46 protein-coding genes (1 of these 46 running past the window's edge) are annotated in these 57,671 nt (G+C 63.8%); 22 read left to right on the forward strand and 24 right to left on the reverse strand.

The genetic code is table 11. The features are described from left to right. A partial coding sequence (locus tag I6A82_RS00005) for a hypothetical protein (RefSeq protein ID WP_232343169.1) occupies nucleotides 1-260 on the forward strand: 260 nt, incomplete at its 5' end. 31 nt (nucleotides 261-291) lie between these two features. Here the strand turns inward: I6A82_RS00005 and I6A82_RS00010 are convergent. Both I6A82_RS00010 and I6A82_RS00015 read right to left on the reverse strand, forming a co-directional pair. Then, nucleotides 292-1,677: a hypothetical protein gene (locus I6A82_RS00010; RefSeq protein WP_232343170.1), complete on the reverse strand. Its 1,386-nt coding sequence runs from the start codon at nucleotides 1,675-1,677 to the stop codon at nucleotides 292-294. A gap of 212 nt (nucleotides 1,678-1,889) precedes the next feature. Continuing rightward, complete coding sequence (locus tag I6A82_RS00015) at nucleotides 1,890-3,128, reverse strand: methyl-accepting chemotaxis protein (protein ID WP_198093209.1); 1,239 nt, start codon at nucleotides 3,126-3,128, stop codon at nucleotides 1,890-1,892. A 373-nt stretch (nucleotides 3,129-3,501) separates the two neighbouring features. Between I6A82_RS00015 and I6A82_RS00020 the strand changes: the two genes are divergently transcribed. From I6A82_RS00020 to I6A82_RS00035, 4 genes are all read left to right on the forward strand, one after another. Beyond that, complete coding sequence (locus I6A82_RS00020; RefSeq protein ID WP_198093210.1) at nucleotides 3,502-4,326, forward strand: hypothetical protein; 825 nt, start codon at nucleotides 3,502-3,504, stop codon at nucleotides 4,324-4,326. A gap of 81 nt (nucleotides 4,327-4,407) precedes the next feature. Further along, on the forward strand, nucleotides 4,408-6,459 hold the full coding sequence (locus I6A82_RS00025) for an NAD(+) synthase (RefSeq protein ID WP_198093211.1): 2,052 nt from the start codon (nucleotides 4,408-4,410) through the stop codon (nucleotides 6,457-6,459). A gap of 563 nt (nucleotides 6,460-7,022) precedes the next feature. Continuing rightward, nucleotides 7,023-10,037: a TonB-dependent receptor domain-containing protein gene (locus I6A82_RS00030; RefSeq protein ID WP_198095411.1), complete on the forward strand. Its 3,015-nt coding sequence runs from the start codon at nucleotides 7,023-7,025 to the stop codon at nucleotides 10,035-10,037. 134 nt (nucleotides 10,038-10,171) lie between these two features. Continuing rightward, a complete protein-coding gene (locus tag I6A82_RS00035; RefSeq protein WP_442945032.1) occupies nucleotides 10,172-10,966 on the forward strand; it encodes an EAL domain-containing protein in 795 nt (264 codons plus the stop codon). Nucleotides 10,967-11,003: 37 nt separating this feature from the next. On the opposite strand, the gene mmsB is transcribed toward I6A82_RS00035, so the two are convergent. The 7 genes from mmsB to I6A82_RS00070 all read right to left on the reverse strand — a co-directional run bounded on the left by mmsB (nucleotide 11,004) and on the right by I6A82_RS00070 (nucleotide 18,109). Further along, nucleotides 11,004-11,876: a 3-hydroxyisobutyrate dehydrogenase gene (mmsB, locus tag I6A82_RS00040; RefSeq protein ID WP_198093212.1), complete on the reverse strand. Its 873-nt coding sequence runs from the start codon at nucleotides 11,874-11,876 to the stop codon at nucleotides 11,004-11,006. A 75-nt stretch (nucleotides 11,877-11,951) separates the two neighbouring features. Beyond that, nucleotides 11,952-12,830, reverse strand: a complete 879-nt coding sequence (locus I6A82_RS00045; RefSeq protein ID WP_232343172.1) for an RDD family protein — start codon at nucleotides 12,828-12,830, stop codon at nucleotides 11,952-11,954. Further along, nucleotides 12,805-13,839 carry a stage II sporulation protein M gene (locus tag I6A82_RS00050; RefSeq protein ID WP_198093213.1) on the reverse strand — a complete coding sequence of 345 codons (1,035 nt, stop codon included), beginning with the start codon at nucleotides 13,837-13,839 and terminating at the stop codon, nucleotides 12,805-12,807. Before I6A82_RS00050 ends, I6A82_RS00045 begins: the two co-directional genes overlap by 26 nt. 166 nt (nucleotides 13,840-14,005) lie before the next feature. Then, complete coding sequence (locus I6A82_RS00055) at nucleotides 14,006-15,316, reverse strand: DUF58 domain-containing protein (RefSeq protein ID WP_198093214.1); 1,311 nt, start codon at nucleotides 15,314-15,316, stop codon at nucleotides 14,006-14,008. Further along, a complete protein-coding gene (locus tag I6A82_RS00060; protein WP_198095414.1) occupies nucleotides 15,313-16,269 on the reverse strand; it encodes an AAA family ATPase in 957 nt (318 codons plus the stop codon). Before I6A82_RS00060 ends, I6A82_RS00055 begins: the two co-directional genes overlap by 4 nt. Next, complete coding sequence (locus tag I6A82_RS00065) at nucleotides 16,269-17,465, reverse strand: DUF4350 domain-containing protein (protein ID WP_198093215.1); 1,197 nt, start codon at nucleotides 17,463-17,465, stop codon at nucleotides 16,269-16,271. Before I6A82_RS00065 ends, I6A82_RS00060 begins: the two co-directional genes overlap by 1 nt. Beyond that, entirely contained in the window at nucleotides 17,462-18,109 is a 648-nt protein-coding gene (locus I6A82_RS00070; RefSeq protein ID WP_198093216.1) for a hypothetical protein, read from the reverse strand. Before I6A82_RS00070 ends, I6A82_RS00065 begins: the two co-directional genes overlap by 4 nt. 120 nt (nucleotides 18,110-18,229) lie before the next feature. Here I6A82_RS00070 and serS point away from each other — a divergent pair, with 120 nt between their 5' ends. The 5 genes from serS (at nucleotide 18,230) to I6A82_RS00095 (ending at nucleotide 22,352) form a co-directional block, all read left to right on the forward strand. Beyond that, nucleotides 18,230-19,498, forward strand: coding sequence for a serine--tRNA ligase (gene serS / locus I6A82_RS00075; protein ID WP_198093217.1), 1,269 nt, complete (start codon nucleotides 18,230-18,232; stop codon nucleotides 19,496-19,498). Between the two features lie 66 nt (nucleotides 19,499-19,564). Then, the gene (pgsA, locus tag I6A82_RS00080) at nucleotides 19,565-20,137 is read left to right on the forward strand and encodes a CDP-diacylglycerol--glycerol-3-phosphate 3-phosphatidyltransferase (protein ID WP_187334464.1); all 573 of its coding nucleotides are present in this window, start codon (nucleotides 19,565-19,567) and stop codon (nucleotides 20,135-20,137) included. Between the two features lie 7 nt (nucleotides 20,138-20,144). Beyond that, nucleotides 20,145-20,390: a molybdopterin converting factor subunit 1 gene (gene moaD, locus I6A82_RS00085; protein ID WP_198093218.1), complete on the forward strand. Its 246-nt coding sequence runs from the start codon at nucleotides 20,145-20,147 to the stop codon at nucleotides 20,388-20,390. Next, nucleotides 20,387-20,848, forward strand: a complete 462-nt coding sequence (locus I6A82_RS00090) for a molybdenum cofactor biosynthesis protein MoaE (RefSeq protein ID WP_198093219.1) — start codon at nucleotides 20,387-20,389, stop codon at nucleotides 20,846-20,848. Before moaD ends, I6A82_RS00090 begins: the two co-directional genes overlap by 4 nt. A 106-nt stretch (nucleotides 20,849-20,954) precedes the next feature. Then, complete coding sequence (locus I6A82_RS00095) at nucleotides 20,955-22,352, forward strand: MATE family efflux transporter (RefSeq protein WP_198093220.1); 1,398 nt, start codon at nucleotides 20,955-20,957, stop codon at nucleotides 22,350-22,352. An 18-nt stretch (nucleotides 22,353-22,370) separates the two neighbouring features. On the opposite strand, the gene I6A82_RS00100 is transcribed toward I6A82_RS00095, so the two are convergent. Continuing rightward, nucleotides 22,371-22,676 carry a hypothetical protein gene (locus I6A82_RS00100; RefSeq protein ID WP_198093221.1) on the reverse strand — a complete coding sequence of 102 codons (306 nt, stop codon included), beginning with the start codon at nucleotides 22,674-22,676 and terminating at the stop codon, nucleotides 22,371-22,373. 199 nt (nucleotides 22,677-22,875) lie between these two features. Between I6A82_RS00100 and polA the strand changes: the two genes are divergently transcribed. After that, entirely contained in the window at nucleotides 22,876-25,683 is a 2,808-nt protein-coding gene (gene polA / locus I6A82_RS00105) for a DNA polymerase I (protein WP_198093222.1), read from the forward strand. 50 nt (nucleotides 25,684-25,733) lie between these two features. Here the strand turns inward: polA and I6A82_RS00110 are convergent, their stop codons facing one another. Continuing rightward, the gene (locus I6A82_RS00110; protein WP_232343173.1) at nucleotides 25,734-26,561 is read right to left on the reverse strand and encodes an ATP-grasp fold amidoligase family protein; all 828 of its coding nucleotides are present in this window, start codon (nucleotides 26,559-26,561) and stop codon (nucleotides 25,734-25,736) included. Between the two features lie 215 nt (nucleotides 26,562-26,776). On the opposite strand from I6A82_RS00110, the gene I6A82_RS00115 reads away from it, so the two are divergent. Beyond that, on the forward strand, nucleotides 26,777-27,445 hold the full coding sequence (locus I6A82_RS00115) for a c-type cytochrome (RefSeq protein ID WP_198093223.1): 669 nt from the start codon (nucleotides 26,777-26,779) through the stop codon (nucleotides 27,443-27,445). Between the two features lie 67 nt (nucleotides 27,446-27,512). Here I6A82_RS00115 and I6A82_RS00120 read toward each other — a convergent pair whose 3' ends face one another. The 3 genes from I6A82_RS00120 to I6A82_RS00130 are packed head-to-tail and all read right to left on the reverse strand — an operon-like array spanning nucleotide 27,513 to nucleotide 31,360. Next, nucleotides 27,513-28,385, reverse strand: coding sequence for an LOG family protein (locus tag I6A82_RS00120; RefSeq protein ID WP_187334472.1), 873 nt, complete (start codon nucleotides 28,383-28,385; stop codon nucleotides 27,513-27,515). A 28-nt stretch (nucleotides 28,386-28,413) separates the two neighbouring features. Further along, complete coding sequence (locus tag I6A82_RS00125; protein WP_198093224.1) at nucleotides 28,414-29,073, reverse strand: extensin family protein; 660 nt, start codon at nucleotides 29,071-29,073, stop codon at nucleotides 28,414-28,416. Between the two features lie 43 nt (nucleotides 29,074-29,116). After that, entirely contained in the window at nucleotides 29,117-31,360 is a 2,244-nt protein-coding gene (locus tag I6A82_RS00130) for a putative bifunctional diguanylate cyclase/phosphodiesterase (RefSeq protein ID WP_232343174.1), read from the reverse strand. Nucleotides 31,361-31,533: 173 nt separating this feature from the next. Between I6A82_RS00130 and I6A82_RS00135 the strand changes: the two genes are divergently transcribed. From I6A82_RS00135 to I6A82_RS00145, 3 genes are all read left to right on the forward strand, one after another. Next, nucleotides 31,534-32,706 (forward strand): phosphoserine transaminase, encoded by a 1,173-nt coding sequence (locus tag I6A82_RS00135; protein WP_198093226.1) that lies wholly within the window; start codon nucleotides 31,534-31,536, stop codon nucleotides 32,704-32,706. Between the two features lie 126 nt (nucleotides 32,707-32,832). Then, nucleotides 32,833-34,419 carry a phosphoglycerate dehydrogenase gene (gene serA, locus I6A82_RS00140; protein WP_187334476.1) on the forward strand — a complete coding sequence of 529 codons (1,587 nt, stop codon included), beginning with the start codon at nucleotides 32,833-32,835 and terminating at the stop codon, nucleotides 34,417-34,419. A 163-nt stretch (nucleotides 34,420-34,582) separates the two neighbouring features. Beyond that, complete coding sequence (locus tag I6A82_RS00145; protein WP_198093227.1) at nucleotides 34,583-35,689, forward strand: ATP phosphoribosyltransferase regulatory subunit; 1,107 nt, start codon at nucleotides 34,583-34,585, stop codon at nucleotides 35,687-35,689. Between the two features lie 69 nt (nucleotides 35,690-35,758). Here I6A82_RS00145 and I6A82_RS00150 read toward each other — a convergent pair whose 3' ends face one another. After that, nucleotides 35,759-36,592: an aldo/keto reductase gene (locus tag I6A82_RS00150; protein ID WP_232343175.1), complete on the reverse strand. Its 834-nt coding sequence runs from the start codon at nucleotides 36,590-36,592 to the stop codon at nucleotides 35,759-35,761. Between the two features lie 128 nt (nucleotides 36,593-36,720). On the opposite strand from I6A82_RS00150, the gene I6A82_RS00155 reads away from it, so the two are divergent. Genes I6A82_RS00155 through I6A82_RS00165 form a run of 3 tightly spaced genes read left to right on the forward strand, consistent with a single transcriptional unit; the run spans nucleotide 36,721 to nucleotide 38,590 of the window. Further along, nucleotides 36,721-38,010 (forward strand): adenylosuccinate synthase, encoded by a 1,290-nt coding sequence (locus I6A82_RS00155; RefSeq protein ID WP_187334478.1) that lies wholly within the window; start codon nucleotides 36,721-36,723, stop codon nucleotides 38,008-38,010. A gap of 47 nt (nucleotides 38,011-38,057) precedes the next feature. Then, on the forward strand, nucleotides 38,058-38,297 hold the full coding sequence (locus tag I6A82_RS00160) for a type II toxin-antitoxin system ParD family antitoxin (RefSeq protein WP_198093228.1): 240 nt from the start codon (nucleotides 38,058-38,060) through the stop codon (nucleotides 38,295-38,297). Continuing rightward, nucleotides 38,297-38,590 (forward strand): type II toxin-antitoxin system RelE/ParE family toxin, encoded by a 294-nt coding sequence (locus I6A82_RS00165; protein WP_198093229.1) that lies wholly within the window; start codon nucleotides 38,297-38,299, stop codon nucleotides 38,588-38,590. The genes I6A82_RS00160 and I6A82_RS00165 overlap by 1 nt, the downstream gene beginning before the upstream one ends. Here I6A82_RS00165 and I6A82_RS00170 read toward each other — a convergent pair. Beyond that, on the reverse strand, nucleotides 38,587-39,822 hold the full coding sequence (locus I6A82_RS00170; protein ID WP_198093230.1) for a dicarboxylate/amino acid:cation symporter: 1,236 nt from the start codon (nucleotides 39,820-39,822) through the stop codon (nucleotides 38,587-38,589). The genes I6A82_RS00165 and I6A82_RS00170 overlap by 4 nt on opposite strands. 163 nt (nucleotides 39,823-39,985) lie before the next feature. On the opposite strand from I6A82_RS00170, the gene I6A82_RS00175 reads away from it, so the two are divergent. Next, nucleotides 39,986-44,659: an NAD-glutamate dehydrogenase gene (locus I6A82_RS00175; RefSeq protein ID WP_198093231.1), complete on the forward strand. Its 4,674-nt coding sequence runs from the start codon at nucleotides 39,986-39,988 to the stop codon at nucleotides 44,657-44,659. A gap of 120 nt (nucleotides 44,660-44,779) precedes the next feature. On the opposite strand, the gene I6A82_RS00180 is transcribed toward I6A82_RS00175, so the two are convergent. From I6A82_RS00180 to sciP, 5 genes are all read right to left on the reverse strand, one after another. After that, complete coding sequence (locus tag I6A82_RS00180) at nucleotides 44,780-46,021, reverse strand: DUF445 domain-containing protein (RefSeq protein WP_232343467.1); 1,242 nt, start codon at nucleotides 46,019-46,021, stop codon at nucleotides 44,780-44,782. 87 nt (nucleotides 46,022-46,108) lie between these two features. Beyond that, complete coding sequence (locus I6A82_RS00185) at nucleotides 46,109-49,297, reverse strand: efflux RND transporter permease subunit (protein WP_198093232.1); 3,189 nt, start codon at nucleotides 49,295-49,297, stop codon at nucleotides 46,109-46,111. Nucleotides 49,298-49,303: 6 nt separating this feature from the next. Beyond that, nucleotides 49,304-50,563, reverse strand: a complete 1,260-nt coding sequence (locus tag I6A82_RS00190) for an efflux RND transporter periplasmic adaptor subunit (protein WP_198093233.1) — start codon at nucleotides 50,561-50,563, stop codon at nucleotides 49,304-49,306. A gap of 321 nt (nucleotides 50,564-50,884) precedes the next feature. Beyond that, nucleotides 50,885-51,151, reverse strand: coding sequence for a GlsB/YeaQ/YmgE family stress response membrane protein (locus I6A82_RS00195; RefSeq protein WP_187334483.1), 267 nt, complete (start codon nucleotides 51,149-51,151; stop codon nucleotides 50,885-50,887). A 190-nt stretch (nucleotides 51,152-51,341) separates the two neighbouring features. Further along, nucleotides 51,342-51,641, reverse strand: a complete 300-nt coding sequence (sciP, locus tag I6A82_RS00200) for a CtrA inhibitor SciP (protein WP_187334484.1) — start codon at nucleotides 51,639-51,641, stop codon at nucleotides 51,342-51,344. Between the two features lie 523 nt (nucleotides 51,642-52,164). Here sciP and mnmA point away from each other — a divergent pair. Both mnmA and I6A82_RS00210 read left to right on the forward strand, forming a co-directional pair. After that, the gene (gene mnmA, locus I6A82_RS00205; protein WP_232343176.1) at nucleotides 52,165-53,280 is read left to right on the forward strand and encodes a tRNA 2-thiouridine(34) synthase MnmA; all 1,116 of its coding nucleotides are present in this window, start codon (nucleotides 52,165-52,167) and stop codon (nucleotides 53,278-53,280) included. 61 nt (nucleotides 53,281-53,341) lie between these two features. Next, on the forward strand, nucleotides 53,342-54,430 hold the full coding sequence (locus tag I6A82_RS00210; RefSeq protein ID WP_198093235.1) for a PAS domain-containing protein: 1,089 nt from the start codon (nucleotides 53,342-53,344) through the stop codon (nucleotides 54,428-54,430). A 23-nt stretch (nucleotides 54,431-54,453) separates the two neighbouring features. Here the strand turns inward: I6A82_RS00210 and I6A82_RS00215 are convergent, their stop codons facing one another. Continuing rightward, nucleotides 54,454-54,816, reverse strand: coding sequence for a hypothetical protein (locus I6A82_RS00215; protein WP_198093236.1), 363 nt, complete (start codon nucleotides 54,814-54,816; stop codon nucleotides 54,454-54,456). Nucleotides 54,817-54,848: 32 nt separating this feature from the next. Between I6A82_RS00215 and I6A82_RS00220 the strand changes: the two genes are divergently transcribed. Beyond that, nucleotides 54,849-56,003: a serine hydrolase domain-containing protein gene (locus I6A82_RS00220; protein WP_198093237.1), complete on the forward strand. Its 1,155-nt coding sequence runs from the start codon at nucleotides 54,849-54,851 to the stop codon at nucleotides 56,001-56,003. 143 nt (nucleotides 56,004-56,146) lie between these two features. Here the strand turns inward: I6A82_RS00220 and I6A82_RS00225 are convergent, their stop codons facing one another. Continuing rightward, a complete protein-coding gene (locus I6A82_RS00225; RefSeq protein ID WP_198093238.1) occupies nucleotides 56,147-56,947 on the reverse strand; it encodes a PhzF family phenazine biosynthesis protein in 801 nt (266 codons plus the stop codon). 98 nt (nucleotides 56,948-57,045) lie between these two features. Next, nucleotides 57,046-57,671: the 3' portion of a cation diffusion facilitator family transporter gene (locus tag I6A82_RS00230; RefSeq protein WP_198093239.1), read on the reverse strand. 322 nt of this gene lie beyond the right edge of the window; 626 of the gene's 948 nt are visible here — the last part of the coding sequence; its start codon lies beyond the right edge, outside the window; the stop codon is at nucleotides 57,046-57,048.

The following is a 57,671-nucleotide window of genomic DNA, read 5'->3' on the forward strand; positions in this document are numbered from 1 at the left end:
GGGATGGCTATGCCTATGCGGAAGGATTCAAGTCCAACCGCGTGGCACGCAAGCGCATCTTCCGCCGGATCGGCGTGCATCATGACGGCTTCTGCTATGAAGGGCTGGGGGGCAATATTTCGCCCGGCGGGGCGATGATCGGTGGCTTGTGGGACATTTTCGCACTCGTGAAACGCTCTTTGACATTGATGCCATACCGGCACCTCGTTCTCTTCGATCACGCGAGAGCGGAATTTGCCAAGCGCGTTATTAGGGGCTGATCCACAACAATCCCCCCCCCCCCCCCCCCCCTTAGAAGAAATAGCCAGCCATGATCAGGAACGACGTCTTCCAGCGGTCGTCGCCGCCTTGCGCGGCGCCGGAGACGAATTGGCCGGCGCCGACATAGGGATCGTTGCGGCCGATCAGGAATTCGGACCAGATTTTGATCCGCTGGCTGGCCTTGTCGTTCCAATAGGCGCCCAGGTTGATCCGCTGGGTATCGGCGAACCCGGCGTCGTCTTTCAGCATGTGGGTGTAGCTGCCGTACAGATTGACGGTGAACGGGAAAGCCCCGGTGTCGACGTTGCGGCCGACTTCCCCTAACAGCATCGTGCCGCGCGCGGCAATGTTGTAGGAGGAATCATAATCACCCACCGCGATCAGATCGTCGCGGCCGGGGTTGCGCGGGTTGATCGCCTGCCGTGCGGCCAGCAGCCGCAACTGGAGCGGGCGGCGCGTATCGCGCAGGCTGATCGCATAGGCGCGGCGCGATCCCTCGCAATCCGTATCGTAATTGCGCACGCGCGAGGCCCAGGCGGAGCCCGCTAGCGTCAGCGCGCCTTCCGACGAAGTGGCGAGGCGATAGCGGATGCGGCCCACGAACATATCCCGCTCGGTATTGTCGGTTGCATCGGGCACATACGGGTCCGCACGCACGATATTAACGCTGTAGCGCGCCGAATCCCGGCTGATGCCGAAACCTGCTGGCCCCGTGGTCGGGAAATATCCCGCCGTCAGATCGAGCGGCCCGTCGGAATGGCTGGCGCTGATGCCGACATTGTAGACTTCCTCCAGCCCGTAAACGAAGCCCAGGGTGTTGTACCATGAGGAGCCCCAATAACGCTCGTCGAACGGCACGGACTGGAAGCCTACGGTCACCTTGTCCTGCGGCGTCAGCTTTACCCCGGCATAGGCAAAGGAGGGAAAGCTCACCTCGCCCAGATATCCGTCATAGCCGTTGGCGCGGCTGTAGATGAAATTACCGCCGTAAAAGCGATATTCGGCAGCGCCGAATAAAGTCGGCGAATCATAGTTCAGCGTCAGGATCAGCGTATCGAACGAAAGGTGCGTGGAGGTGTAGGGATCGCCCGCTGGCCGGGCATCGTCGAACCGCACGTCGAGCCGCGCGCGAATGCCGACTGTCAGCTTCAGGCGCGCCGGTTCGGCAGCCGATGTTTCAGCGGCAGCTGATTCAGGCGCCGTGACGGGGGCCGAGGGCGCGATATCCTCGCTTACCTCCGGTTCTCCGGCCAGCTGCGGCAAATCCTGCCCGGCGCGCGGCGCGGCATCGCGAAGGTCCGGCGCCGTAGCGGTGGCCGTGATGGGCAGCAGCGAGGGGGCGGCGCCTTCCGTGGCCTGCGCGGCGATGGCAGGTGCGGCCAGACCCAGCCAGATAGTGGATGCGGCAATGCCCAAAATTCATCTCCGGCCGGCACGTCGTCGCTGCCTGAACGATCGCGATCATAGATGATTGTTCAGGACTTGCGGCGTCCCCGTCTCCCTTGGTCGGATGGGCGCCGCCGTTCGCCATTGCCCTCTCTTTTCCAGAAAATCATGCACCGATTGCAACACACCGGCCCAGTCGGATGACACGCTTCCCCCCCCTCCCAGGGAGGAGGCAGGGCAAGTCAGGCGGTGCGCTGATCCTCATACAGATGGGCGGACCGGAAACGATCCGCGCCATCCACCAGAACCGCCATCCCCTCATCCATGTTGCGGAAACGCTGCTCGGTCTCGTCCAAGGTGGTGAGGAGGGTGTTGATATCCTCGCTCACCGCAGTGATGCTATCGCGCATGGATGCCGCCGCCATCGCAGTTTCGTCGATCGTGCAGGCTACGGCGGTGACTTTCCGCTGCTGCTGCCCGGTCTTGGCCCGCACCGCTTGCGAGAGATCATTGATGCCGACGATCGAGGATTCGATCTGGCTGTTCGCGCTGGAGGACTGAGCGGCGAGCTTACGGATCCCCGCAAGATCGCTTTCCGTCTGCACTGCCGCGCCGGCAATCTGCTCGGCCAGGGATTTCACTTCTTCGGCGACCACGGCAAAGCCCCTGCCGGCATCTCCGGCCCGCGCTGCCTCGATCCGGGCGTTAAGCGACAGGAGGCGGCTTTGCGCAGCAAGCGACCGGATCCGGCCAAGCACATCGCTCGCGCTGCCGACATGGGTGACCAGTTGCTGGGAAATATGCTTACCGCTCTCGGCACTGTCGACCGCCACGCCCACCTGCGCCGTCACGCCGTCCAGATCGTCCAGCAACTTTTCGAAGACGAGTCCGATCTGACCGTTGGTCTCTGCCGCATCCGCCATTGCAAGCGCGGACTGTTCCGTGGCGGCGGAAAACTCGGTCATACGCGCGGACGCCTCGCGCGCCGCCTTCAGACCATCGGCATGTCGGCGGCCTGTCTCTTCCGTCGCACCGGCAACAGAGGAGATGGTAGACTGGACTTCGCGGTGGAAGATATCCGCCTCGGCCGCACGCTGCTCCGCCAGCGCAGCCAGGCGATGCTCCATCGTGACATCGTCATAGGTCAGGACAGCCCCTTCGCCCTCTTTCGGAAAGAAGCAGATTTTCAAGACAGTCCCATCATCATAATGATGGAAGATTTCCTTTTCTTCGCCCGACGCTTTCCAGGCCTTATGGTTCTGGAAAATATTCTCTATTCGCTCGGGCGACCATCCCACATTCTTGCCGATACAGGTCAAAAGCTTGTGCAGACCGTCACCGGGCACAATGGTTCCCGGCTCGCAGTGGAACATGGCCAGCGTCTGTGGGCTGATCAGGAGCACCACTTGTTCCTCATCGAGCACGACCACGCCGTTACTGATATGGGCAAGGGCCCGGTCCCAGATGCTCGATTGGCTCAATGCAGCGCCCCCAAAAAAAAATCGTGCCCGCAAACGGGGCGAGGGTCACAGTCGCGGATCAGGGTTAAATCGGAATTAAGAACAATCCGTTTTGCCAAGCCTGACAATGCATTGCGGGCATCCGGTACCGTTCAGCCAGAGGTGCGGCGGTGCGCAGCGATCACAATGCCCGCAACAGCAACCCAGCTCGCCCGATCGCGCATTTCATTGCGATGGACACCCACACCCGCACACAGTCCAGGCGCGGGACAGCCAGCGCGGGGCCCATTCGCGCATGCGCCAAATGGTTAATTCTGTGCTAAGCCATACCCCGAAGCGGAGTCGCTAACGGCGGGGACGGGTCCTGCCGCGCGGGTCGCGACGGAGAAGGGGCATGCGCATTTTCTTGAAATTCATGGCGGTTACCGGCGTCGTCGCGGCGTCCGCGGTAATTGCGACGCCCGCGCTGGCGGCCGATCTGGCTCCCCCCGTTGCCCCCGATGCGCCCAAACTTGGCGAAACGCTCGCGCCGACCGCGCATGGCGGCAAGGGCGGCGGACATTATCGTGGCGGATCGCGCGGCGGCTTCCGCGGTGGATATCGTGGCGGTTACAAGGGCGGCGGTCATTTCCGCGGCGGTTATCGCGGCGGCGGGCATGTTCGCGGCGGACGCACCATCTATCGCGGCGGCGGTTGGGGTGGCGGTTTTGGCGGCGGGTTCGGGGGCGGCTTCGTCGGCTGGTTCGGCGGCCCCGGTTATACGACCAGCCAGAACCTGACCTATCTCTGCTGGTACAACGGCGCCTATTATCCGCTGGAAGCCTGCAACAGCTATTTCGGCTATCAGGGTCAGCGCCGGGGCAGCTATTATTACTATTACCCGCAGGGCGCGGCCTATGGCGGCTATTACGGCCAGCCCGGCTACGCCTATGGTTATGCGCCGGGCGCGTACAGTTATGGCACCGCGCCGGGCGGCTATGGTTATTCCTACGGCTATGGCCAAAACGGATATGATGGCGGCTACTATAATCAGGGCTATTACGATCGCGGCTATGATGCGCGTTACGACAGTCGGCGTTATGAACAGCGCTATGACGATCAGCGTTATGTTGGCCGTATAAGCGATGGCTATTATGGCTATGATTATGTCGGAGCTGCGCATGATTGCTCCTGCGCTTGCAACGCCTGCGCGGCGGACGATCACCGGCACCATCGCTAAGGTCTCATGCAACTGAAAGGCCGGCGATCACGCGGAACGCAGCGCTGGCCTTTTACCCCCGCCCTCGCCTAAAGTCTTGCCATGACCGCGGACCGTTTCTATTCGCTCCACACGCACGGCTTCGTGCGCGTGGCCACCGCCACCCCCGCGGTTCGCCCCGCCGATGTGGCGTTCAACCGCGATGCGATCCTGTCCGAAGCGAAGCGCGCCGATGCCGCCGCCTGCGATCTGGTGGTCTATCCGGAGCTTTGCCTCTCCAGCTATGCGATCGACGATCTGCATCTGCAGGGCGCGCTGCTCGATGCGGTGGAGGACGCGGTGGCCGATCTGGCCGACGCGAGCGCAAGCCTCTGCCCGGTCCTTCTCATCGGCGCGCCGCTGCGCTTTCGTGGCCGCGTCTATAATTGCGCGATCGCGATTGCGCGGGGCCGCATTCTCGGCGTCATCCCCAAGAGCTTCCTACCCAATTACCGCGAATATTACGAAAAGCGCTGGTTTTCCGCCGGCCGGGATGTCGCGAACGAGGCGATGCTGCTGGCGGGCCAGACCGTTCCCTTCGGCAGCGATCTGATCTTCGAGGCGGAGGATCTGACCGGCTTCTCCTTCCACATCGAGATCTGCGAGGATTACTGGGCGCCCATCCCGCCAAGCAGCCATGCCGCGCTGGCGGGCGCAACCATCCTTACCAACCTTTCCGCCAGCAATATCACCATCGGCAAGGCGGACGAGCGGCATCTTCTCGCCCGCGCACAGAGCGCCCGCGCCGTCGCCGCTTATGCCTACAGCGCATCCGGGCCGGGCGAGAGCACCACCGATCTCGCCTGGGACGGCCAGGGCATGGTCTATGAACTGGGCGATCTGCTCACCCAGTCCACCCGCTTCGATCTGGAGCCGGAACTGTGCGTCACCGATGTCGATACGCAGCGCATCCTGAACGAGCGTGCGCGCATGCAAACATACGGCGATGCCGCCGATCATAACGCCGCCGCCGTCCAGCGCTTCCGCCGCGTGCGCTTCGCCCATGAGCCGCATTTCGTCGATCGCGGCCTCATCCGCCCCATCCGCCGCTTCCCCTTCGTGCCGAACCGGCCCGAGCATCTCGATCAGGACTGCTATGAAGCGTTCAGCATTCAGGTGGAGGGCCTGCGCCGCCGGTTCGAGGCAACGGGCGCCAAGCACCTCATCATCGGCGTGTCCGGCGGGCTCGACAGCACCCATGCGCTGATTGTTGCGGCCAAGATGTGCGACAAACTGAAGCTGCCGCGCAGCACCATCCTTGCCTTCACCATGCCCGGCTTCGCCACCGGGGAGGAGAGCAAGGGCAATGCCTGGAAGCTGATGGACGCGCTGGGTGTGAAGGCGGAGGAAATCGACATCCGCCCTGCCGCAACGCGGATGCTCGAAGATATGGGCCACCCCTTCAGCGAGGGCGAGCCGGTTTACGACGTCACCTTCGAAAATGTGCAGGCGGGCCTTCGCACCGATTATCTCTTCCGCCTGGCCGGGCAGCGGCAGGGCTTCGTGATCGGCACCGGGGACCTTAGCGAGATGGCGCTGGGCTGGTGCACCTATGGCGTGGGCGATCAGATGAGCCATTATGCCGTGAACACCGGCGTGCCCAAGACGCTGATCCAGTATCTCATCCGCTGGACCACGCGCACGGACCAGTTCGACGAGGCGACCGAAGAGGTGCTCGAAGCGATTCTGAATGCCGAAATCAGCCCCGAGCTGGTGCCTGCGGGCGAGGACGGCAAGGTCCAGAGCACGGAGGACCAGATCGGCCCCTACGCCCTGCACGATTTCTTCGTCCATCACATCGCGCGCTACGGGCAGAAGCCGAGCAAGGTCGCCTTCCTGGCCTGGCACGCCTGGCACGACGCCGAACACGGATATTGGCCGATGGGCTTTCCGGCAGATAAGCGCATGGCCTATGATCTGGCCACGATCCGCCGCTGGCTGGAGGTGTTCTGCAAGCGCTTCTACGGCTTCAGCCAATATAAGCGCTCCGCCCTTCCCAACGGCCCGAAAGTCAGCGCCGGCGGCGCGCTAAGCCCCCGCGGAGACTGGCGCGCCCCCAGCGACGCCAGCGCCAGTGTTTGGCTGAGCGAACTGCGGGACAATGTGCCGGAGTAATAATTCCGCGCCAGGGGATCGAACCGCGCCGATCGACGATTTGTCCGCGCTGCATTTTCAATAATTCGATCGGTAGCTGCGAAAGAACCGATTTCCCTTCAATCGATCCGAGCGCCCCTCCTGGCTCGATATAAAAACGGTTATGCCAATTTTACCAGGTCCATTCGGACGTCTGGATGTGAGCGACCCGAGCATCGCGCAAGAAACTCGCAGCATTTGCGGCCTGATATTGGACCGGGCGGAATGCGGGATTCACTTTCCAATTTGCCTTTTTACTAAAGCGAACGATTTAAGGGTTTTGGGCTTTGTCTGTTTATTGGCAAGTTTTTTCTAAATAGATATCAGTTACTATTTCGAGACCACTTAAGTTCCACGCAGTGAACTGTAACAAAAACAGCACAGATCACTTGGAAACGTAAAAACTCTTCTAAATTGCTTTGCTGGCAAAAAGGTTCGGTTCCAAGACCTGCAAGTTGCACACGCTCGGGCAAGAGCGGGGGCAAGCGTTAAGGAAACGGGGAACGATAGAGATTGCCCGTCTCCTTTTGAAAAGGACCACCCAAGTGAAAAATAGCTATCTCTCGGCACTGCTGCTCGGCTCGGCGCCGTTCGCACTGCTTTCCAGCCCTGCGCTGGCTCAGTCTAACCAGGCAACCACGTTGCCTTCCAACAACCAGTCGACTGCGACCAGCGCGGACGATGAAGCCGACGCCAATGACGACCAGAACACGATCGTCGTGACCGGCTCGATTTTGCGTCAGACCGATGTTGTAACGCCCTCGCCCGTCACCACGGTCACGGTTGAGAACCTGGATCAGCGCGGCATCAGCACGGTGCAGGAAGGCCTGCAGATGCTGGCCTCCAACAACGGCCCGGCGCTCACCAACAGCTTCACCGCCAATGGCGCGTTTGCAGGCGGCGCTTCTGCTGTTTCGCTTCGCGGCCTATCGACAAACAGCACGCTCGTTCTGTTCGACGGCCTGCGCGCTGCCTACTATCCGTTGGCCGATGACGGATCGCGCAACTTTGTCGATCTGAACACCATTCCTGATGATATCGTTGATCGGGTGGAAGTGCTGCGCGACGGTGCTTCGGCGGCATATGGTGCCGACGCAATCGCTGGCGTGGTCAACATTATCACGAAGCGCGAATTCAAGGGCCTGGCCGGCCGTGCAGAAGCCGGCATTTCGGAGCGCGGCGATGCCGGCGTCTACCGCCTCGGCGTGACGGTCGGTCACGGCGATCTCGCCAATGACGGCTTCAATGCCTACCTGTCCGGTTTCTACTATCGCAGCGAAAGCCTGCGCAATGCGGACCGTCCCTACCCCTTCAATTCGGACGACCTGCGCGCGCTTGGCGGCCCGAACAACACGCTGAACGGCATCGACACGGATGGAACTTTTTCTGGCCTGTCGACCGCAGCGAACTTCCTGGTTCGTCCTTACGATGCCACGAACACCACCGCCCAAGGGCGTTATGTCAATCTCGGCCCATGTTCGGCCGGCACGTTCACGACGCTCACCGACGCGCAGTTCAATAGCTCTGCCACGGCGCCGCGGCAGGTATGCAATGTCGATTATACGCAGCAATACGGCATCATCACGCCGGAAATCGAGCGCTTCGGCGGATCCGGCCGTGCCACCTTCAAATTCGGTGACACGGGCGAAGCGTATGGCGAGGTGAACTTTCAGCAAAGCACGTCCAGCTACACCGGTTTCCCCGGTGTGTTCTTCGGCAACGCACCTACGGGCATCAATTTCCCGCAGTTCTCCACCGCGAACAGTTCCGCTATCCGTGCGCCCGGTTCCTTCGCGCTCACCTTGCCGGTCTATGTCTGCGCCAGCGGCGTTGGAGATGCCAGTGGTCGGAATACTGGGTGTAATGCGACCAATGGCCGCCTGAATCCGAACAACCCGTTCGCTGCGCAGGGTCAGGTAGCTCGCCTGATCGGACGCGATCTGGATTCGCCGACGTTCAACCAGACCCGTAGCCGGGTCTATCGTGCTGCGATCGGGGTGCGCGGCGACATCACGCCCGATATTCAGTACAATATCGGCGCGACGGCCATGCACACCGATCTTCAGCGTCGGCAAGAAGGCTATGTTTACATCGCCAATTTGCTTACCGCGATCGCGCAGGGAACGTTCAATTTCGTCAATCCTTCGCAAAACACGCAGGCGCAGAACGACTTCGTGCGTCCTACCAACATCACGAATGCCAGCTCCGATCTCTATCAGCTGCAAGCGGTTGTCACGAGCCGCTTGGCGGAACTGCCTGGCGGCCCGCTTCAGCTGGGTGTTGGCGGAACGATCTATTACGAAGCGGTAGACGCGCCCAGCGGCAACCCCGATAATTTTGGGCCTACCCAGCGTTACTTCTCGCTCAACGCATTCGGCACAACCGGTGATCGTACCGTCAAGGCGGCATTTGCCGAACTTCAGGCACCGGTACTGGACATCCTGGAAGTTCAACTTGCGGGTCGCTACGACAGCTATTCCTCGGGCCAGGATTATTTCTCGCCCAAGGCAGGCTTCAAGTTCACGCCGATCCGCCAGCTCGCGATCCGCGGAACCTATTCCAAAGGCTTCCGCATTCCGTCGTTTGGTGAAGCAAACGCGCTGCCCACGACGGGTTACGTGACCAACAACGCTTCGTTGTTCAACGACGCGTATCTGGCGCAATATGGCTGCTCGGTCGCAACCTTTGCGAACTGCCCGACCTACATCCGTTCCGGTTCCTACGGCCAGACCACCTTGGCCAGCCCGAACCTGGACCCGGAAAAGTCGCGCTCGTTCACCGGCGGCGTAGTGTTCGAACCGATCCGCAATCTGTCATTCACGGTCGATTACTACAATATCAAGAAAACCGGAGCGATCACGCAGCCGAGCAACTCTCCGGCGCTTCTGGCTTACTACAACGGCCAGGCAATCCCGGCAGGCTACAACGTCATTCCCGACGCGCCTGATGTAAACTTCCCGAATGCCACGCCGCGCGTAGCCTTCGTGCAGTCGCAGCTGATCAACGCCAACACCATCCGCACTTCGGGTATCGACGGCACGATCAGCTTCAACCGGGAGTTCGGCAACGTCCGCTTCGGCAGCTATCTGGACGCCACCTACATCCTGCGGCTCGAAACCGAGTTCCCGGATGGCACGGTGGAACGTTATGATGGCACGCTGGGTAACTTCAACCTGACCGCCGGATCGGGCACGCCCAAGTTCCGCGGCACCTGGCTGAACAGCATTGAAGTGGACAATGTTCAGCTGAACGCGACGGTGAACTATTTCGATGGTTACAACCTGTCGGCTGTAGACCAGGGCACTGGATATAAAGACGGCGGCCTGAACCCCGGTTATTCGCCCACCGGCGACAATGTTCCGGAATATGTGACGGTTGACCTCGGCCTGCGCATCAAGGCGACCGACGAGTTCACGTTCACCGCGAACGTGCTGAACCTGTTCGACAACCTGCCGCCGATCGACGTCGTCACCTACGGCGCCCACCTGTACAACCCGGTTCAGGGTGGCACGGGCATTCTCGGCCGCTTCTTCAAGGCTGGTGTGCGCGTCGGCTTCTGATTGATTTCGTCACACTGACAAAGAGAGGGCGGCGCCGCGAAGTGCCGCCCTTTTTCGTTCCCGGAACAATACCGTACGACCAGTCCGAACGCGCGTTAAGAGCTTGGTGATCCTCTTTTTCTATGATCACTCTCATGGGCATTCAAAAATCTCCCGCCGCCTGCCAAGGCTGCCGCGACGGCGCTGCGCTGGACTTCGACATTTCCATGGCGTTCCAGCCGATCTTCGATGTGCAAACGGGGCGCCCGTGGGCTTTCGAGGCGCTAGTGCGCGGGCCGCAGGCGCAATCGGCCTGGTCCATTTTGGAAAAGGTTTCGGCCGAAAATCGCTACAGCTTCGATCAGCGCTGCCGTGTGGTGGCAATCGAACGCGCCGTGAAAGCCGGCATCCTGGATACCGATGCGCGGCTGTCCATCAACTTCCTGCCTAATGCCGTCTACTCGCCCAAGGCCTGCATTCAGCTGACGCTCCGCACCGCGGAAATCTGGAGCTTCCCGACGAGCCGCCTGATGTTCGAGTTCACCGAGAACGAGAAGATGGGCGATACCGCGCATGTCCGATCGATCATCGACAGCTACAAGGAAATGGGCTTCACCATCGCTATGGACGATTTCGGCGCGGGCTATTCCGGACTGAACCTGCTCGGCGAGTTCCAGACCGATGTGATCAAACTGGATATGGAGCTGGTCCGCAACATCGACCGTAGCATGCCTCGCCAGATGATCGTGGAAAGCATGGTCGCGCTGTGCAAGCGCATGGGGATCGCCGTGATCGCGGAAGGGATCGAGACCGAGGCCGAATATCGCTTCGTGCGGGACATGGGGATCGATCTGATCCAGGGCTATCTGCTGGCCAAGCCGGGCTTCGAGATGCTGCCCGAACTCCAGTGGATGGAACCGCAGCCGGTGCCACTGCGCCAGGCGAGCTGACCCCGCCCGGCGCAACCAAGCTGCTTATGCGCTCTGCTTACAGCGTGCGGATGATGCCCGAAAAGTCCTTCCGTTCGTGACCATCGTCCACGAACGCTTCGTAAAGCTCTCGCGCCTTGCTGCCCATCGGCACCTTGGCGTTCGCCGTCTCGGCCGCTTCCATGGCGAGGCGGAGATCCTTCAGCATGAGACCTGCGGCAAACCCGCCATCATAATCATTATCCGCCGGGCTTTTGGGGCCGACGCCGGGGACCGGGCAATAGCTGGTCATCGACCAGCTCTGCCCTGAGCTGACCGAGGCGATGTCGTAGAATTTCGCCGGATCGAGCTTCAGCTTTTCAGCCAGCGCAAAGGCTTCGCAGGTGGCGGCCATCGTCGCGCCCAGGATCATGTTGTTGCACATTTTGGCAGCCTGCCCGGTACCGTTGGTGCCGGCATGGATCACCGCCTTGCCCATGTCCTTCAGGATCGCTTCGGCGCGTTCGAAGCCCTCGTCCGACCCGCCGACCATGAAGGTGAGCGTGCCGCCCTCGGCCGCCGCGATGCCGCCGGATACGGGCGCGTCGACGGCGACCAGCCCCTTGCCCTCCGCCGCTTCCGCCACCGCGCGCGCGGTCTCCACGTCGATGGTGGAACAATCGATCAGCAGCGTGCCTTCCTTGGCATGCGCGAATACGCTTTCCTGATAGACCGCCTGCACATGTTTGCCGGCGGGCAGCATGGTGACCACCGCAGCGACGCCTTCCACCGCCTCCGCGGCGCTGTCCGCGATCGTACAACCCGCCGCCTTGGCCTTGGTCAGCGCCTCTTCGGACAGGTCAAAGGCTTTCACCTCATGCCCCGCCTTGGCGAGGTTCGCGGCCATCCCTCCGCCCATATTGCCGAGGCCGATGAATGCGATGGCGGTCATATGATACTCTCCGTTCGTGAAACTCTATGGGCTGCCAACGGGCGAACGCGGTGCGCGTTTCCCATTCTGCGGCGCTTACACGTCATGCTTGTCCTGCCGCCGCGTGCCGAGCAGCACCTCGCGCTCCAGATGCGCGCGAAGCCCGCGATAATAATCGGTCAGGAACTGCCGATCGTCCGGCATGGGTCCGTCATAGCCGATGCGCCGCGCGATGGCGTCCGCCACCGTCCGTTCCGCGCGCTCATCGCCGATGCGCAGCACGTCTTCCAGCTTGTGCAGTTCGTGGATGCCGTAGGAATCAAGCGCGGCCTCGGTGAATTCGTATTGAACCGCGCGTTCTTCGGCCAAATCCGCCTCACGCTTCTTCCTCGGCCGTTCGACCACCCAGGTGCCTGCCAGCAGATCGCCGATCCGCATCCTGTCCCGGTTGAGTTTCAGGAAGAAGGAGAAGCCGAGCGCCCAGAGCAATGCGGCAAGCACCGCCCAGCCATTTGCATCGCCCGTGGCGGCCATGCTGGCGATGATCATGAAGGGCAGGAACACCTCCACCTCGCGCATCAGGTTCCGCGCGATCACCTGATCGATCGACAGCGGCCCACCATCGCGTGAGACGACGCGCATGCCCATGATGCGCTTGCCCCATGTCGCAGCCTTCGGCCGCGCCTCCATCGCAATGAAATAGACCATGCGGAAGGCAAAACCCCCCAGCGCCACGGCAATCACCACCGGTTCCATTGCGCCGGCCCCGAAGGTGCCAACCGCCAGGGCCAGAAGCGCAAAAAGCGCCGCGAGCACCAGCCCGATGATTGCGAAATCGAGGATCAGCGCGATCAGGCGCGCGCTGGCGGGCGCGATAACGACACCAAGCGGCACGCCCTCCGGCGTCACCAGATCGCGCCGCCTGCGGACCGAGGAAGAGCGCCGCCGCTTACGCGCCATCGCCCCGTCCCTCATGGCCCTGTCCTTCATGATGGTGGCTTCGCACGCGCAGGAGGTAGAAGTAGCTGCACCAGCCGGCGAGCATGAAGCCGCCGATGGCATAGCGAACGGGCGTGATGGTGATCGTCTGCCGCCCGATCCCTTCGAGCAGCCCTGCGAACAGCAACATCACGACGACGCCCAGCATCGCGGCGGCGGCGCTGCGCCCGGCCTGCGCGGCGGCATCGATCCGCGATCGATCGCCGGGAAAGGCGACGGCGGTGCCGATACGCACACCCGCGGCCGCGGCGATGACGATCGCGAACAGCTCGGTCGTGCCGTGGATAAACAGCCAGCCGCCCATCTCCACGCCCAGACCCTTGGCGGCATAGACCTGCAGGAACGCGCCGATCATGCAGCCATGGTAGAGCGTCAGCAGCAAGGTTGGCAGGCAGAAGGCGAAGCCCAGCGCAAAGCACAGCACCGCCACCTGGCTGTTGTGGACGAACAGCATGACGGCAAATCCGGTGAGCATCTGTCCGCCGCCGCCATCGAACAGCATGCGGCGCATTTCCTCTGCCGGCATTTCCGGCCCGCGTCCGCTTGCCAGATCGGGCGGCACAAAGGCGGCGAACCAGCTGGGATCGCTCGCGACGAGGCCCCAGCCGATGATCGCGCCGACGAGCATCAGCAGCGCCATCGCCAGAGTCTCACGCCACAATGCGCGCACCGCGGCGGGCCAGTCGGTGAGGAAGAAACGCGCCACGCGCCCGCCGAGCCCGGCACGGTTGCCGTAGAGCCGGTAGTAACCGCGCAGGGACAGCGCCTCCAGATGCGCGATCAGCGCCTGATCGAGCGAGATGGCGCGCGCCAGCGAAAGAGAGCTGAGCGTGGCGCGGTACAGGCGCGGCAGCTGCAACAGCTCGTCTTCGGTCAGGCGGCGGGGGCCGCGCTTTTCGACGCGGTTCAGCAGTTCCTCGAACGCTTCCCAATCGGCCTCCCGCTCGGCGCGGAAGGCGGCGGCGCTCTGGATGGTGGCGGTCATAAAGTGGCCCTCCCGTCCGCCAACGACGTCATTGCGAGGAGCGCAGCGACGAAGCAATCCAGGGCCGTTGCGGCACCAGTCGATGAGGCAGCAGCGCCATCCGGCCCTGGATTGCCGCGTCGCCCTGCGGGCTCCTCGCAATGACGGGGGGCTCTAAGACAAATGTTCACAGCCGCTGCGCCTTCACGATATCGAGATAGCGGCCCACGAGCTGCGGGCCCATGTCGCGCCAATCGGCTTCCAGAACGTCCGCGCCCGTGAGCCGCAGGCGTTCGATCACCAGCTTGCGCTCGCGCAGCAGCGTGCCCGCGACGACGGCGCGCGCCACATCCTCGCTCTCCTGAGGCACCGCATCGACCACGCTTTCCAGCTCCTCGTCGCGCATGATGAGGAAGAGGACGACATGCTTGGCGGTGAGCCGCCCTACGGTGCGCAGCATCAGCTCCGCGCTCGCCGGATCGACGAAATCGGTGAAGATCACGACCAGAGACCGCCGGTCCAGCCGCGCGTCGAGACTGGTGAGGCCCAGCGTGAAATTGGTCTCTTGCGTCGAATAGTCGATGTCCGCCGCCAGCCGCTGCAGCTGCGCGAAGCTTTGCGTGCCGCGCACCGCGCCGCTGGCGATATGCGGGTGCGAATCGAAAGAAAAAAGGCGCACACCGTCCCCGGCCTTCAGCGCGACGAAGGCGGTGAGCAGCGCGGCGGCCACGGCGCGGTCGATGCGCGGCAGACCGGCCACCGGCTCGCCCATCAGCCGCCCGCTGTCGATGGCAAGGACCAGGCTGTTGGCGGTTTCCGCGCGATATTCCTTGGCGAGCAGGCGCGAATGGCGCGCGCTGCGCTTCCAGTCGATCATGCGCCGCTCCATGCCGCGCTGATAGTCGGTCAGCGCCTCGAACTCGCGGCCCTGGCCGATCAGCGGCTCCATCCGCTCACCGATCATGGCGTCGCGGCGAAGGAGCTGCATCGCATCCTCGCGCACGCGGGCCAGATCGGGCTGGATTGCGACGTTCACCTCGGGATCGATCACGCGCTGCTTCCATACGAGGCCGAGCGGCCCGCGCCAGCGCAGCCACAGGGGGCCGAGCGCGGAAAGCCCGCGCCGCGCGGCGACGAGGCGATGTATCACGCCGCCCTCCTGCTCGGTTCCGGCGAGCCGCAGTTTCGGCGCGAAACCGGCGATTTCGGCGAGCAGATCGTCATGGCCGAGCCGCGCTTCGGCAGGCCCCGAAAGCCCGCTCACCGCGATGCGCACCGGCACCTCGCCGCCCACGCCCACCGCCTGCGGCGCCCCGACGCTTGCCTCCACGCTGCGCAGGGCAGCGCCCGCCAGCGCATCGATCAGCATCAGCACGATCACCGCGCCGATCCAGACGATGGCCAGCGTCCACCAGGCGGGCACCAAAAAGGCGGCGAGCAACGCCGGCAGCGCGCCCGCCCCGGCCAGGACCACCGCCCGGCCGCTGGGATAGATCATCGCGGCGCCTCGGTTTCCTCGACCAGATCGGCAACGATCGTCTCGATATCGCGCGCGTCGATCTGCGCGGTAGGCGACAGCGTGACGCGGTGGCGCAGCGCGGGAACGGCGAGCCGTTTCACATCGTCCGGGATCACATAATCGCGCCCCTCCAGCACCGCCCGCGCCCGCGCGCCGCGCGCCAGCATCGCGCCCGAACGCGGGGACGCGCCGATGCCGATGTCCGGGCTTTCCCGCGTCGCGCGCACCAGCCGCACGATATAATCGGCGACTTCGTCCACCAGCGTCACCCGCTCCACCGTCTCCATCGCCTCGGCCAGCTTCGCGGCATCGGCCTGCGCGGTGATGCCATAATCCTGTGGCCCCTGGGACGTCGCCCCGCCGCCATGGGCGAGCACGATCGCGCGCTCCTCCGCCGCATCCGGATAGGCCAGCACATGCTTGAATAGGAACCGGTCGAGCTGCGCTTCGGGCAGCGGATAGACCCCTTGGTGTTCGATCGGGTTCTGCGTCGCGACCACGGTGAAGCGGTCCGACAGCCTGTGCGTCTCGCCGTCGAAGGTGACCGAGCGTTCCTGCATCGCCTCCAGCAACGCGGCCTGCGTCTTGGGCGGCGTGCGGTTGATCTCATCCGCCAGCAGCAGATCGCAGAACACCGGCCCCTTGGTCTGCGTGAACGTGCCGGTCTGCAGATTGTAGATGTTGGAGCCGATGATATCCCCCGGCATCAGGTCCGGCGTGAACTGGATACGGCCATAATCCAAGCCTAGCGCGGCGGCGAAACAGCGCGCGGTGAGCGTCTTGGCGGTGCCCGGCGGCCCTTCGAGCAGGATGTGCCCCCGCGCGAACAGCGCCGTCAGCATCAGATCGATCATGTCGCTCTGGCCCGTGATCGCCTTGGCGGTCTCCGCGCGGATATTCTCGGCGAGCGCCTTTACGTCGGAAATTTCCATCATCTCTGTCCTTCGATCCAGTGGGCGAGCGCTCTTGCGCGCGCATGCAATTCCTCTTCGTTCTGCGCATTCGCCACCGCATCGGCGCGGGTGGAGAAGGCGCGTTCCTCGCCTCGTCGGCCGGTGCGTGCGTCGATCCATTCGGCCAGCCGATCGCAGCTGAGCGAGGGCGGCGCGCCGAGCCGTTCGCCCGCACGCGCGCGCATCATCGCGGCGTAGCGCGGGCCGAGCCCGCCAATCCGCCCGGCGCGGCGCAGCAGGTCCGCGCTCGTTTCCACCAGCGCGCGCTTGCCCAGCGCGAACACGCGGGCGCGCTGGGCGACGGGGCCGAAGCGGTTGAACCCATGAATCAGCGCGAGCACCCCGGCGAACAGCAGGATCAGCGTCAGCGGCAGGAATGGCGGATCAAACAGAAGCTTGCCCAAATTGCGCGCACCCGCGGTAGACAGGCGCGGCGTCGCGATCAGCACCGGATCGCCGGTGTAACGCAGGTGATCCACCAGCGCGAACATCGCGCGCGCATTCGCCAGATCGTCGATCCCGGCATTGTTCATCATGTCCGGATCGGTCAGCATATAATCGCGCTCATGCTTGCCCGGTACGATCAGGCCCCGCGCAGCGCCTTTCGGTAGCCCGTCTTCCGTGTCGGCATCGCCGCGCGCTACATGCAGTTTGTCCGGCAGTGTCACCGTGACACCAAACAGATCGGTCCGCGCGCCGCCCTGCATCTCCGTGATCTTACCGGGCGCGATCGGCTCCAACAGGCTGTCCAGCGCGTCCGGCGGGAAGGTGCCCACCGCACCTACCCTCTTCTGGCTCAGGCCCATCGGCGCCACCGCCCATTTGGGCAGCACGAACAGCACCGGCTCCTCCGCATCGGCGCGGATTTCAGCGATCTCTTGCAATGCTTCCGGATTATCCTTGGCATCGACGAAGACGATCAGCAGCCCCTTCTGCCGCAAATCCATCTTGCGTGTCAGGACGCGCGTTTCCGGACCCGCCTCGCGCAGCAGCCGCACGAAACCCGAATAGCCCACCGCCATATTCGATGTGGGCGAGGCGGTGACGCCCTGCTCGCTCATCTTTTGCGGCGCGTAGCTGTTCAGCACGAACGCCAGCAGCCCCGCGATCAAGCTGATCGCGATGCCGGCAATCACCATATTGCGCGCGAATGGGTTGGCGGCTTTTTCGCTCACGCCGATCTCCAGCTTCCGGAGAAGGCGAAGCGTTCATAAGCGTCGCGCGCCTCTTTCCAGCCTTCCGCGCCCACCGGACGCCGCGCGAACAGCGCGCGCTCCGTGATCCCGGCCATCGCGCCGAACGGCTCGCGCGCCTGTTCGGGCAGGCCCGGCGCCCCGGCGATGTCGCGCGCGGTAAAGGACGGCATCAGAAAATCGGGCAGGCGGCCGGCGATATCCTCGACAGACCGGCGCAGGAGCAGATGGACCGCCTCCTCATAGCGTCCGTCCGCGGCCAGCGCTTCGGCCTCTTTCAGAAGGTGGCGCGCAGTCGCCTCCTCGGGCCGCCAAGCCTCCCCTGCCTCTTCCGGCACCTTGCTCTTCTGCCATGGCCAGCGAATTGCGACGCCCAGCAGATCGCGGGCGATCCACCAGATCACGAGCGCCGCGACCAGCGCCAGCCCGATGTAGAACAGATATGGCACCGCCGGTGCCATCCATTGCAGAAATTTGATCAGCGGCTCCAGCCAGCTGGGCGGCTCGGGCGGGACATAGGGCGGCAGATCGAACTGGATCGCATTGTCCCGGAGCAGCGCTGCATGCGCTGCCTCCAGCTGCCTGTCCTCGGCGCCCCCCGCCGCGATCACCTGCTGTGCCGCCATCGCGCCGGACCTTGGCGACGCGGCCTGCGCTTGGCAAGCGCTGGACGGGCGCACAAGCGCACTTTATGCGGGCGGGCGAAACCACGATCCGCCCAACATCGATCAAGAAGACGAACCGCCATGCTCGACATCAAACAGCTCCGCAACGATCCCGAGGGCGTGCGCGCCGCACTGGCCAAGCGCGGGGCGGACATCGACCTTGCCCCGATCCTGAAGCTGGACGAGGAAGTGCGCGCGCTCACCGGCCGCATCGACGCCGTGCAGGCGGAGCGCAACGCGATCGCCAAGGCGATGGGCCAGACAAAGGGCAAGCCGGATCCCGAAAGTATCGCCAAGGCGAGCGCGCTGAAGGCGGAAGCGGCGGATCTTGCCACCGAACAGGGCCTAATGCGCGGGCGGTTCGAGGAGGCGATGGCGGGCCTCCCCAATCTGCCCGATGCGCGCGTGCCCGAGGGCGGCAAGGAAGCCAATCGCGTCATCCGCAGCTGGGGGGAAAAGCCGGATCTGGGTGACAAGCCGCTCAGCCATCTGGAGCTGATCGAAAAGCACGGCCTCGTCGATTTCGAGCGCGGCGTGAAGATGGCGGGCAGCAATTTCTGGCTCTACACCGGCGACGGCGCGGCGATGGAATGGGCGCTGCTCGACTGGTTCAACCGCAGCCACCACCAGGACGGCTACACCTTCTTCCTGCCGCCGCATCTGCTGCTACCCGAAAGCGGCTATGGCGCGGGGCAGTTCCCCAAGTTCAAGGACGATGTCTTCCACATCCAGGTAAAGGAAGGCGGGCAGGAACGCTTCCTGCTGCCCACCGCGGAGACCGCGCTTCTTAACATTTACCGCGACGAGATTCTTCCCGCCGAAAAGCTGCCCATCAAGGCATTCGCCTACACCCCCTGCTATCGGCGCGAAGGCGGCGGTGCGCGCGCGGACGAGCGCGGCACGGTGCGCGGGCACCAGTTCAACAAGGTGGAGATGTTCCAGTTCGTCGATGAAGACCAGGGCGATGCCGCCCTGGACGAACTGCTTGGCCGCGCGGAAAGCCTGCTGCAGCAACTCGGCCTGCATTATCGCACCGTGCTGCTGGCGGCCGGAGACGTCAGCGCATCGATGGCCGTCACCTATGATGTCGAGGTGTGGATCCCCTCGATCAACGATTACAAGGAAATCAGCTCGGTCAGCTGGGCGAAGGATTATCAGGCCCGCCGTGCACGTATCCGCACGCGGGGCAAGGACGAAAAGCAGACGCGCTTCGTCCACACGCTGAACGGTTCGGGCCTGGCCACCAGCCGGCTTTTTCCGGCGATCCTGGAGCAGCACCAACAGGCGGACGGCAGCATCGCCATCCCCGAGCCCTTACGCGCCTGGATGGGCAAGGACCGGATCGGCTGACCCGCTATGCCCGGCGCCAACAAGCAAGTGACGGGCGGGCACGGCTCGGCTATCAGAGGCGGCAACATGTTATCGCTGCCCAATATTCTGACGCTATCCCGCATATTGGCGGTGCCGATCCTGGCCTTTCTGTTGTGGCCGGATTTCGAGCCGCTGGGGCTGGAGCCGCGCCGCCTCGATTATCTGATCGCTTTTGCGCTCTACTGCCTGATGGGCATCACCGATTATTTCGACGGCTATCTGGCGCGCGCCAGCGGCGCGGTGTCGCGGCTCGGCCAGTTTCTCGATCCGATCGCGGACAAGATCATGATCGCCGCCGTGATCCTGATGCTGGTCTTCACCCGCGATATTCAGGGGTACAACGTCGCCGCCGCGCTGATCATTTTGCTGCGCGAGATCATCGTGTCGGGACTGCGCGAATTCCTGTCAGGCATTCAGGTGTCCATGCCCGTCTCGCGCCTCGCCAAATGGAAGACGACGGCGCAGCTCGTCGCCTTCGGCGCGATCATCCTGGCGGGCGGTCTGCCAATGTGGACCTTCATCGGCGTTGCCGGCCTCATCCTCCTCTGGATTGCGGCGATCCTGACCCTCGTCACCGGCTGGGACTATCTGCGCCTCGGCCTCAAGCATATGGACTGATGCGCGCATGAAGCTCGTCTATTTCGCCTGGGTGCGGGAGCAAATCGGCTGCGACGAAGAACCCGCACCGGAAGGCGCCACCACGGTCGCCGAACTCGTCGAATTGCTGCGCAGCAAAGGCGGCGGCCATGCCGCGGCGCTGGCCGATGAAAGCCGCCTGCGTTTCGCGCTCGATCAGCAGATGGTGAAGGCCGATGCGGCGCTGGACGGCGCATCCGAACTCGCCATCTTTCCTCCGGTGACCGGCGGATGATCCGCATCTCCGTCCAAACCGAGCGCTTCGATCAGGGCGCGGAACTCGATGCGCTGGCGGAAACCGGCGCAGGCGCGGTGGCGAGCTTCCTCGGCGTCGTGCGCGCAGACGGCGACATCGCCTATCCGGACCGCCGCGTCGTGGCGCTGGAGCTGGAACAATATCCCGGCATGACCGAGGAGGCGCTGCGCAGCCTCGCCGAAACCGCGTCCGAGCGGTTCGATCTGACCGGCGCCGTCGTGATACACCGCATCGGCAAGCTGGAGGCTGGCGCGCCCATCGTCCTCGCCGCTGCGGCTGCCCACCACCGCGCCGCCGCGCTGGACGCCTGCGCCTTCCTGATCGACCGCCTGAAAACGGACGCCCCCTTCTGGAAGAAACAGCATTTCGCCGACGGCAGCGCCAAATGGGTGGAAGCCAAAGCCAGCGACGACGCACGCGCCGCGGGCTGGGAATGATTTTTCGCCTATAGCTCCCCTTGGCGGCAAGTCCGGAGCTGGCGGGGAAGGATAATCGAGCGGCCCCCTTCCCCCGCCTCGCTCCCTCGCCCATATGGCCATTCGCATGGCGAGCACGGGCAAACTCACGAGCGGATCGATCCGCTATCATCTGTTTCACCAGACCTGGCCCAATGTCTTCGGCGTCGCCGCCCTGATGTCGATCGGCATTATCGATGCCTATTTCGTGGGACAGGAAGGGGCAGACCAGCTCGCCGCAATCAGCTTCATCTTTCCCATCATCACCGCGCTATCGAGCCTCGGCGTCGGCGTGATCGTGGGCATCAATTCGGTGGTGAGCCGCGCGCTGGGCCGGGGCGAGCATGATCTGGCCGAAACGCGCGGGCTGCAGGGCTTCGTCATCGCCGCCATCGCAGGGCTAGGAATTGCCGCCTTGCTCTATCTCTTCCAGGGGGCGCTGTTCCGCGCGATGAATGCAGGTGAGGATCTCGCCCCGCTGATCCGCGCTTACATGACGCCCTATGCGCTGGGCTTCCCCTTCGTGATGGCGATGATGAGCCTGAACGGCATGCTGCGTGGCCAGGGTGCGGCGCTGCGCAGTTCGGCGATCCTGCTCGTCAATGCCGCGGCCAACTGGGTGCTCGATCCCATGCTGATCGCCGGATGGGGTCCGCTGCCCGGATATGGCATTGCGGGCGCGGCCTATGCCAGCGTGATCGCCTTCGGCCTGGCGGGCATCACCGCTTTCATCCTGCTGCAGACCAGCGATCTGAAGCTGCGCCTGTCGCGTTTCTCTTCCGAAGGCTGGAGCGAGGGCGTGCGCGCGCTGGTGCGCGTGGGCGGCCCCGCTGCAATATCGAACAGCATCAACCCCATCGGCCTTGCCGTGCTCACCGGCTTCCTCGCCACCTACGGCAAAGATGCGGTGGCAGGCTATGGCGCGGCCGGGCGGCTGCAGAGCTTTGCCGTGGTGCCCTTGCTGGCGCTGTCCGGTTCGATCGGCGCGATCGTCGGGCAGAACTGGGGCGCAGAGCAGGAAGGCCGCGCGCGCAAGGCGCTGCTTTATGCGGTGGGCTTCGCAGTGGCCTATGGCACTGCGATCGCCGCGATCCTGGTGATCTTCGCGCGGACCTTTGCCGGGTTGTTCTCGGACAGCGCACCGGTGGTGGATGCCGCGGCGCATTATCTCGTTATCGCCGCCTGGGGATATGGCCTCTACGGCGCGCTGATCGTGTCCAACGGCGCGCTCAACGCGATCGACAAGGCGTCCAGTGCGCTGATGGTTTCGGTCGGCCGGGTATTGCTGGTGATGGTGCCGGCCGCCTGGGCGCTGGGCGCGGCCTTCGGCCAGGGCGGTGTGTTCGGGGCGGAGCTGGCCGCGAACCTCATCGGCGGATCGATCGCCTTCTGGATCGCTTACCGCGTCCTGCGCGGCGGCGCGGAAAAGGAAAGGGCGCGCTCGGCCAATGCCGGCGCGCCCTCCAATGTCCAAGCGGCCGAGTGACGGCCGGTCGGGGATGAATCAGTCGGCCTTGGCTTCGGCGGTCGACTCATTCTGCACATCGGCTTCGGCTTCGTGCGCAGCCTGATCCGTTTCGGCAGCGGCGTGGTCGGCGCTGTTTTCGACAGCGTTGCCGGCCTGATCCAGCTGATCGCCGGCTTCGTTCACGCCCGCTTCCACGGCATTGCCAGCGGCGTCGGCATTGGCTTCAACGTCGTTGCCCATGGAGTCGACGGCTTCGCCGGTCTTGTCCTGAGTTTCCTGCGAGCAAGCCGAGAGACCAAGCGCGGCGGTCGCAATCAGACCGGAGATAATGATCTTACGCATTCAATGATTCCTTCGGTAATGTATCCGACCCCCAATGGGGAAGTGGGCCAATACAGACAGCCGGCATTTATTTCAAGGCGAACCGTTCTGGATCGACGATGAAAGGCGACGAGCCGTTGGCGCGTGTCATAATCTGTCCCGCCACGCCCGTCGAAACTGCCGATGGCATGGCGGGGGCCGAGCCGCTATCTGTGCGTCCATGACTTCCGAAAAGCCCGCGCAGCCGCATCTCTTCCTGGTCGACGGATCGGCCTATATCTTCCGCGCCTATCACCGGCTGCCGCCGCTGACCAACAAGCATGGCGAGCCGGTGGGCGCGGTTTACGGCTACACCACCATGCTGTGGAAACTGGTGGATGATCTGAACGCCGCCGACGGGCCCACGCATATGGCGGTGATCTTCGATTATAGCTCGCACACCTTCCGCAACGATCTGTATGCCGAATATAAGGCGCACCGGCCCGAGCCACCGGAGGACCTGAAGCCGCAATTCCCCATGATCCGCTATGCCACGCGCGCTTTCTCCCTGCCCTGCATCGAAGAGGACGGCGTGGAGGCGGACGACATCATCGCCACCTACGCCAAGCTGGCGCTGGCGGAAGGGTTCAAGGTGACGATCGTCAGTTCGGACAAGGATCTGATGCAGCTGATCGAGCCGGGTCTGGACCTCTACGACACCATGAACGACCGGCGCCTCGGCGCGGATTATGTGCAGGAGAAATTCGGCGTGCCGCCCGAGAAGCTGGGCGATGTCCTGGCACTGATGGGGGACAGCGTGGACAATGTTCCCGGCGTGCCCGGCATCGGGCCGAAGACCGCGGCCAAGCTCTTGACGGAACATGGCGATCTGGAATCCGTGCTCGCCGCCGCGCCGGACATGAAGAAGAGCAAGATGAAGGAAAATCTGCTCGAGCACATCGACGATGCGCGCCTCAGCCGCGTGCTGGTGACGCTGAAGGACGATTGCGCGATCCCCGAACCGCTGGAAGATTTCGCGCTCAAAGGCATTCCGGAAGAACCCTTGCGCGAATTTCTGGAGCATCACGGCTTCGGATCGCTGCTGAAGCGTCTGGGACAAGTGACCGGCACCAACGGGCCCAAGCCGACGCTCGGCGAAGCGGCGGAGACGCCTGCCAAGGCGCCGATGGCGAAGCTTCCCGAAATGCCGAAGATCGATACGTCCGGCTATGTCTGCGTGACCGATATCGACAATCTTGACCACTGGATCGCGCGGGCGCGCGAAGAGGGCGTGATCGGCTTCGATACCGAGACCGACAGCCTGGAGGCGGTGACCGCGAAGCTGGTCGGCATCAGCCTGGCCGTCGCGCCGAACGAGGCGTGCTACATTCCGCTCGCGCATGGCGGCAGCGACATGTTCGATGAGCGTCCGGTGCAATGCGATACGAAGGAAGTGCTCGCGAAGCTAAAGCCCCTGCTCGAGGACGATTCGGTACTGAAGGTGGGTCAGAACCTTAAATACGACATGTCCGTGCTGGCGCAGCACGGCATCGAAATCCGCCCCTATGAGGATGGCATGGTGATGAGCTTCTGCCTGGATGCAGGGCAGGAAGTGGGCGGCGGCCACGGCATGGACGCGCTTGCCAAAACGCATCTGGATCACGAGCCGATCAGCTACAAATCGCTCACCGGCACCGGCAAGAAGGCGATCGGTTTTCACGAAGTTTCGCTGAAGGACGCCACCGCTTACGCCGCCGAAGATGCCGATGTCGCGCTCCGGCTGTGGAAGCATCTGAAGTTGCGCATGGCACCGGAAGGGGTGGCGCAGGTCTATGAGCGCGTGGACCGGCCGCTGGTGCCGGTGGTGGCGCGCATGGAATGCCGCGGCATCAAGGTGGACCGCGACGCGCTGGCCCGCCTGTCGACCGAATTCGCCAAGGAGATGGAGGCGCTGGAAGGTCAGGTTCATGAGCTGGCCGGCGAGGAATTCGCGCTCGGCAGCCCCAAGCAGCTGGGCGACATCCTGTTCGACAAGATGGGCCTGAAGGGCGGCAAGAAGGGCAAGTCCGGCGCCTTTTCCACCGACCAGAGCGTGCTGGAAAAGCTTGCCGGTCAGGGCGTGGAGATGGCGAGCAAGGTGCTGGAATGGCGCCAGCTCTCCAAACTGAAATCCACTTACACTGATGCGTTGCAGGCCCAGATCAACGAAACCACGGGCCGCGTCCACACCAGCTACAGCCTGGTCGGTGCGCAGACCGGGCGGCTTTCCTCGACCGATCCGAACTTGCAGAACATCCCCATCCGCACCGCCATCGGCCGCCAGATTCGCGAGGCTTTCGTGGCCGAGCCGGGCAATGTCCTGCTCGCCGCGGACTACAGCCAGATCGAGCTGCGCCTCGCCGCGCATATCGCCGACGTGCCCGAATTGCGCGAGGCGTTCGAGGCGGGTGAGGACATCCACAACCGCACCGCGCAGGAGCTGTTCGGCGAAGTGAACCGCGACACGCGCGGGCGCGCAAAGACGATCAACTTCGCGATTCTTTACGGCATTTCGCGCTGGGGCCTCGCCAAGCGGCTGGAGGTGGAGCCGGACGAAGCGCAGGAGATGATCGACCGCTATTTCGAGCGCTTCCCCGGCATCGCGCGCTACATGACGCGCACGCTGGAACAGGTCCGCTCCAGGGGCTTCACCGAGACGCTGTTCGGCCGCAAGACGCATTTTCCGCGCATCCAGTCCAAGAATCAGGCCGAACGGCAGGGCTCCGAACGCGCCGCGATCAACGCGCCCATTCAGGGTACCAGCGCGGACATCATCAAGCGCGCCATGATCCGCATGGAGCCTGCACTGGAAGAGGCGGGGCTCGGCCATGTGAAGATGCTGCTGCAGGTGCATGACGAACTGGTGTTCGAACTGCCCGAAGGCGATGTGGAGGCGGCGAGCGCGGTGATCGAACGCGTCATGGCCGAAGCCGCCGCCCCCGCGGTGGAACTAAGCGTGCCGCTCGGCGTCGAGATCGGCAGCGGCAAAAGCTGGGATGCGGCACACTAAAAGCTTTGTCGCAAAGTGGTACTTTGCGCCGGTTTTCGGGCGGGCGGCTCTTAAATAATAGGCCGCCCTCCAAGCACTTCGCCCCATTTCGCGCCGATCGCGTAATCCAGCTCCACCGGATCGAATGGGTCCAGGCCCGAGCCGGGATAAACCGCGAATTCGCCGAAGCGCGGGCCGGCGTCGGTGTCGTAAAAGTCGCAGCGCAGAAAGTCGAAGTCCGCGGCTAACGTTTCCGCCGCTGCGATCATCGCGCCGATGCTGGCAGGAAACGCCGGATGGTCGCCGCGCGGATCGTTCGATACTGGCGCAAGGTCCCGGTCGAACAACAGCCAGCGGTGCGCGGTCTCCCGGTCCAGATGCACCTGCACATATCCCGCGCGGCCCCCGAAAACGTAAATCTTGTAGTCCACCGGCAGCGCGCCGTCCGATCCGATAAAGGGTTCGACGAGCAGTCCGCGCGGCACATCGCGATAGGCCCATTCGTTGAGCCAGCTGCCGTAGCTTTTGGCCATCCAGCGCGCGGACGCGGCGCGAAGCTGCTGCCAATCCATCTGCGCATCGCGGCAGAACGCGCTTTGATTGCAGCCGTGGCGGGCCTTTAGCACGAACGGCGTGGGCCACACCGGTTCCGGCGGCAACGCATTCCCTTGCCACAAAGTGGGTATCACCCAGTCGCTTCCCAGCCGGTCCGCCGCATAAGCTTTGGCAGCGATCTTGTCCGTCAGTCTTGCGAAACGCGGGTCATGGTCGAAAAGTTTGCGGTGCTGAACGCGTTCGGTGAAGGTGACCGGATGGGCCAGATGAAGAAGCCGCCGGTGCCGCCAGCCATAGCAGAGCCTGACACGGAGGCGATGAAGAAAGGGCGCTGGCAGTTCCAACGGGCGCCTTTGCGCTTGCCCCGGCGATAGGGAGATATTCAAAACCGCTGCATCCGTCTCAACTCCGCATTAGCTCTGGCCCGTCCAACGCACCGGAGCGCGGTTTCGCTTCACTTGGCCTTGCCTCCGGAGCAGTCCGCCTCTAAATCGCCCGAAACCTTTCCTTATCGGCGCGCGGGCAAGCGCGGTGCCGCCAACGCTTTCAGGGCCACGACATGCAAGATCGCAACAACACTTTGATCGGTTGGATTCTAGGGGGCGGCGTGGTCGCTTTGGGTCTCTCGATCGGCTTCGGCAGCGTGTTCCACACGGAGAACCCCGAAGGCGAACAGATGGGCTACTTCATCGAGGACACCGCGGCAGAAGGCGGCGAATCAAGCGGCCCGCCGCTTGCCACGCTGCTCGCCAAGGCGGACGTTGCGCATGGCGAAACCGTGTTCAAGAAGTGCGCCGCCTGCCACACGATCAATCAGGGCGGCGCAAACGGTATCGGTCCGAACCTGTACGGTGTGGTCGGCGAACCCATCGGCAAGGGCGTGGGCGGCTTCGCCTTTTCCGAAGCGCTTTCCTCGGTCGGCGGAACCTGGACGTTCGATCAACTGAACAAATGGCTGGAAAGCCCGCGCAAGTTTGCACCCGGCACCAAGATGACCTTCGCCGGCCTTGGCGACCCGCAGGACCGCGCTGACATTATTGCCTATCTGAACGAGCAGGGTTCCAACCTGCCCTACCCGCCGCCGCCCGCCGAGGGCGCGGCAGAAGGTGGCGAAGGCGACGGCGCTGTGAAGGCGGAAGAAGAGCCCGTAGGCGACGCAGTGACCGACAAGGAACCCGCGACGAAGGGCACCGGCGAAGTCGCACCCCCCGCCGAAGCGCTGCCATAAGCGGCAGGCATCCGCTCTTTCGACATGGCATGAATTGTAAAAACGCCGCCCCATACGGGCGGCGTTTTCAGTTCGTCTCCAGCTCGTAGAAGTCGCAGATCATCTGCCAGCCTTCCTCGGCCGTTTCGACGATCTTGAACAGATCGAGATCGGCCGGGCTGATCGTGCCTTCCAGCAGCAGCTCGTCGAAGTTGATCACGCGCGTCCAGAAATCGCGGCCGTAAAGCAGGATCGGCATTTTCTCGACCTTGCCGGTCTGCACCAGCGTCAGCAGCTCGAAAAATTCGTCGAAGGTGCCGAAGCCGCCGGGGAAGGCTGCAACGGCGCGCGCGCGCAGCAGGAAGTGCATCTTCCGAAGCGCGAAATAGTGGAAGCGGAAGGATAAGGAGGGCGTCACATAGTCATTGGGCGCCTGTTCGTGCGGCAGCACGATGTTGAGGCCGATGGATTCCTTACCCGCATCCTGCGCGCCGCGATTGGCGGCTTCCATGATCGACGGGCCGCCGCCCGAGCAGACCACGAAATGCCGCTTGCCGTCGACTTCGCGAAACTCGCTCTTGCTGGCGAGATAAGCGAGCTTGCGCGCTTCCTCATAATATTTCGCCTTGGCCGCCAGGCGACGCGCGATTTCCTGCGAACGCTCGTCCACGGCGGCATCGATCACGCCTTGCGCCTTTTCGGGCGAAGGAATGCGGGCCGAGCCGTAGATTACCAGCGTAGAGCCGATGCCCTGCTCTTCCAGCAGCATTTCCGGCTTCAGCAGTTCCAGCTGGAAGCGCACCGGACGCAGTTCCTCGCGCAGGAGGAATTCCTTATCCTGGAAGGCCAGCCGGTAGGCCGGGTCCTGGGTCTGCGGCGTTTCGACCGCTTCTTCTTCGGCGAAGCGGGCTTCCTGTTTGGCGCGGTAGAAGCGCCGTTCCTTGATGTTCTTTTTCGTCATACGGGGCGCGGCCTAAGCCAGCCCGCGCTCAGCGGCAATAGCCATTGCCGGACATGTCGAAGTGCAGATGATTATAATGCGCGCTATTATAGTCCGGCCCGAGCACGGTGCCGAAGCGGCGGCACGCAGAAGCATGCAGTGTGCGCAGGAACGCCTGTTCACGCGGATCGCCATTCCAGCCGCGCTCCACGCTGACGCGCCGCCCATCGCGCAAGACGAATGCGGAAACGTCCACCGCATTGGCCAGCGCATGCTGCGAGAGCTTGCCGGAACCTGCGCCGTTGATGTTGCGGCAGGCATAGGTCCCCATCGTCTCGATCTTCACGACGTCGCTGCCAAGCATCTGGCGAGCCGCCGGCTGCACGGCGTAGCGCGCCCATGCGGAGAAACCGGCTGCCAGCGGGCAGGTCAGCGCGCCGAGATTTGTCGTCGGCACACCGATATCGAGCAGTTGGACCGTATCGACCGTCCGGCATCCGCCGCCAAATTCACGGTTGGGCAAAGCCTGATAGCGCACGCCGGCATTGCCGAGATCGGCAAGGCATTGCCGCGCGGACGTCGAAGAAAACGCAGAGGTGGCTGCCGCGGGTTCGGGACGCGGGTTACGGTCCGCCTTGCCGTGCGGCAGGATACCGCATCCTGCCAGCAGTAGCGTCGAGAAAAGCAACGGACGGGTCAGCGAGCGCATCGATGGAAATCTAAGCGCGCCATGGTTAACGATGTCTCAACGCTCAGGCGGCACTGCGCTTCTCCATGGGCGGCTCTGTCGAGAGCGCGCCTTCGCCCTCCCGCCCGTCGCGCCAGCCGGTCTGCACCTTGAACTTGCTGGCCTCGCCCAATGTGGACAGCGCGATCTCCGCATCGAATTCCACGCCCATCCGGTTCTCGTGCGACCAGCGCGTGGTGGCCCCGACGAAGCGGTTATTGTCCAGCTCCAACTTGAACTGCGTGCCGGCGGGCACATCCCACAAGCCATCGATCATCGCGCCGCCGGGCGAAATATTGCGCACCAGCCCTTCATAGCAGAAGCCGTCATGATGCACGCCGATCCGGCGGAAGATGCGCTTGCGTGCCACGCGGTTGGACTTGAATCCTTCCGCATAGGCATAGCCATCCCGCTCACTCAGCAGCACGGTGGCGCTACTGGGGTCCATGGGTTTACCGTAGATATAGCCCTGAACATGGCTGCAACCGAGCTGGCGCACGAGGGCCAGTTCGTCATGGGTCTCCGCGCCCTCGGCCGTGGTATCCATCCCTAGCGCATCGGCCAGGCTGACGATCGAGGCGATGATCGCGCTGTTCATGCTGCCCTTCTGGGCCGCGCCGCGCACAAAGCTCTGATCGATCTTGATCTTGTCGAACGGCACTTTCTTCAGATAGCCGAGCGCGGAGTAGCCCGTTCCAAAATCGTCCAGCGCCAGCCGCACGCCGCTGGCCTTCAGCCGGTTGAACGTCTCGATATTGTCATCGCCCCCGTCCAGGAACACGCTTTCGGTGATCTCCAGCTCCAGCTGCGATGGCTCGATCCCCGTCTGGGCAATGGCATTCAACGCCACTGCGGTAATGTCGCCCGCTGCGAACTGCGTGGGCGAAACGTTGACGGCGATGCGCAGCTTCCCTGGCCAGACGGCAATCTGCGCGCAGGCGCTGCGCAGAATCCATTCGCCCATCCGGCCGATCAGATTGGCTTCCTCGGCGATGGGAATGAACACATCGGGGCTGATCCGGCCGCGCGTAGGATGATCCCAGCGGGTCAGCACCTCGAAGCCGACGATCTTCTCCGTCGCAACATCGATCACCGGCTGATAGACGAGCGAAAGCTCGCCGCGGCCGAGCGCGTCACGCAGATCTTCTTCCAGGGTGCGCCGCTCCGAAGCTTCGAGATGCATCGATTCTTCGTAGAAACGGTATGTGCCGCGGCCCGCATCCTTGGCGCTGTAAAGAGAAAGATCGGCATTGCGCACGAGCGATGCCGGCTTCACTTCGCCGCTTTCATGCACTGCGATGCCGATCGAGGCACCAATACGGACTTGAGACCCCTCGACAATATAAGGCAGCGACAGCGATTCGATGATGCGCTTGGCCAGCTTTTCTAGGTCGGCAGTCGCAATCAGCTTGGGCAGTACGATCTGAAATTCGTCTCCGCCAAGGCGCCCCACCGTGCCGCGGTCATCCACCACGCGCTGAAGCCGGTCCGCCACCTGAACCAGCAGGGCATCGCCTGCAGGGTGGCCCAGCGTATCGTTGACCTGCTTGAACCGGTCGAGATCGAGCAGGAACAGCGTGCAAGGCTCGCTCTTGCCCATATGGCCCTTGAGCGATTGTTCGAGCAGCCGGTTGATTTCCAAGCGATTCGCAAGGCCCGTCAGCGTGTCGTAGCGGGCGAGCTGCTGAAACGCGTTCTGCGTTTCGCGCATGTCGGTGAGATCGGTGCCGCTGCCGCGAAACCCCTGAAAATTGCCCAGATCGTCGAGCACCGGATTGCCCGATACGGACCACCAGCGCTCCTCATCCACATTAATCTTGATCGAAAGCTCGCTGAAGGGAGTACGCGAGGAAAGGTGAAAGCCTAGCGTGCGTTCTTCTCGCTCATCATCCCGTTTGCCGATCTGCGCGATCAGGCTGGTGAACTGCTTGCCGACAATATCCTCGACATGGAGGCCAGTGCGCTCGGCCACCATCGGCGTAATGTAGCGAAGGATGCCGTGCCGATCCGTTTCCCAGAACCAGCCGCGCCCGTCATTCTCATAGTCCGCGAGTAGCGCCGCGGCGCGCAGCACTTCATCCGACCGTTTGTCCTTCTCGAACACACGCCGATCCAGCTTTCGCTGGATCATCACGATGGAGAGGGTCGCCAGCGCGATCAGCACGGTCTCGATCAGCACCTGAAGGCTCAGACTCATGGAGACGGCGAGCGGAATCAGACTCGGCACGCCGTAAGCGAGAATCGTCTGTGGGCGCAGCGGCGTCGTCATCATTTTCGCGTTAAACGAACAACCTTTCCGAGAAGTAACCATCGGTCCGATGAAGGCCACGGATCGGCGACCGGGCGGCGGCAATGCTTGACTTGGGACGGCAGGCCTGTAGGCCGCCCCACGGGCCACGCCGTCCCAACGCGGCGCGCGCTCTCTGTAAGGAGAAGCATAGCATGACCGAATACAAGAATACGCAGCCCGAATTGCGCCCGGAGCGCCCCTTTTTCTCCTCCGGACCCACCGCAAAACCGCCCGGCTGGTCCTTCGACAAGTTGAAGACCGAATCGCTCGGCCGCTCGCACCGGTCCAAGATCGGCAAGGCGCGCCTGAAATATGCGATCGACCTCAGCCGCGAACTGCTGGGCGTGCCCGACGATTATCTGATCGGCATCATGCCCGGATCGGACACCGGCGCGCTGGAATGCGCGATGTGGTCCATGCTCGGCAAGGGCCCGGCTACCATCGCCGCGTGGGAAAGCTTCGGCAATGTCTGGATACAGGACGCCGTCAAGCAGCTGAAATTGCAGGACCTTACCGTCCTCGATGCCGATTACGGCAAACTGCCCGATCTGTCCGCCATTCCGGCCGACAACGACATCGTGTTCACCTGGAACGGCACCACCTCCGGCGTGCGCGTGCCGAATGCGGACTTCATTGCCGAAGACCGCACCGGCATCACCATCAACGATGCGACCAGCGCCATCTTTGCGCAGCCGATGGACTGGGCCAAGCTGGATGCCACGACCTACAGCTGGCAGAAGGTGATGGGATCGGAGGCCGCGCACGGCATGCTGATCCTGTCCCCGCGCGCGGTGGAGCGGATCGAAAGCTACGATCCGGAATGGCCGCTGCCCAAGCTCTTCCGCCTGAAAAAGGGTGGCAAGCTCAACACCGCCATCTTCGAAGGCGCGACGATCAACACCCCGTCCATGATGGCGACCGAGGATTATATCGCGGCGCTGGAATGGGCGAAGAGCATAGGCGGGCTGCAGGCGATGCACGAGCGCGCGGATGCCAATGCCAAGATCGTGACCGACTGGATCGAGGCGACACCGTGGCTGCGCAACATGGTCGACGAGCCGGCGCTGCGCACCAATACCGGCGTGTGCATGGTGTTCCAGGGCGACTGGTATGATGGGCTGGATGAGGACGCCAAGGCATCGGTGCCAAAGACCATCGCCTCGATGCTCGAGGAACTGGACGTCGCCTATGACTTCAACGGCTATCGCGACGCGCCCCCGTCCCTTCGCATCTGGTGCGGCGGCACGGTGGAGCAGGAAGACCTGAAGCGTCTCCTGCCGTGGATCGAATGGGCCTATGCCGAGGTTAAGGCCAAGCATAACTGATCGTTAAATCCCGTTCGGGCTGAGCTTGTCGAAGCCCCGATCTCCCCCGGAACACAGTCCGTGATGGAGGCGGCCCTTCGACAGGCCCAGTGCGACCGGCATCAGATATTTCTGGAAGGCAAACCCATGCCCAAAGTCCTGATTTCCGACAAAATGTCCCCCAAGGCCGCCGAGATTTTCCGGACGCGCGGGATCGAGGTGGACGAAATTACCGGCAAGACGCCGGAAGAGCTGAAAGCCATCATCGGCGATTATGACGGCCTCGCCATCCGCAGTTCTACCAAGGTCACGCCCGAAATTCTCGAAGCCGCCGACAATCTGAAGGTGATCGGCCGCGCCGGCATCGGCGTCGACAATGTCGATATCCCCGCCGCCTCGTCCAAGGGCGTCGTCGTGATGAACACGCCGTTCGGCAATTCCATCACCACGGCAGAGCATGCCATCGCGATGATGTTCGCCCTCGCCCGCCAGCTGCCCGAAGCCGATGCTTCCACACAGGCCGGGAAGTGGGAAAAATCCAAGTTCATGGGCGTCGAGCTGACGTCCAAGACGCTCGGCCTGATCGGCGCGGGCAATATCGGTTCGATCGTCGCGGACCGCGCGCTCGGCCTCAAGATGAAGGTGGTGGCGTTCGATCCGTTCCTGACGCCGGACCGCGCGCTGGAAATGGGCGTGGAGAAGGTGGAGCTGGACCAGTTGCTGGACCGCGCCGACTTCATCACGTTGCACACGCCGCTGACCGACCAGACGCGCGGCATCCTGTCCAAGGAGGCGCTCGCCAAGACCAAGAAGGGCGTGCGCATCATCAACTGCGCGCGCGGCGGGCTGATCGACGAAGCGGCGCTGAAAGAGGCGCTGGAATCGGGCCAGGTCGCGGGCGCCGCGCTCGACGTTTTCGCAGAGGAACCGGCCAAGGACAATCCGCTGTTCGGCACGCCGGGCCTCGTCTGCACCCCGCATCTGGGTGCCTCGACCGACGAGGCGCAGGTCAATGTCGCGATCCAAGTGGCCGAGCAGCTGAGCGATTATCTGCTGTCCGGCGGCGTCACCAACGCGCTCAACATGCCCAGCCTTTCCGCCGAGGAAGCACCGCGCGTGCGCCCCTATATGGCGCTCGCCGAAAAGCTCGGCAGCCTGGTCGGGCAGCTGCTCGGCAAGGATATCCGCGGGGTGGAGATCGAGGTGGAGGGCGCCGCCGCGCAGCTCAACATCAAGCCGATCAGCGGCGCCGTGCTGGCGGGCCTGATGCGCGTCTATTCGGACACCGTGAACATGGTGAACGCGCCCTATCTGGCGCGCGAGCGCGGGCTGGACGTGCGCGAGGTGCGCCATGATCGCACGCAGGATTATCACACCCTGCTGCGCGTCACCGTCACCACCGATGAGGGCGAGCGCTCCGTTGCCGGCACCTTGTTCGGCGACGCGCAGCCGCGCCTCGTCGAGCTGTTCGGCATCAAGATCGAGGCGGATCTTGGCGGCGACATGCTCTATATCGTGAACGAGGATATTCCCGGCTTCATCGGCAAGGTCGGCACCGCGCTGGGCGAGGCGGGCGTCAATATCGGCACCTTCCACCTCGGCCGCCGCACCGGCGTGCGGGGCGACGAGGCAGTGCTGCTGCTCTCGGTCGACCAGCCGGTGGACGAGCCGGTGATGTGGAAGATCTGCAACCTCGACGGCGTGAAGAAGGTGAAGGGGCTGGGCTTCAAATAAGGCCTACCCCACCGAAAATACGTCATTGCGAGGAGCCGTAGGCGACGCGGCAATCCAGAGCGGATGCAGCCCTGCAATTGCCCTGGATTGCTTCGTCGCTGCGCTCCTCACAATGACGGCGCCCCCTTGCGCAAAGCGTCTTATCCTATCAAAGACCCCAGCGATGAGCGACACCCCCGAATTGTTGCCGGTCGGCTTCCGCGATCGTCTGGCGCCCGTTGCCGAGCGCGGCGCGGCGATCGAGCGCGCGGTGCTCGGCGTGCTGGCGAGCCATGGTTATGACCGGGTCGATCCGCCGCTGGCCGAAACCGAGCGCGCGCTGAGCCAGCGCGGCGGCAACCGCACCGATCATCTGCGCTTCACCGATCCGATCTCACAGCGCACTTTAGCCCTTCGCACCGACATGACGACGCAGATCGGGCGCATCGCCGCCAGCCGTCTCGCCGATGCGCCGCGTCCCTTACGCCTCTGTTACGCGGGTCAGGTGCTGCGTCTGCGCTCCGGCCAGCTTCGCCCGGAACGGCAGATGACGCAGATCGGCGCGGAGATCATCGGATCGGACGAGGTCGCCGCCGCGCGCGAGGTCGTCTCGCTCGCCATCGAGGCGCTGCAGGCCGCGGGCGTCACGGGCATCACCGTGGACTTCACCTTGCCCGATCTGGTCGACCGCCTGGCCGAGACGCGTTACCCGCTGGACGGCGCGAAGCTGGAAGCGGTGAAGGCGGAGCTGGACAGCAAGGATGCAGGCGGTCTCGCCGCGCTGGGCGCGCAGGACTATCTGCCGCTGATCGCCGCGGCCGGCCCTTATCATGATGCACTCGCGAAACTGGAAGCGCTGGATGCGGGCGGTGCGCTGGCATCCCGGATCGAGGGGCTGCGGGCCATCGCCCTCCCCATCGCCGACGATATCCGTTTGACGCTGGACCCGACCGAGCGGCATGGCTTCGAATATCAGAGCTGGTTCGGCTTCACGCTCTATGCCGACGGCCATGTCGCCAGTCTGGGGCGCGGCGGCACCTATGCGCTGGGACAGGCCGACGGCGGCAGCGAACCGGCGACCGGCTTTTCGCTCTATCCCGACGCGCTGGCCGAAGCCGGAAATGGCGAGAGCGAAAGGCGCCTGTTCCTGCCGATAGGCCATGACAGCGCGGCTGCGGCGAGGCTGCGCACCGAGGGCTGGCGCACCGTGGCCGCCCTGTCCGATGCGGACGATGCAAACGCATTGGGCTGTACGCACCGCATGGAAAACGGCGCAGCCAAGCCGCTCTAAAGAGAGCGGGACGTAAAAAAGGAGCCCCGCATCGGCGGGAGCCCTTTCGTGTTTCCTCGATCGAAGCGATCAGCTGTTCATCGTGGCGGGGTCCGGCCCAAGGCGGCCGTCCTTGCTGTCGAGCTGGTCGAACGCCGCAAGGTCGTCTTCGCTCAATTCGAAGTCGAGCACGCCGAAATTATCGCGCATGTGATCCTCGGACGAGGCCTTGGGGATCACGAGCAGGCCGTTGTCGATGTGCCAGCGCAGCACCACCTGTGCGGGCGTGCGATCGAGCTTCTCGGCGATTTTCTTCACAACGTCATTGCCCATCGCATCGCCCTGGCCCAGCGGGCTCCAGCTTTGCGTGGCGATGCCCATCTCTTCATGCACCTTGCGCGCTTCCTTCTGCTGGAAGCTGGGATGCAGTTCGATCTGGTTGAGCACCGGCACGACGCCGGTTTCATCCACAATGCGCTTCAGATGCGGCTCCAGGAAGTTGGACACGCCGATCGACTTCGCCTTGCCTGCCTTCTGGATTTCCACGAAGGCCTTCCAGGTATCGACGTACAGATCGTTGTCCGGGCACGGCCAGTGGATCAGAACGCAATCCACCGATTCGCGGCCCAGCCGATCGAGGCATTTGTCGAACGCCTTTAGCGTGCGATCATAACCCTGGCTCTCGTTCCAGACCTTGGTCGTCAGCCAGATATCGTCATGGCCTTTCAGCCCTTCGCCGACGCCCTTTTCATTCTGATAAATCGCGGCGGTATCGACGAGGCGATAGCCGATATCCACGGCATTGCGCACGGCCTCGGCCGCGTTCTCTTCGTCGATCTTGTAGGTTCCGAAGCCGAGCTGCGGGATCGAACGGCCGTCGTTCAGTTCGATCATCGGCGTCTGGGACATGGTGTCGGTGCTCATAAAAATCCTTTCTCTTTGCCCCCTCAACGAACGAACCCCCTCATGAGGTCCGCCCTTATCGCTGGACCTGACGCCGCCCCGCTTTTAGGGCGGCGCTTCGAAACGGATCGACAGCAAGGGGCAGAGCATTGGCCAACGTCACGGTGATCGGCGCGCAATGGGGCGACGAGGGCAAGGGCAAGATCGTGGACTGGCTCTCCAGCCGCGCGGACGCCGTGGTGCGCTTTCAGGGCGGCCACAATGCGGGGCACACGCTCGTCGTGGACGGAGAAGTCTACAAACTCTCCCTGCTGCCCTCCGGCATCGTCACCGGCACCTTGTCCATCATCGGCAACGGCGTGGTGCTCGACCCCTGGGCGCTGAAGGCCGAGGTGGAGAAGCTGAGCGGCCAGGGCGTCACCATCACCGACGACAATTTCGCGGTCGCGGACAATTGCGCGCTCATCCTGCCGCTGCACCGCGATCTCGACGGTCTGCGCGAAAATGCGGCAGGCTCCGGCAAGATCGGCACCACCGGCCGCGGCATCGGTCCGGCTTATGAGGACAAGGTCGGCCGCCGCGCGATCCGCGTGTGCGACCTCGCCCATCTCGACGCGCTGGAGCCGCAGCTCGATCGCCTCTGCGCGCATCACGACGCGCTGCGTGCCGGCTTCGACCAGCCGCCGGTGGACCGCGAGGCGCTGCTCGCCGATCTGCGCGAAATCGCGCCGTTCGTGCTGCAATATGCGCAGCCTGTGTGGAAGCGCCTGAAGAAGGTGCGCAAGGCCGGCGCGAAGATCCTGTTCGAAGGCGCGCAGGGCGTGCTGCTCGATGTCGACCACGGCACCTATCCTTTCGTCACCAGCTCCAACACCGTGTCCGGCACCGCCGCGGGCGGATCGGGCCTCGGCCCTTCGGCCACCGGATTTGTGCTGGGCATCGTAAAGGCCTACACCACGCGCGTCGGCTCCGGCCCCTTCCCCACCGAGCTGGAGGACGAAACCGGTCAGCGCCTCGGCGAACAGGGGCATGAATTCGGCACCGTCACCGGCCGCAAGCGCCGCTGCGGCTGGTTCGATGCGGTGCTGGTGCGCCAGTCCTGCGCGGTCTCCGGCGTCACCGGCATCGCGCTCACCAAGCTGGACGTGCTCGACGGGTTCGAAACCATCCGCATCTGCACCGGATACCGGCTTCGCGGAAAGATCCTGGATTATCTGCCCGCCCACGCCGCCGATCAGGAAGCGGTCGAGCCGATCTACGAAGAGATGGAAGGCTGGCAGGCGACCACCGCAGGCGCGCGCAGCTGGGCCGATCTGCCCGCCCAGGCGATCAAATATATCAGCCGCGTGCAGGAGCTGATCGAAACGCCCGTGGCGCTGGTCTCCACCAGCCCCGAACGCGACGACACCATCCTGGTGCGCGATCCCTTCGCGGACTGAGGTGGGCCCGGATTGTCAAGCCTTGCGCAATTCTCTATAAGTTGCGCATGGCACAGATGAACATCTCGATCACCGACCAGCTCAAGAGTTGGGCCGAATCCCGCGTCGCCGAGGGCCGCTACAGCAGCACCAGCGATTATATGCGCGATCTTGTGCGTCGCGATCAGGAGGAAGCCGAGAGGCTCCAGCTTTTGCGCGCCGAGATCGAAAAGGGGCTGGCGTCTCCGGTTTCGGACCTGACTCTGGATGACGTGTTCGAAAGGGTGCGGGCCAGGCACCAAGGCTGATGGCCCTTCTTTTCCGCGAGGCCGCGATCGACGATCTCGACGCGATCCTGGACTTCAGCTTCTCGCGTTTCGGTGCCGACATCGCGTTCGAATATCGCGAAGGCCTGGATCGTGCTTTCGGCCTGATCGAAGACAATCCGGAAATCGGCATGGTCACCGATCTCGTTGAACATGACGTGCGTTCGATTACCTTCCGCAGCCACCGCATCTATTACCAGCGTGACGGTGCTGACATCGTGGTCATCCGCGTCCTGCATCATGCGCAGGACCACGGTGCACGGCTCCGCTCCTAAACGTCGTCCGCGCTGATCAGTTCGGCGCGGTCCAGTTCTCCGGTCATGTGGGCGACCACGGTGGCGACCGTGGCATCGCCGCTGACATTGGTGACGGTGCGCATCATGTCCATGATCCGGTCGACGCCCGCCACGAAGGCGATCGTCTCCAGCGGCACGCCGACCGTGCCGAACACCAGCGCCATCATGATGAGGCCGGCACCCGGAATGCCCGCCGCGCCGACCGCGCCGAGCGTGGCGGTGATCGAGATCATGAAATAATCGGTCCAGCTGAGATCGACCCCGAACACCTGCGCGCCGAACAATGTGGCCAGGCCCAGATACATCGCCGTGCCGTTCATGTTGATCGTCGCGCCCAGCGAGAGCACGAAGCTGGAGACGCTGGGCGAGACGCCGAGATTACGCTCGGCGCAGCGCATGGTGACGGGCAGCGTGGCGTTGGATGAAGCGGTGGAATAGCTGACCGCCATCGCATCGATGATGCCGCGGAAGAAATCGCGCACCGGCAGGCGCGCCAACAGCTTGATCATTGCCGAGTACATCACGAAGATGATCAGGAGGCAGCCGAGATAGTTGAGGCCGACGAGCTTCGCGAGCGCGATCAGCGCGTCATAACCCAGATTGCCGGCCACCCAGGCCATCAGCGCGAACACGCCGAACGGCGTCAGCTCCATCACGATGATGGTAACCTTCTGCATCACCACCGAGCCGGAGTCGAAGATGCGGCCGACCGGCTCACCCTCTTCCTTCGCCATCAGGATGCCGATGCCGATCAGGAGCGCAAACACGATGAGCGGCAGCACGTTCACGTCCGCCATCACCTGCACCGGGCTTTGCGGGATGATCGACAGCACCATCTGGCGCCAGCCCTCGCCGGACGGCTCGGGCACCGGCCCCATTTCGATATTGCTGGCATCGACGCCGATACCCGGCTGGATCACGGTGCCGAGCAGCAGGCCCAGCCACACCGCGATCTGACCGGTGACCACGAACAGCAGCATCGCGCGCCCGCCGACCGCGCCCAGCTTGCGCAAATCGCCAATCGCGGCGACGCCGGAAACCAGCGAGAAGAAGATGAGGGGGACCACCAGCATCTTGATCGAGGCGATGAACACATCGCCGATGATCTTGATGCTCTCCGATCCCGGGCCCCATAGAAGGCCGGTGACGACGCCGAGCACCAAAGCCGCGATCACGCGCTGCCACAGCGGTATCCTGAACCAGGTCTTCATTTCCCACTCCCTTTTCTCCCCCGGACGCTAGCGAGCGGCAGGACGCGGAGCAAGAAAATGGCGCCGCCGATGGAACTTCCGCGGGGGGTTGAGTAATAAAATTACAAGGCGCATAGCGCGGCTAACGAAGCGCTTCGACAGGAACGAGGACGGCGAGGACAGCATGGCAGACGGTGACAAGACGCAATCCGCTAAGGAGGGTGTCGATCCGGCGCTCCTCGACGCTCTGGGTACGGCGTTTCGCGCCAGTGCGCTCCCCGGGGAGGACGAGCATTTCGACGACGAGGCCTGCAGCGCCGCCGCTGCCTTCGTCCTCAAGACCGCCGAGACCCGCACCGCCGGCGAACCCGCGCTGGGAATGGAAAGCCTGACCGGCATCAACGGTCGTCGCCTGATGCGACTCGCCATCGCGAACGACGACATGCCGTTTCTGGTCGATTCGGTGGCGAACGCGATCGCCGGCCAAGGCATCGACATCTATCGGCTGATCCACCCGGTGGTGACCGTGGAGCGCGGCTCGAATGGCGTGCTCGAAACCATCCGCAACGAACGCGGCGGGCCGGACCGCGCCGAAAGCTTCATCTATATCGAGATCGAGCGCGTAGACGCCAAACAGCGCCGCGCGCTGGAAGAGATATTGCGCGATGTGCTGCGCGATGTGCGCGCCGCGGTGGACGATTGGCTGAAAATGCAGGTGGCGATGGGCGAAGATGCCGAGGCGCTGCCCGATGGCGACGGCAGCGCGCTCCTGCGCTGGTTCCTCGACCGCAATCTGACGCTGGTGGCGCATGAGCAGATCGCACGTGACGGCGGCCGCACCAATTGCCTGGGCGTCGCCCGCGTCGACGACGAGCAGATCCTGTCGGACGAGGCCCGCGAGCGCGCTTTTCAGTGGTTCGACGAGGGCCAGGGCGTGCCGCTGCTGATGAAAGCGAACCGCGTGTCCACCGTGCATCGCGCGGTGCTGATGGACCTGGTGCTTTGCCCGGTACGCGATGGCGACAAGATCGTCGCGATATCGCTCCACGCGGGCCTCTGGACCAGCGCCGCGCTGGCCACGCCGCCCAGCCGCATCCCCGTGCTGCGCGCGCATCTTGCCAGCCTGATGGACAAGTTCGGCTTCGATCCGTCCGGCCATGCCGGCAAATCGCTGAGCCATGCGCTCACCAGCCTGCCGCATGACCTGCTGATCACCTTCCTTTTGGCCGATCTGGAACGGATCGTCCTCACCAACATGTCGCTGTCGGACCGTCCGCGGCCGAAGCTGCTGACCACACGCTCTCCACTCGGACGGCACCTGTTCGTGTTCGTCTGGTTGCCGCGCGACGATGTCTCCACCTCGATGCGCAAGTCCATCGAGGACATGCTGAAGCGCAGCGCGGACGGCGAAATTTTGAGCTGGTCGATCTCGCTGGAAGACGGGCAGGTCGCGCTCCTGCGCTTCACGCTCAATCTGGACGATCGCAATGCGGTAATCGATGAAGAGGCGCTCGATGCGAAGCTGAAGCGCATGGTGCGCGGCTGGCAGCCCGCGGTGGAATCCGCTCTCGCCGAAACGATCGACGAGAAGCGCGCGGCCGCACTCTCCCTGCGTTATGCCGAGAATTTCGGCACCTCTTATCGCGGTGCCTATAATCCGCACGAGGCGGCCGCCGATATCTTGCGCCTGCATGCGCTGGACGAAGGCCACCGCCGCGGTGCCCGGCTCTATCGCCTGGAGGGCGATCAGGAGCATCAGTTGCGCCTGAAGATCTACCATCTGGGCGGCGCCCTGCCGCTCAGCGATGCGGTGCCCGTGCTGGAAGATTTCGGCTTCGAAGTGCTGGGCGAGATCCCCTCCCCGCTCGGCGACGGCACCTTCGCCTATATCCACGATTTCCTCCTCGGCGTGCGTGATGCCGGCAAGGCCGAGGCGCTGGTGGAGCGCGCCGAAACGATCGAACGTGCGATCACGGCGGAGATCGACGGCAGCGTCGAGAACGATCCGTTCAACAGCCTGATCATCTCCGCCGCCTTGGAGCCCGAAGCCGTGGTGTGGCTGCGCGCTTGGTTCCGCTATCTGCGCCAGACGGGCATGAGCTTCTCCATGCAGACGGTGATCGACAGCCTAGCGCGCGCGCCGGAGATCACACGGCAGCTCATTCACATGTTCCGCGTGCGCCACGATCCCGCTTTCGATGGCGACCGCGAGGGCGAGAGCCAGGCCGCCAACGCCCGGATCGACGAGCTGCTGCTGAACGTCGCGGCGATCGACGAGGACCGCATCTTGCGCAGCCTGCGCGCGGTGGCACTCGCCGTCCTGCGCACAAACGCCTTTGCGGACAGCGCGGAAGAAGCGCTGGGTTTCAAGATCGAGAGCGCGGCGATCCCCGGTCTGCCCGCACCCGTGCCGTGGCGCGAAATCTTCGTCTATTCCCCGCGCGTCGAGGGCATCCATCTGCGCGCTGGCCCTGTGGCCCGCGGCGGCCTGCGCTGGTCCGACCGGCGCGACGATTTCCGCACCGAGATTCTAGGGCTGATGAAGGCACAGCGCGTGAAGAATGCCGTGATCGTGCCGACGGGCGCCAAGGGCGGCTTCTTCCCCAAGCGCCTGCCCAATCCGGCCGAGGACCGCGATGCGTGGATCGCCGAGGGCACCGAGTGCTACAAAATCTTCATCCGCACGCTGCTGTCGATCACCGACAATATCGTCGAGGATAAGGTAGTGCACCCCGATCAGGTGGTCATCCACGACGGCGAAGACCCCTATTTCGTGGTCGCCGCCGACAAGGGCACGGCAACCTTCAGCGACACCGCCAACGCCATCGCGATCGAGCGCGGCTTCTGGCTGGGCGATGCCTTCGCCAGCGGCGGCAGCAATGGATACGATCACAAGGCGATGGGCATCACCGCCAAGGGCGCGTGGATTTCCGTCCAGCGCCACTTCGCCGAAATGGGCGTGGACGTGCAGGAAGAAAGCGTGCGCGTATGCGGCGTGGGCGACATGTCCGGCGACGTTTTCGGCAACGGCATGCTGCTGTCGAAGGCTATCAAGCTGGTCGCCGCGTTCGACCATCGCCACATCTTCCTCGATCCCGATCCCGATCCGGCCAAGAGCTGGGATGAGCGCAAGCGCCTGTTCGATCTGCCCCGCTCCAGCTGGGAAGATTATGACAAGAAGCTGATCTCCAAGGGCGGCGGCGTGTTCGCCCGCTCCGAAAAGAGCATCAAGCTTTCCAAGCAGGTCCGCGAGATGTTGGCCATCGAGGAGGAGACGGTCGATCCCGCCCGCCTGATGTCCGCAATTCTCAAAATGCAGGCAGATTTGCTCTGGTTCGGCGGCATCGGCACCTATGTGAAGGCCAAGGCCGAAGGCCATATCGACGTGGGCGATCCCGCCAATGATCCGATCCGCGTCAATGCCGAGGATCTGAACGTGCGGGTGATCGGCGAGGGCGCGAATCTGGCGGTCACGCAGGGTGCGCGCATCGCGTTCGATCTGAAGGGCGGCCGTATCAATGCCGACTTCATCGACAATAGCGCGGGCGTCGACTGTTCGGACAAGGAAGTGAACATCAAGATCGCGCTCAATACCGAGCTGCGCGACGGCAATCTGAAGGAGGACAAGCGCAACGCCCTCCTGAAGTCCATGACCGATGCGGTCTCCGAGATCGTGCTGGAGGATAACCGGCACCAGGCGCTCGGCATCTCCATCGCCGAAAATGACGGCACCGAGGGCTTGGCAAGCTATGTGCGCTTGATCGAGACGTTCGAGGGCGAAGGGCGGCTGGACCGCGCGGTCGAGGGCCTGCCTGGAAATGAGGAGCTGCTGCGCCGCGGCCAGGATCAGGAGGGCATGACGCGCCCCGAGCTCGCCGTGCTTCTGGCCACCGGCAAACTGGCGCTGCAGGATTCGATCGAAGGCACGGTGAAGCTGGACGACGGCTCACTCGACGACGAGCTGCTTTCCGCCTTCCCGGAAGCGATGCGCAAGGCGCACCGCGACGCGATCCTGAACCATCGCCTGCGCGGTGAAATCATCGCCACGCGAATTGCCAACCGCATGGTGAACCGCCTCAACATCATCTACCCGTTCGAGCTGGCCGAGGAGGAAGGCGCCTCCCCCGGCGATGTCGCAAACGCGTTCATCGTGGTCGAGCGTCTGTTCGGGCTGCAACAGCTGTGGGACGAGCTGGACCGGACCGCGATGGACGAACAGGCCCGGCTGGATCTGTTCGACATGCTGGCCATGGCGGCGCGCTCCCACATCGCCGACCTGATGCGGACCGACCATGCGGCCAAGCCGATCGGCGAGATCGTCGCGCAGCTCGAGGAAGGCGTCGGCAAGCTGACCGTCGATGTGGACGAGCTTCTGTCGGATCGCGCCTGTGAGATCGCCAGCCACCAGACTGAAGCGATGGTGGCCGAAGGTGCCCCGCGGGAGCTGGCCGAGAAAGTCACGCATCTCTACAAGGCGGACGGTGCGATCGGCATCGCCGACCTTGCCCGCCAGCGCGAAATCCCTGCGCGGGAAGTCGGCGCGGCGTTTATCAAGGTGGGCGATATGCTGGGCCTGGGATGGGCGCAGACCACCGCCAATACGATGAGCCCCGCCGATCCGTGGGAGCGCCTGCTCGCCGCTGGCCTCGCCCGCGATTTCCAGCAGATGCGGCTCGATTTCCTGCGCCGTGCGCGCTCCAAGGATCTCGCGCAGTTCGTCGACAATTGGGCGCAGGGACGCGAAGAGCGCATCGCGCAGTTTACCGGCCTGATCGAGCGCGCGCAGAAGGCGCCGGTAGCCAGCGTACCGATGCTGGCGCAGATCGCAGGGCAAGCGAGGGTGCTTCTGGGACGGTAAAACTCTCCCCACATCGTTCGTGCTGAGCCTGTCGAAGCACCGTTCTTTTTCGCCACCTCAGCGCAGAAGAACGGCCCTTCGACAAGCTCAGGGCGAACGGTTTTTTGGAAACTCCGGGCGTTAAACCAGCACGTCCACCAGATGGATGGTCACGCCCACCAAGCCGCCGACCAGCGTGCCGTTGATGCGGATATATTGCAGATCGCGGCCCACCGCCGTCTCCACCCGGTCGGTGATCGTGCGGGCCTCCCAACCGCGCACTGTGTCCGATACCAGCCGCACGATATTGTCTCCGTAAGCGGAGGTGACGCCGGTGATCGCGCGGCGGGCGAAGCGGTTGATCTGCCGTTTGAGGACAGGGTCTTCCTGCAAGGTCTGGCCGAACTGGGATAGCATCTCGCCCAGCTTGCCCGCCATCGCCGCATCGGGATCGCGCGCCGCCGACAGGAGCGCCCGGCGGGCCTGTTCCCACAGCCCGTTGATCCAGTTCGCCATCGCCGGATTGGCGAGCAATTCCGCCTTCATCCGCGCCACCTTGGCGGCCATTTCCGGATCGTGAGTCAGATCGTCCGCCAGCCGCGCGAGCCCCTCTTCCACCCGCCCGCGCAAGGGATGCTCGGGATCGGCGTCCATATCGATCAGAAGCTTCTGCAGCCCACTGATGATGGCGTTGGCCAGCGTTTCGTCCAGCCCAGTCCAGCGCATGATGCTGTTCGCCTTTTCATGCACCATATTGCGGATGAGATGTTCGTTGTCGTCCAGCGTCAGCGCCGCCCAGCGGATGCCGGCGCTGATTACCGGCAGATGGCGCTTGCGCGCGATCATCGCGCCAAGCATCTGGCCCAGCAGCGGCGCGACGTTCATCTTTTCCAGCTGCCCGCGCACCGCGCCCTTCGCCATGCCACCGAGCCGTTCCTGATCGAGCGCGCCGACCACGTCCGCGATCAGGCGGGACGCGCCGCGGCGGATGCGCCCCTCGCCCGAACTGGGATGGCGTAGAAAACGCCCCGCCGCGCCCGCAACGTCGATCCGCCGCAGCCGCCGCGCCACCACGCGAGGGGTGAGAAAATTGTCGCGCAGGAAGGCGGCCAGCGTATCGCCGATCCGGTCCTTGTTGCGCGGTATGATCGCGGTGTGCGGGATCGGCAGGCCCAGCGGATGGCGGAACAAGGCGGTAACCGCGAACCAGTCCGCCAGCCCGCCGACCATCCCGGCCTCGGCAAAGGCACGCACATAGCCCCAGGCGGGGTGCATCGGCTCCAGCGCGCGCGCGGCGAAGAAAATGCCCGCCATCAGGATGAGCAGCGCGGTGGCGATGCGGCGCATACGCCGGAAGGCGGCGAGGCGCTGCGCCTCGGCCATGGGTCCGGCTATCGCCGCTGATCGGCCGATGGGCTTCATATTCAAAGGCCTAGCCCAACGTGGCGGCGCTTGCCAAGCACCGCGCCGTTATTCGGCAGGCAACGCGCCCCCGCCCTCACCCCGTGCGCGGGCCCGGTCGAGCTCCAGCGAGCGTTCCTTGTCGCCCGGCTGATAGGTCAGGATCTTGCCGAACCACAGCCCCATGCGCTTCTCGATGCTGTCCGCCAGGCTGAAGCTGGCCGGCACGATCAGGAGGGTAAGCAGGGTGCTGAGGACCAGACCGCCGATCACCACCGTACCCATCGGCGCGCGCCATGCGCCGTCGCCGGACAGCGAGAGCGCGGTCGGCACCATGCCCGCCGTCATCGCCACGGTGGTCATCACGATCGGTTGCGCGCGCTTGTGCCCGGCCTCCATGATCGCCGCGAACTTCTCCTTACCCGTCGCCATTTCCTCCAGCGCAAAGTCGATCAGCAGGATCGAGTTCTTGCCGACGATGCCCAGCAGCATGAGCAGGCCGATATAGACCGGCATGGAGATGGGCTGTCCGACGATCAGCAGCGCCAGCAACCCGCCGAGCGGGGCCAGCAGCAACGATCCCATGTTCACCAGCGGCGACATGAAGCGCTTGTAGAGCAGCACCAGCACCGCGAAGACCAGAAGGATGCCGGCGATCACCGCGATTATCACGTTGGTGATCAGCTCGGCCTGCCATTCCTGCTGGCCGAAGGCTTCGTTCGATACACCCTGCGGCAGGTTCTTCATGATCGGCAGCGCGTTGATCTGCTCATAGGCGGTGCCCGTCACCACGCCGGGTGCCAGGTCCGCGCCAACGAACACGCGGCGCTGCTGGTTGTAGCGCTGAATCGTCGTCGGGCCGGAGCCGAAGCGAATATCCGCGACACGCGACAACGGTACCGATCCGCCCGTGGCGGTGGGGACCGGCAGGTTCTCGATGGTCGACAGGCTCTCGCGCGATGTTTTGGGTAGCATCACGCGGATCGGGATTTGCCGGTCCGACAGCGAGAATTTGGCCGCGTTCTGATCGATTTCGCCCAGGGTCGCAATGCGGATCGCCTGGCTGAGCTGCGCGGTGGTGACACCGAGCGATGCGGCCAGCTGCATATGCGGCTCGATGATCAGTTCGGGCCGCTTCAGGTCCGCGGCGATGCGCGGCGCCTGAACCGTTTTCAGGCCCTGCATCTGCTGCACCAGCGTGCTCGCCGTGCGGTTCAGCAGTTCCGGATTGCTGCCGGTCAGCATAATCGAAATTTCGCGGCCCGTCCCGCCGCCGCCATTCTGCGCGCCGAAGGACACGCGCGCGTCCGGAATATTCTGCAACAGCGGCGCGGTCTGCCGCTCGAACTCGGTCGAGGTCCGCTCGCGATCCGCTTTCAGATCGACATAGAGCGTCGCATTGCCTTCGCGCACGCGCTCCAGCGCCAGCTCCACCTCGGGCTGCTTATAAAGGATCGTCGCCACGCGGTCCGCCACCGCTTCGGTCTGTTCCAGTGTGGTGCCCGGCACCATCTCGATCTCGACACGGCTATCGTCGCTATCGACATTCGGCTGGAACTGCTGCGGAATGGTCATCAACAGCACGACGGTGAGTACCAGCGCGGCTCCGGCCACCATCGTCATCCAGACGCGGTGATCGAGGACCATGCTGAAGACCTTGCGCAGCGGGCCGCCGCCTTCGCGGAAGCGCTTGGCCTTGCTCTCGTCAAGCGACCAGCGCAGCACGCCCATATACATGTCCATAAGCCGTCCCTCGCCGTGCGAGGCATGGCCCTTGGCCTTCAGGAAATAGGCAGCGACCATTGGCGTAATGAGACGCGCGACCGCAAGGCTGATGAGCACGGCCACGACGACCGTGATGCCGAAATTCTTGAAGAACTCACCGGAGATACCGGGCATCAAACCGACGGGCAGGAACACCGCCACGATCGAGAAGGTGGTGGCGACCACGGCAAGGCCAATCTCGTCCGCCGCATCGATCGAAGCCTGATAGGCGGATTTGCCCATGCGCATGTGCCGCACGATATTCTCGATCTCCACGATCGCGTCATCGACAAGGACACCGGCCACCAGACCGAGCGCGAGCAGCGAGAGCGAGTTCAGGTTGAAACCGAGCAGATCCATGAACCAGAAGGTCGGGATCGCGGACAGCGGAATGGCGAGCGCGGAAATCAGCGTCGCGCGCCAATCCCGCAGGAACAGCAGCACCACGATCACCGCCAGCACCGCGCCCTCGATCATCGCGTCGATGGAGCTGTGATACTGATCCTTGGTGTATTTGACGGTGGAGAAAAGCTGGATGAACTTGACGCCCGGATTTTCCTTTTCCAGCGCTTTGATCTGCTCCATCGCATTGTCGTAAACGGTTACGTCGGATGCGCCGCGTGCGCGCGAGATGGCGAAGTTCACCACCTCCTTGTCGCGCACCTTGCTGATCGAGGTGCGTTCGGAATAGCTGTCCGAAACCTTGGCGACATCGCTGAGCCGGATGGTGCGGCCATTGCCCAGCGGGATGCGCGTCTGCGACAGGGCGTAGGCATCGTCGGCATTGCCGAGGATGCGGACCGATTGGCGCGATCCGGCAATCTGCGCACGGCCGCCCGCGGCATCGATATTGGTCTGGCGCAGCGCTGCGTTGATCTGGCTGGCGGTGACGCCGAGCGCCTGCATGCGCGGCAGATCAAGCACCACCCGAATTTCGCGGTCCACACCGCCGAAGCGATCGACCTCCGCCATGCCTTCCACGGAAAGGAGGCGCTTGGCGACGGTATCGTCGATGAACCAGCTCAGCTGCTCCAGCGTCATGTCGTTCGCTTCGACCGCGAAAATACCCAGCGGGCCGCCGCCGGTGACGTCCACCTTGGACACGCGCGGCTCAATGATCCCGTCGGGCAGCGCGCCGCGAACCTGATCGACCGCGTTCTTCACCTCGTTCACCGCATCATTGGGATCGATGCCGATCTCAAACTCGATGAAGGTGTTGCTATTGCCCTCGGACGCCGTGGAGTTGAGGTTCTTCACCCCGTTGATGTTGCGCACCGCCGATTCGACGATCTGCGTCACCTGGTTCTCGATCTCGGTCGGCGCAGCGCCGGGCTGCGAGATATTGACCGTCACCGCCGGAAACTCGACGTCCGGATTGTTGACGATGTCCATCCGCGCGAAGCTGAGGATACCGGCCAGGGTCAGGCCGATAAACAGCACGATCGAAACGACCGGGTTGCGGATCGACCAGGCGGAGATGTTGCGGAAATTCATGAGTGCTTACTGCCCCGCCGGCGCTTCTAGATCAGCCGGTTCGTCATCGCGCGCCGTCTGACGGGCGATGCCCTTCTGTCGGCGCGGCTGCACCGTCTCGCCCGGATTGAGGAACCCGGCGGCGTAGAGCACCACCTGCTCGTTACCGGAAAGGCCGCTGGCAATGGTCAGGCCCGCATCGGTTACGGTGCCGATGGTCACGCCGCGCCGCTCGATCTTGTTGCCGGACCCGACGATGTAGACGAAATTGCCCTTCTCATCGCTCTGCACCGCGCTTTCGGGAAGAACCGGCGCGGAGACTGCACCGGCACGGATCAGCGCATTGGCGAAACCACCGGGGCGCAAGGACTTGTCATAGGACAAGGCAATGCGCGCGATGCCCTGGCGCGACTGGGGGTCAATGGTGGGGGAGACCTGCCAGATCTGCCCGTTCAATGTTTCCGTGGTGCCGACCGGCATCACCTGCGCCGGCACACCGACGGATATCTGTGCCAGATCATCCTCGCTCAGCTGTGCCTGCATCTCCATCTGACCACCCGCGGCCATGCGGAACAGCGTACCGGAGCCCTGGGTGACGATTTGGCCAGGCTGCACATTGCGTTCCAGAATGATGCCGCTTGTGGGGGCCACCACATTGAGCCGGGCGTTGCGCGCCTGCGCTTCGTTCAGCGAGGCGCGCGCCACGCGAAGCTGCGCCTGCGCGCGCTCCTTCTCGGCGGTGAGGCGATCGACATCGGCCTGGCTGATGAAGCCGCGATCGACGAGCTGCAGCGCGCGGTTGAGCTGCGCCTGCGCAAGGTTGAGGCTGGATTCGGCCACGCTGATCTGCGCGCGCAGCCCCTCGACCTGCTGGTTCTGCACCGACCGGTCTACGGCGGCGAGTACCTGTCCCTGCTTCACCCAGTCGCCGGCATTGACATAAACCTGTGTCACCCGGCCGCCTTCTCCAACAATACCGACAGGCGTGTCGAACCGCGCACCAATGGTGCCAGTGGCATTGATGGCGTTCACCACGGTGTTGCTGCCAGGCGCGACCACCGTCACCACGGGCGCCTCCTGTCCGCCGGCCTCTCCGCCCGCCGCGGCCGCATCGGCTGCAGGCTCTTCGCCGCGCGTGAAGAAATAACCGGCAATGCCGAGCACCAGCACGATCGCGATGATGGCGATAATGACCGTGCGCTTGCGCCTACGGTCCAGCCGCTCTTCACGGGCAGCTTCCACACCGGGGGATTCCATCTCGTTCGTGATCGTCGATTCGTAGTTCATTGCCATCTGCCCGTTCGCCCCTTTGCGGCCCGTTCCGGCCTGCAAGCGGAGCTGTATTATCCGAATAACTCAGTCACCGCAAGCGCCTCGCAAACGCCGCGCATTTGCGCAAGGTCATCGCATGGTGCGCCTTAACGTCAGCAGACCTTTTGGAAAAAGGAATTGGTCAGGCGCTGTCCGAGGTTCGACAAACGACGTGAAGGGCGGGAACCGCATGGGCCGCAGCGGGCAAGGAACTTGCTCGCACATTAAAAAAAAAGGGCTGCCGAAGCAGCCCTTTTCCGTCACCTGACCGCATCTGCGGCCGGTATTGAGTTGCGCTTAGCGAATACGCTTGCGCTGAATAAGGTTGGCGATCGCCAGCAGGATTACCGCGCCGACGAACGACATCAGCAGGCCGGGGATGCTGAAGCTCGTGAGGGTCGAGCCGATACCGAACAACGCGGTTCCAACCCAGCCGCCGATCAACGCGCCGATCAGGCCAACGACGATGTTCCAGAAGATGCCCATGGATGCATCACGACCCATGACCATGCTGGCAAGCCAGCCGATGATTCCGCCTACGATAATGGCTATAATCCAGCCCATTACACTTCCTCCTGCTTCACAGATGGGCCGGTTACGCTTGCCCGTCTTTCTGCAGGTTTCAATCGACCGTCAGGATAAAGGTTCCGCAAGCATAACGAAAAGCGCCCGTCAGAAAATGCTGACGGGCGCTCCGAACGGATATGGTTCTGGGCGGACGCCTGACGGGGTGCCGGGCAGGTGCCCGAGAGCGTCAATATTTCTGCTGGCGCTCGTAAAGATCGCGATAGTGCTGGATGCGCGTGACGCGCAGACCCGGCATGCCCGATCGGTCGACGGCTCGCTGCCAGCCGGCAAATTCCTCCAGCGTCAGATCATAGCGCTCGCACGCTTCATCCACAGTGAGGAGCCCGCCATTAACCGCGGCAACGACCTCGGCCTTGCGGCGCACGACCCAGCGGCGCGTGGTGACCGGCGGAAGATCGGCGATCGTCAGCGGCTCGCCGAGCGGACCGATTACCTGGGCCGGTTTGATTTTCTGGTTCTCGATCATTTCATTCCCCCAGAATGAGCGGCCATAGCGGCCCCTGGTGTTGGAGGTTCCTTACCCGTCATGTTCCTGCCAGATGTTGAAGCGCCAAGGTAAACAGGGTCTTTACGAGCCGCCGTCCGTCCGGCGAACGGAGCGAACGGACCGGCGAAGCGAGGCGAAGCGCCGCAGCGCCCTGCAAAAAAGTCGATTCGATCGTCCATCGTACCCACCAGAAGGAAGCCCCGACGATCGCGCCGTGCGGACGTCCGCTCGCGCAGCCCCGGCGCGGCCAGTACGGCGCGCAAGGTCCCATAGTCGATGGCAGAGAGCGGGCTCCCAGCGCGGTCGAACTGCTGATGTGAGGGTATGTCCATACCCCCTCATTAGCTGCGAGAGGATAAGCTTCCGTAAAAATGCGGTTCAGCCGCCATTAGCTTTGGTTAACGCAGCCTTGTCGATTCGGCACGACGGAGCCGTGCGCCCCGCCGCGTTGCATCGCGCCCGCCGCTGGCAATTTTGCCCCGGCAGGACTATGTGCGCGGCCATGACGCAGATTGCAGATTTCCAGCTTGGTGACGATCTTACCGGCAAGCGTATCGTCGTCGCCATGTCCGGCGGCGTCGACAGCTCCGTCGTGGCCGCGCTCGCCGCGCGATCGGGCGCGGAAACCATCGGCGTTACGCTGCAGCTCTACGATCACGGCGCTGCGGTGCAGCGTGCCGGCTCCTGCTGTGCGGGGCAGGACATCCGCGATGCGCGCGCCGTCGCCGACAAGCTGGGCATCGCGCATTATGTGTTCGATCATGAAAGCCGCTTCCGCGACTCCGTAATCGACCAGTTTGCGGACGATTATGCGAACGGCCGCACGCCGATTCCCTGCGTGCAGTGCAATATGGGCGTGAAGTTCACCGATCTGCTTTCGCTCGCGCGGGATCTTGGCGCCGATTGCCTGGCCACCGGCCACTATGTGCGCCGGGAAATGGGCGCTGACGGGGCCGAGTTGCACCGCGCCGCCGATCCGGCGCGCGATCAGAGCTATTTCCTGTTCGCCACCACGCGCGATCAGCTCGATTATCTGCGCTTTCCGCTGGGCGCCATGCCCAAGGCCGAAGTGCGCGATCTTGCGCGCGAGGTTGCCCTGCCCGTCGCGGCCAAGCCAGACAGCCAGGACATCTGCTTCGTGCCCGATGGCGATTATGCGCGCATCGTGCGCAAGCTGCGTCCGGAAGCGGGCGAAGAAGGCGCGATCGTCGATCTGTCCGGGCGCGAGCTCGGCCGGCACAAGGGCATCATCCACTATACCGTCGGCCAACGCCGCGGGCTGGATATCGGCGGACAGGCCGAGCCGCTTTACGTCGTGCGCATCGATGCGGCGCAGCGGCAGGTGGTGGTCGGCCCCAAGGCCGCGCTGGCCGTGGCAGGCGCCGAGCTGAGCGATATCAACTGGATCGGCGGAGAGCGCGATGGGCCACTCACCGCCAAGGTGCGCTCGCTCGCCAAGCCCGTGCCTGCGCGGCTGGAAGGAAGCCGCATTCTGTTTGATGAACCCGAATTTGGCGTCGCTCCGGGGCAAGCCGCCGTGCTCTACCGGGGAACGCAAGTGCTCGGCGGCGGTTGGATCGAGACAACCCTTGCGGCACAGGATCAACTGGCCGCCTGAACAATTCACGCGGAAACGATGCCGGAACAGCGGGCATGGTTGACCCCGAAAGAGGCATGCCATGACTGAAAATGATCTTCCCACCGCCGAAATGTCCGACACCGGACGGGCAAATCTTCAGCAAATTCTGGATCACAGCGATGACGGTGCGAACCTGATCCTTCAGGCGCTCGGCCAGACGCGCATGGCCATGTGCGTCACCGATCCTCGCCAAGGCGACAACCCGATCATCTTCGCCAATCCCAGCTTTTACGAGATGACGCGCTATGACGAGAGCGATGTGGTCGGTAACAACTGCCGCATGCTTCAGGGCGAAGGCACCGATCCTTCGCACATCGCAAAGATGCGCGATCTGATCCGAAACGAGAAGACGGGCGTCGTCGAGCTGCTCAATTATCGCAAGGACGGCACCAGCTTCTGGAACGCGGTGCATATCGGCCCGATTTATGACCGGGAGGGGCGGCTCGTCTATTTCTACGGGACGCAGTGGGATGTCAGCAATGTGGTCGCCGCGCGGGTGGCCGATCAGCAATTCCGGATGATCAACCGAGAGCTCAACCACCGCATGAAGAATGTGTTTGCGGTGATCGCCTCGATTGTAACCATGTCCTCGCGCGGGATGGATAGCGCGCAGGACGCCGCCGATATCGCGCGCGACCGGATCGTGGCGCTGGGCCGCGCCCATGAAGCCACCATCGGTATGAGCATGGACGACAGCGGCATTCAACTGCGCGATATGGTGGCCGAAGTCTTGAGCCCGTATCACCGCGCGACAGCGTCCGACGCGCATATCGAGGGCAAGCCGATCGAGTTACCACGCGACGCGATTACGCCGATGGGCCTGGTGCTGCACGAACTGGCGACCAATAGTGCCAAACACGGTTTCCTCGGCAACCGCGCGCAGGAACTGACTATTCGCTGGGAGCTGAGCAGGGACGAGAGCGGCATGCTCGACTTCCTGTGGGAAGAGCGCTTCGACAATCCCGGTACCGTCGACAATGTGCATGAAGGATCGGGCACGCAGATCATCCGCACCGTATTGGCCGCAGTGCACGCGAGCTTTGAACGCAAGCTCGAAGAGAATTACTGGCGCTCACGCATCCGTCTACCGATGACCAATCCGGTGCAGATAAAACCGTTCGAGATCTGACGCGCGAAAGCGGGCGGGCAGCCTCAGTCTACCGCGTCCAGTTCCTCCGGCGTCAGCAGCACGCAGCCGAAATCCCCCCGCTTTTCCGCAGCCGCCTCGGCCAGCAGCGGCACAGACGCGAACATGCGTTTGTTCGCAGGATCATCGCGCATCGACACGATTTCAGTGCCCGGTTCGTTATCCGTCTCACAGCTTTGCAGGCTGCGTCCTTCGACATAGCGGCAGGAACAGGCAACGCGGGCCGTGTAGCGCGCGCCAAGTTCTGCCTGCATGCTCAGCGAGGGCCATTGCCAGATCAGCAACGCACCGACGATCAGCACCAGCAGCGCAGCGATGCGCACCGGCCAATACCACCAGCGGCGCGCGCGGGGATCAACACTTGTCATCAAAGGGCTCACTGGTGCAGGTCATCGCGCGCATGCCTAGGAACAAATCGCTTTATCCCGCAACCGCTTTCGCGGCCCTTCTGCTGCTCGCGGGCTGCGGATCGGACACGCCTGTCGCCCCGCCGCCGCCCGATCCGTGCGACGCGCGCTGCGACTATATCGCCATGGACAGCCCGGTGGACCGCGCTGCGCTCGATGCACGGATCGAGCCGCTGTTCAGCGATCCCGCGCAGGCCGAAACGCGCGCCCTCGTGATCATGCGCTACGGCAAGCCGGTGGCCGAGCGTTACGCGCCGGGATATTCCGCCGACACGCCGCTCATCAGCTGGTCGATGGAAAAGAGCGTGACCGCCGTCCTCATCGGCATGCTGGTGGCCGACGGGCGGCTGAAGCTGGACGATCCCGCGCCCATTGCCGAATGGCAGAGTCCGGGCGATCCGCGCCGCAACATCACGCTGCGCCATCTGTTGCACATGGCAAGCGGCCTCGATCATACCGAGGGGCTCGACCCTGCCGATCCCGGCGAGATTTACGACGGCGACACCGTGCGCATGCTGTTCCTCGACGGCGCGGACGATATGGCCCGTTATGCCGAAAGTCGCCCGATGGAGGCGCGCGCGGGCGAGAAGTTCGAATATAGCTCGGCCACCACGGTGATCCTTGCCGATATCATCGCGCGCGAGCTGACCGACAGCAAGAACCCGCGCGTGCGGATGGAGGCGGTGCGACGCTTTGCCTATGGCCGGTTGTTCGAGCCGCTGCGCATGAACAGCGCGAAAATCGAATTCGACCGTGCGGGCACGATGATCGGCGGATCGATCATGCACGCCACGGCGCGCGACTGGGCGAAGTTCGGCGAATTTCTGCGCAATGGCGGCTCGATCGGCGGGGCGCAGCTGATCCCGCGCAAATGGATCGAGTTCATGCGCACCCCCTCGCCCACAAACGCGGTTTACGGCGGCCATATTTGGCTGAACGCACGCGCCGGGGCTGACGGTTTGCCGATCCTGTTTCCGGATGAAGCGCCCGCCACCGCCTTCGCCGCGCTCGGCCATCTCGGCCAATATGTCATCGTTTCGCCCGAACAGGGGCTGACGGTGGTGCGCCTGGGCAAGACGCCCGATGAGGGGCGTCAGGCGGCGCGCGATCAGCTGGGCCGCATCGTGAACCTGTTTCCGGTAAGGTAGAGCGCGTGACTGACTACACCGTCATTGCGAGGAGCCGAAGGCAACGAAGCAATCCAGGGCCGATTCAGCGCTGCGCACGCACTGGATTGCTTCGGCCTGCGGCCTCGCAATGACGATGAGCTAAAGTCGCTGGCGCCGATCCGTTAGAACGTGAACCGCCCCTCCACCACCGTGACGCACGGGCCGCCGAGCACGGCGCGATCGCCTTCACGGCGGCAGGTGAGATAGCCCTTGCGTTCGCTCGCCTGCAGCGCGGTGAAGCTTTCGCGGCCCAGCCGGTCGCACCAATAAGGCGTCAACGCGGCATGGGCGGAGCCGGTCACGCTGTCTTCGTCCACTCCGGCGCCGGGCACGAACACGCGGCTCAGCACGTCGGTATCGGTGCCGGGCGCAGTGCAGATAAATTGCAGATCGCCTAGCGGGGCCAGCGCGCGAAAATCGGGATCGAGCGCCATCACCTCGTCCGCATTCGCATAACGAAAGATGTGATAGCCGCCCGCATGGCTCGCGATTTCCTGCGGCCGGGCGCCGAGCCCGCGCACTGCTTCGTTGAAGCTTTCCTTCGGCTCCGGCGCATAAGCGGGCAGCGAGAGCGCATAGCCCTCGCCGTCCCGCGATACCGTCAGCACGCCCGCCTTATGGGTGCGAAAGCGGACCTCGTCCGCGTCCTTCATCCACTCGGTCAGCGCAATATGGCCGCTCGCCAGCGTGGCATGGCCGCACAGGTCCACCGTGCTGGTGGGTGTGAACCAGGTAAGCTCGTAATCCGCCTCGTCATCCGCGCAGGGCACCAGAAACGCCGTTTCGGCAAAATTGTTCTCGCCGCCGATCGCCTGCAGCACGCTATCGTCCGGCCAGCTTTCCAGCAGCATGACGGCGGCTTGATTGCCCGCGAACGGTTTGTCCGCAAAGGCATCGACATGGAAGTAAGGGACGGTGGGCATAGAGAGCTACCTTTGGTTTAAAAGCGCCGTTCGGGCTGAGCTTGTCGAAGCCTCGTTCTTCTTTCGGGCGAACGGATCTAGGGGGTTAAGTCAGGACGCTATTCGCTCCCCTCGAGCTTCTTGAACTGGTCCTCTTCCACCAGCGGATTGTCCGGCTCGTCCACATGGCCTTCCGGGTCGATATGGATCAGCACTTCCACATCGGGAAAATGCGTGCGCAGATCATCTTCCACGCGGTGAATGATATCGTGGCTTTCCGCCACCGTCATCTTCGCGGGCATATCGACGTGAAACTGCGCGAAGTCGCGGTTTCCGCTGGTGCGGGTGCGCAAATCGTGCAGGTTTTTCAGCTCCTCGTGCCGGTGCGCCACTTCGATGAAGGCGAGGCGTTTTTCCTCCGGCCATTCCTTGTCCATCAGCTGATCGATCGCGCGGCTCGCCCCGCGAAAGGCGTTCCAGCCGAGCCACAGGGCGATGGCGACGCCGAACAGCGGATCGGTCCAGCCCAGGCCCAGATACTGGTCCAGCACAAGCGCGGCGATGACCGAAAGGTTCAGCAGCAGATCGCTCTGATAGTGCAGATTGTCCGCCTCGATCGCGACCGATCCGGTGCGGCGGATGATGCTCTTCTGATAGGCCACCAGCCCGAAGGTGGCGATGATCGCGATGACGGAGACGATGATGCCGGATTCCGCCTGCTCGACCGGTGCGCCCTTCAGCAATC

The sequence above is a fragment of the Novosphingopyxis sp. YJ-S2-01 genome (genome assembly GCF_016093175.1).
Classification (GTDB): domain Bacteria; phylum Pseudomonadota; class Alphaproteobacteria; order Sphingomonadales; family Sphingomonadaceae; genus Novosphingopyxis; species Novosphingopyxis iocasae.

What these genes read in the sequence shown, in the direction of transcription:
- I6A82_RS00135 (WP_198093226.1), top strand. Translation starts at nt 31,534, where the DNA reads ATGACCGAATACAAGAATACGCAGCCCGAATTGCGCCCGGAGCGCCCC.
- I6A82_RS00035 (WP_442945032.1), top strand. Translation starts at nt 10,172, where the DNA reads ATGGGCATTCAAAAATCTCCCGCCGCCTGCCAAGGCTGCCGCGACGGC.
- I6A82_RS00150 (WP_232343175.1), bottom strand. Translation starts at nt 36,592, where the DNA reads ATGAGCACCGACACCATGTCCCAGACGCCGATGATCGAACTGAACGAC.
- I6A82_RS00125 (WP_198093224.1), bottom strand. Translation starts at nt 29,073, where the DNA reads ATGCGCTCGCTGACCCGTCCGTTGCTTTTCTCGACGCTACTGCTGGCA.
- I6A82_RS00090 (WP_198093219.1), top strand. Translation starts at nt 20,387, where the DNA reads ATGATCCGCATCTCCGTCCAAACCGAGCGCTTCGATCAGGGCGCGGAA.
- I6A82_RS00025 (WP_198093211.1), top strand. Translation starts at nt 4,408, where the DNA reads ATGACCGCGGACCGTTTCTATTCGCTCCACACGCACGGCTTCGTGCGC.
- I6A82_RS00165 (WP_198093229.1), top strand. Translation starts at nt 38,297, where the DNA reads ATGGCCCTTCTTTTCCGCGAGGCCGCGATCGACGATCTCGACGCGATC.
- polA (WP_198093222.1), top strand. Translation starts at nt 22,876, where the DNA reads ATGACTTCCGAAAAGCCCGCGCAGCCGCATCTCTTCCTGGTCGACGGA.
- I6A82_RS00220 (WP_198093237.1), top strand. Translation starts at nt 54,849, where the DNA reads ATGCCTAGGAACAAATCGCTTTATCCCGCAACCGCTTTCGCGGCCCTT.
- I6A82_RS00190 (WP_198093233.1), bottom strand. Translation starts at nt 50,563, where the DNA reads ATGAACTACGAATCGACGATCACGAACGAGATGGAATCCCCCGGTGTG.
- mnmA (WP_232343176.1), top strand. Translation starts at nt 52,165, where the DNA reads ATGACGCAGATTGCAGATTTCCAGCTTGGTGACGATCTTACCGGCAAG.
- serA (WP_187334476.1), top strand. Translation starts at nt 32,833, where the DNA reads ATGCCCAAAGTCCTGATTTCCGACAAAATGTCCCCCAAGGCCGCCGAG.
- I6A82_RS00060 (WP_198095414.1), bottom strand. Translation starts at nt 16,269, where the DNA reads ATGGAAATTTCCGACGTAAAGGCGCTCGCCGAGAATATCCGCGCGGAG.
- I6A82_RS00055 (WP_198093214.1), bottom strand. Translation starts at nt 15,316, where the DNA reads ATGATCTATCCCAGCGGCCGGGCGGTGGTCCTGGCCGGGGCGGGCGCG.
- I6A82_RS00185 (WP_198093232.1), bottom strand. Translation starts at nt 49,297, where the DNA reads ATGAATTTCCGCAACATCTCCGCCTGGTCGATCCGCAACCCGGTCGTT.
- I6A82_RS00100 (WP_198093221.1), bottom strand. Translation starts at nt 22,676, where the DNA reads ATGCGTAAGATCATTATCTCCGGTCTGATTGCGACCGCCGCGCTTGGT.
- I6A82_RS00045 (WP_232343172.1), bottom strand. Translation starts at nt 12,830, where the DNA reads ATGAGGGACGGGGCGATGGCGCGTAAGCGGCGGCGCTCTTCCTCGGTC.
- I6A82_RS00115 (WP_198093223.1), top strand. Translation starts at nt 26,777, where the DNA reads ATGCAAGATCGCAACAACACTTTGATCGGTTGGATTCTAGGGGGCGGC.
- I6A82_RS00225 (WP_198093238.1), bottom strand. Translation starts at nt 56,947, where the DNA reads ATGCCCACCGTCCCTTACTTCCATGTCGATGCCTTTGCGGACAAACCG.
- mmsB (WP_198093212.1), bottom strand. Translation starts at nt 11,876, where the DNA reads ATGACCGCCATCGCATTCATCGGCCTCGGCAATATGGGCGGAGGGATG.
- I6A82_RS00095 (WP_198093220.1), top strand. Translation starts at nt 20,955, where the DNA reads ATGGCGAGCACGGGCAAACTCACGAGCGGATCGATCCGCTATCATCTG.
- I6A82_RS00070 (WP_198093216.1), bottom strand. Translation starts at nt 18,109, where the DNA reads ATGGCGGCACAGCAGGTGATCGCGGCGGGGGGCGCCGAGGACAGGCAG.
- I6A82_RS00160 (WP_198093228.1), top strand. Translation starts at nt 38,058, where the DNA reads ATGGCACAGATGAACATCTCGATCACCGACCAGCTCAAGAGTTGGGCC.
- sciP (WP_187334484.1), bottom strand. Translation starts at nt 51,641, where the DNA reads ATGATCGAGAACCAGAAAATCAAACCGGCCCAGGTAATCGGTCCGCTC.
- I6A82_RS00215 (WP_198093236.1), bottom strand. Translation starts at nt 54,816, where the DNA reads ATGACAAGTGTTGATCCCCGCGCGCGCCGCTGGTGGTATTGGCCGGTG.
- moaD (WP_198093218.1), top strand. Translation starts at nt 20,145, where the DNA reads ATGAAGCTCGTCTATTTCGCCTGGGTGCGGGAGCAAATCGGCTGCGAC.
- I6A82_RS00120 (WP_187334472.1), bottom strand. Translation starts at nt 28,385, where the DNA reads ATGACGAAAAAGAACATCAAGGAACGGCGCTTCTACCGCGCCAAACAG.
- I6A82_RS00175 (WP_198093231.1), top strand. Translation starts at nt 39,986, where the DNA reads ATGGCAGACGGTGACAAGACGCAATCCGCTAAGGAGGGTGTCGATCCG.
- pgsA (WP_187334464.1), top strand. Translation starts at nt 19,565, where the DNA reads ATGTTATCGCTGCCCAATATTCTGACGCTATCCCGCATATTGGCGGTG.
- I6A82_RS00020 (WP_198093210.1), top strand. Translation starts at nt 3,502, where the DNA reads ATGCGCATTTTCTTGAAATTCATGGCGGTTACCGGCGTCGTCGCGGCG.
- I6A82_RS00210 (WP_198093235.1), top strand. Translation starts at nt 53,342, where the DNA reads ATGACTGAAAATGATCTTCCCACCGCCGAAATGTCCGACACCGGACGG.
- I6A82_RS00050 (WP_198093213.1), bottom strand. Translation starts at nt 13,839, where the DNA reads ATGACCGCCACCATCCAGAGCGCCGCCGCCTTCCGCGCCGAGCGGGAG.
- I6A82_RS00170 (WP_198093230.1), bottom strand. Translation starts at nt 39,822, where the DNA reads ATGAAGACCTGGTTCAGGATACCGCTGTGGCAGCGCGTGATCGCGGCT.
- serS (WP_198093217.1), top strand. Translation starts at nt 18,230, where the DNA reads ATGCTCGACATCAAACAGCTCCGCAACGATCCCGAGGGCGTGCGCGCC.
- I6A82_RS00180 (WP_232343467.1), bottom strand. Translation starts at nt 46,021, where the DNA reads ATGGCCGAGGCGCAGCGCCTCGCCGCCTTCCGGCGTATGCGCCGCATC.
- I6A82_RS00130 (WP_232343174.1), bottom strand. Translation starts at nt 31,360, where the DNA reads ATGACGACGCCGCTGCGCCCACAGACGATTCTCGCTTACGGCGTGCCG.
- I6A82_RS00145 (WP_198093227.1), top strand. Translation starts at nt 34,583, where the DNA reads ATGAGCGACACCCCCGAATTGTTGCCGGTCGGCTTCCGCGATCGTCTG.
- I6A82_RS00195 (WP_187334483.1), bottom strand. Translation starts at nt 51,151, where the DNA reads ATGGGCTGGATTATAGCCATTATCGTAGGCGGAATCATCGGCTGGCTT.